56 protein-coding genes are annotated in these 56,220 nt (G+C 56.9%); 33 read left to right on the top strand and 23 right to left on the bottom strand.

What is annotated here, in order from left to right:
• Positions 1-174 precede the first annotated feature (174 nt).
• Positions 175-1,752 carry a response regulator gene (locus VGK23_03165; protein HEY3419528.1) on the top strand — a complete coding sequence of 526 codons (1,578 nt, stop codon included), beginning with the start codon at positions 175-177 and terminating at the stop codon, positions 1,750-1,752.
• Between the two features lie 8 nt (positions 1,753-1,760).
• Here the strand turns inward: VGK23_03165 and VGK23_03160 are convergent, their stop codons facing one another.
• Entirely contained in the window at positions 1,761-2,171 is a 411-nt protein-coding gene (locus VGK23_03160) for an arsenate reductase ArsC (GenBank protein HEY3419527.1), read from the bottom strand.
• A gap of 211 nt (positions 2,172-2,382) precedes the next feature.
• Between VGK23_03160 and VGK23_03155 the strand changes: the two genes are divergently transcribed.
• A complete protein-coding gene (locus tag VGK23_03155) occupies positions 2,383-2,835 on the top strand; it encodes a hypothetical protein (protein HEY3419526.1) in 453 nt (150 codons plus the stop codon).
• Positions 2,836-2,840: 5 nt separating this feature from the next.
• On the opposite strand, the gene VGK23_03150 is transcribed toward VGK23_03155, so the two are convergent.
• The 6 genes from VGK23_03150 to VGK23_03125 all read right to left on the bottom strand — a co-directional run bounded on the left by VGK23_03150 (position 2,841) and on the right by VGK23_03125 (position 9,332).
• Entirely contained in the window at positions 2,841-3,344 is a 504-nt protein-coding gene (locus tag VGK23_03150; protein ID HEY3419525.1) for a 3-isopropylmalate dehydratase small subunit, read from the bottom strand.
• Positions 3,344-4,594: a 3-isopropylmalate dehydratase large subunit gene (locus tag VGK23_03145; GenBank protein HEY3419524.1), complete on the bottom strand. Its 1,251-nt coding sequence runs from the start codon at positions 4,592-4,594 to the stop codon at positions 3,344-3,346. The genes VGK23_03150 and VGK23_03145 overlap by 1 nt, the downstream gene beginning before the upstream one ends.
• Before the next feature lie 20 nt (positions 4,595-4,614).
• Complete coding sequence (gene nifV / locus VGK23_03140; protein ID HEY3419523.1) at positions 4,615-5,793, bottom strand: homocitrate synthase; 1,179 nt, start codon at positions 5,791-5,793, stop codon at positions 4,615-4,617.
• A 328-nt stretch (positions 5,794-6,121) separates the two neighbouring features.
• Complete coding sequence (locus VGK23_03135) at positions 6,122-7,174, bottom strand: mRNA surveillance protein pelota (GenBank protein ID HEY3419522.1); 1,053 nt, start codon at positions 7,172-7,174, stop codon at positions 6,122-6,124.
• Positions 7,175-7,425: 251 nt separating this feature from the next.
• Positions 7,426-8,250, bottom strand: coding sequence for a hypothetical protein (locus VGK23_03130; protein ID HEY3419521.1), 825 nt, complete (start codon positions 8,248-8,250; stop codon positions 7,426-7,428).
• A gap of 38 nt (positions 8,251-8,288) precedes the next feature.
• On the bottom strand, positions 8,289-9,332 hold the full coding sequence (locus VGK23_03125; protein HEY3419520.1) for a hypothetical protein: 1,044 nt from the start codon (positions 9,330-9,332) through the stop codon (positions 8,289-8,291).
• A 302-nt stretch (positions 9,333-9,634) separates the two neighbouring features.
• Between VGK23_03125 and carA the strand changes: the two genes are divergently transcribed.
• Entirely contained in the window at positions 9,635-10,717 is a 1,083-nt protein-coding gene (carA, locus tag VGK23_03120; GenBank protein HEY3419519.1) for a glutamine-hydrolyzing carbamoyl-phosphate synthase small subunit, read from the top strand.
• Positions 10,714-13,923: a carbamoyl-phosphate synthase large subunit gene (carB, locus tag VGK23_03115; protein HEY3419518.1), complete on the top strand. Its 3,210-nt coding sequence runs from the start codon at positions 10,714-10,716 to the stop codon at positions 13,921-13,923. Before carA ends, carB begins: the two co-directional genes overlap by 4 nt.
• Before the next feature lie 40 nt (positions 13,924-13,963).
• Here the strand turns inward: carB and VGK23_03110 are convergent, their stop codons facing one another.
• On the bottom strand, positions 13,964-14,875 hold the full coding sequence (locus VGK23_03110; GenBank protein ID HEY3419517.1) for a DMT family transporter: 912 nt from the start codon (positions 14,873-14,875) through the stop codon (positions 13,964-13,966).
• Positions 14,876-14,880: 5 nt separating this feature from the next.
• The gene (locus VGK23_03105; protein HEY3419516.1) at positions 14,881-15,381 is read right to left on the bottom strand and encodes a regulator of amino acid metabolism, contains ACT domain protein; all 501 of its coding nucleotides are present in this window, start codon (positions 15,379-15,381) and stop codon (positions 14,881-14,883) included.
• 188 nt (positions 15,382-15,569) lie between these two features.
• Between VGK23_03105 and VGK23_03100 the strand changes: the two genes are divergently transcribed.
• The 22 genes from VGK23_03100 (at position 15,570) to pheA (ending at position 35,221) form a co-directional block, all read left to right on the top strand.
• The gene (locus tag VGK23_03100; GenBank protein ID HEY3419515.1) at positions 15,570-16,394 is read left to right on the top strand and encodes a 2-amino-3,7-dideoxy-D-threo-hept-6-ulosonate synthase; all 825 of its coding nucleotides are present in this window, start codon (positions 15,570-15,572) and stop codon (positions 16,392-16,394) included.
• 6 nt (positions 16,395-16,400) lie between these two features.
• Complete coding sequence (locus VGK23_03095; GenBank protein ID HEY3419514.1) at positions 16,401-17,438, top strand: 3-dehydroquinate synthase II; 1,038 nt, start codon at positions 16,401-16,403, stop codon at positions 17,436-17,438.
• On the top strand, positions 17,438-18,895 hold the full coding sequence (locus VGK23_03090; GenBank protein ID HEY3419513.1) for a shikimate dehydrogenase: 1,458 nt from the start codon (positions 17,438-17,440) through the stop codon (positions 18,893-18,895). Before VGK23_03095 ends, VGK23_03090 begins: the two co-directional genes overlap by 1 nt.
• On the top strand, positions 18,892-19,749 hold the full coding sequence (locus tag VGK23_03085) for a shikimate kinase (GenBank protein HEY3419512.1): 858 nt from the start codon (positions 18,892-18,894) through the stop codon (positions 19,747-19,749). The genes VGK23_03090 and VGK23_03085 overlap by 4 nt, the downstream gene beginning before the upstream one ends.
• Positions 19,746-21,014: a 3-phosphoshikimate 1-carboxyvinyltransferase gene (gene aroA / locus VGK23_03080; GenBank protein HEY3419511.1), complete on the top strand. Its 1,269-nt coding sequence runs from the start codon at positions 19,746-19,748 to the stop codon at positions 21,012-21,014. The genes VGK23_03085 and aroA overlap by 4 nt, the downstream gene beginning before the upstream one ends.
• The gene (aroC, locus tag VGK23_03075) at positions 21,011-22,087 is read left to right on the top strand and encodes a chorismate synthase (GenBank protein ID HEY3419510.1); all 1,077 of its coding nucleotides are present in this window, start codon (positions 21,011-21,013) and stop codon (positions 22,085-22,087) included. Before aroA ends, aroC begins: the two co-directional genes overlap by 4 nt.
• Entirely contained in the window at positions 22,080-23,150 is a 1,071-nt protein-coding gene (locus VGK23_03070; protein ID HEY3419509.1) for a bifunctional chorismate mutase/prephenate dehydrogenase, read from the top strand. Before aroC ends, VGK23_03070 begins: the two co-directional genes overlap by 8 nt.
• A gap of 1 nt (position 23,151) precedes the next feature.
• Positions 23,152-24,216 carry an aspartate-semialdehyde dehydrogenase gene (gene asd / locus VGK23_03065; protein HEY3419508.1) on the top strand — a complete coding sequence of 355 codons (1,065 nt, stop codon included), beginning with the start codon at positions 23,152-23,154 and terminating at the stop codon, positions 24,214-24,216.
• 9 nt (positions 24,217-24,225) lie between these two features.
• On the top strand, positions 24,226-25,392 hold the full coding sequence (locus VGK23_03060; GenBank protein HEY3419507.1) for a homocysteine biosynthesis protein: 1,167 nt from the start codon (positions 24,226-24,228) through the stop codon (positions 25,390-25,392).
• A complete protein-coding gene (locus tag VGK23_03055) occupies positions 25,392-25,796 on the top strand; it encodes an NIL domain-containing protein (protein HEY3419506.1) in 405 nt (134 codons plus the stop codon). Before VGK23_03060 ends, VGK23_03055 begins: the two co-directional genes overlap by 1 nt.
• Positions 25,793-26,536, top strand: coding sequence for a UPF0280 family protein (locus VGK23_03050; protein ID HEY3419505.1), 744 nt, complete (start codon positions 25,793-25,795; stop codon positions 26,534-26,536). The genes VGK23_03055 and VGK23_03050 overlap by 4 nt, the downstream gene beginning before the upstream one ends.
• Positions 26,537-26,715: 179 nt before the next feature.
• Entirely contained in the window at positions 26,716-27,135 is a 420-nt protein-coding gene (locus VGK23_03045; protein HEY3419504.1) for a hypothetical protein, read from the top strand.
• Positions 27,136-27,228: 93 nt separating this feature from the next.
• The gene (gene hisG, locus VGK23_03040) at positions 27,229-28,086 is read left to right on the top strand and encodes an ATP phosphoribosyltransferase (GenBank protein ID HEY3419503.1); all 858 of its coding nucleotides are present in this window, start codon (positions 27,229-27,231) and stop codon (positions 28,084-28,086) included.
• Between the two features lie 9 nt (positions 28,087-28,095).
• Positions 28,096-29,145: a histidinol-phosphate transaminase gene (gene hisC / locus VGK23_03035; protein HEY3419502.1), complete on the top strand. Its 1,050-nt coding sequence runs from the start codon at positions 28,096-28,098 to the stop codon at positions 29,143-29,145.
• Entirely contained in the window at positions 29,139-29,735 is a 597-nt protein-coding gene (gene hisH / locus VGK23_03030; protein ID HEY3419501.1) for an imidazole glycerol phosphate synthase subunit HisH, read from the top strand. Before hisC ends, hisH begins: the two co-directional genes overlap by 7 nt.
• A complete protein-coding gene (hisA, locus tag VGK23_03025; protein HEY3419500.1) occupies positions 29,732-30,436 on the top strand; it encodes a 1-(5-phosphoribosyl)-5-[(5-phosphoribosylamino)methylideneamino]imidazole-4-carboxamide isomerase in 705 nt (234 codons plus the stop codon). Before hisH ends, hisA begins: the two co-directional genes overlap by 4 nt.
• 1 nt (position 30,437) lies before the next feature.
• Positions 30,438-30,992 carry an imidazoleglycerol-phosphate dehydratase gene (locus VGK23_03020; protein ID HEY3419499.1) on the top strand — a complete coding sequence of 185 codons (555 nt, stop codon included), beginning with the start codon at positions 30,438-30,440 and terminating at the stop codon, positions 30,990-30,992.
• Between the two features lies 1 nt (position 30,993).
• Positions 30,994-31,746, top strand: a complete 753-nt coding sequence (hisF, locus tag VGK23_03015) for an imidazole glycerol phosphate synthase subunit HisF (protein HEY3419498.1) — start codon at positions 30,994-30,996, stop codon at positions 31,744-31,746.
• Positions 31,743-32,354, top strand: a complete 612-nt coding sequence (gene hisIE / locus VGK23_03010; protein HEY3419497.1) for a bifunctional phosphoribosyl-AMP cyclohydrolase/phosphoribosyl-ATP diphosphatase HisIE — start codon at positions 31,743-31,745, stop codon at positions 32,352-32,354. The genes hisF and hisIE overlap by 4 nt, the downstream gene beginning before the upstream one ends.
• On the top strand, positions 32,351-33,010 hold the full coding sequence (locus VGK23_03005) for a histidinol phosphate phosphatase domain-containing protein (GenBank protein HEY3419496.1): 660 nt from the start codon (positions 32,351-32,353) through the stop codon (positions 33,008-33,010). Before hisIE ends, VGK23_03005 begins: the two co-directional genes overlap by 4 nt.
• Before the next feature lie 5 nt (positions 33,011-33,015).
• The gene (locus tag VGK23_03000; protein ID HEY3419495.1) at positions 33,016-34,374 is read left to right on the top strand and encodes an aspartate kinase; all 1,359 of its coding nucleotides are present in this window, start codon (positions 33,016-33,018) and stop codon (positions 34,372-34,374) included.
• Position 34,375: 1 nt separating this feature from the next.
• Positions 34,376-35,221 carry a prephenate dehydratase gene (pheA, locus tag VGK23_02995; protein HEY3419494.1) on the top strand — a complete coding sequence of 282 codons (846 nt, stop codon included), beginning with the start codon at positions 34,376-34,378 and terminating at the stop codon, positions 35,219-35,221.
• Between the two features lie 112 nt (positions 35,222-35,333).
• On the opposite strand, the gene VGK23_02990 is transcribed toward pheA, so the two are convergent.
• Entirely contained in the window at positions 35,334-35,876 is a 543-nt protein-coding gene (locus VGK23_02990) for a flavin reductase family protein (protein HEY3419493.1), read from the bottom strand.
• Between the two features lie 62 nt (positions 35,877-35,938).
• Positions 35,939-36,472: a flavin reductase family protein gene (locus tag VGK23_02985; GenBank protein HEY3419492.1), complete on the bottom strand. Its 534-nt coding sequence runs from the start codon at positions 36,470-36,472 to the stop codon at positions 35,939-35,941.
• Between the two features lie 155 nt (positions 36,473-36,627).
• On the opposite strand from VGK23_02985, the gene VGK23_02980 reads away from it, so the two are divergent.
• Entirely contained in the window at positions 36,628-37,413 is a 786-nt protein-coding gene (locus VGK23_02980) for an S-methyl-5'-thioadenosine phosphorylase (GenBank protein HEY3419491.1), read from the top strand.
• Positions 37,414-37,473: 60 nt separating this feature from the next.
• Here VGK23_02980 and VGK23_02975 read toward each other — a convergent pair whose 3' ends face one another.
• Positions 37,474-39,348 carry a radical SAM protein gene (locus VGK23_02975; GenBank protein ID HEY3419490.1) on the bottom strand — a complete coding sequence of 625 codons (1,875 nt, stop codon included), beginning with the start codon at positions 39,346-39,348 and terminating at the stop codon, positions 37,474-37,476.
• 343 nt (positions 39,349-39,691) lie between these two features.
• Between VGK23_02975 and VGK23_02970 the strand changes: the two genes are divergently transcribed.
• Positions 39,692-39,910 carry a hypothetical protein gene (locus VGK23_02970; protein HEY3419489.1) on the top strand — a complete coding sequence of 73 codons (219 nt, stop codon included), beginning with the start codon at positions 39,692-39,694 and terminating at the stop codon, positions 39,908-39,910.
• A gap of 2 nt (positions 39,911-39,912) precedes the next feature.
• Here the strand turns inward: VGK23_02970 and gcvH are convergent, their stop codons facing one another.
• The gene (gene gcvH, locus VGK23_02965; protein HEY3419488.1) at positions 39,913-40,296 is read right to left on the bottom strand and encodes a glycine cleavage system protein GcvH; all 384 of its coding nucleotides are present in this window, start codon (positions 40,294-40,296) and stop codon (positions 39,913-39,915) included.
• Between the two features lie 111 nt (positions 40,297-40,407).
• On the opposite strand from gcvH, the gene hypF reads away from it, so the two are divergent.
• The 3 genes from hypF to VGK23_02950 all read left to right on the top strand — a co-directional run bounded on the left by hypF (position 40,408) and on the right by VGK23_02950 (position 44,946).
• Positions 40,408-42,591: a carbamoyltransferase HypF gene (hypF, locus tag VGK23_02960; protein HEY3419487.1), complete on the top strand. Its 2,184-nt coding sequence runs from the start codon at positions 40,408-40,410 to the stop codon at positions 42,589-42,591.
• 72 nt (positions 42,592-42,663) lie between these two features.
• The gene (locus tag VGK23_02955) at positions 42,664-43,722 is read left to right on the top strand and encodes a hypothetical protein (GenBank protein ID HEY3419486.1); all 1,059 of its coding nucleotides are present in this window, start codon (positions 42,664-42,666) and stop codon (positions 43,720-43,722) included.
• Between the two features lie 111 nt (positions 43,723-43,833).
• Positions 43,834-44,946 (top strand): TIGR00303 family protein, encoded by a 1,113-nt coding sequence (locus tag VGK23_02950; GenBank protein ID HEY3419485.1) that lies wholly within the window; start codon positions 43,834-43,836, stop codon positions 44,944-44,946.
• A 7-nt stretch (positions 44,947-44,953) separates the two neighbouring features.
• On the opposite strand, the gene VGK23_02945 is transcribed toward VGK23_02950, so the two are convergent.
• From VGK23_02945 to VGK23_02905, 9 genes are all read right to left on the bottom strand, one after another.
• On the bottom strand, positions 44,954-45,577 hold the full coding sequence (locus VGK23_02945; protein ID HEY3419484.1) for an NTP transferase domain-containing protein: 624 nt from the start codon (positions 45,575-45,577) through the stop codon (positions 44,954-44,956).
• On the bottom strand, positions 45,553-46,317 hold the full coding sequence (gene cobS, locus VGK23_02940; protein HEY3419483.1) for an adenosylcobinamide-GDP ribazoletransferase: 765 nt from the start codon (positions 46,315-46,317) through the stop codon (positions 45,553-45,555). The genes VGK23_02945 and cobS overlap by 25 nt, the downstream gene beginning before the upstream one ends.
• A 23-nt stretch (positions 46,318-46,340) precedes the next feature.
• Positions 46,341-47,474, bottom strand: a complete 1,134-nt coding sequence (locus tag VGK23_02935; protein ID HEY3419482.1) for a phosphatidylglycerophosphatase A — start codon at positions 47,472-47,474, stop codon at positions 46,341-46,343.
• A 2-nt stretch (positions 47,475-47,476) separates the two neighbouring features.
• Entirely contained in the window at positions 47,477-48,487 is a 1,011-nt protein-coding gene (locus VGK23_02930; protein ID HEY3419481.1) for a cobalamin biosynthesis protein, read from the bottom strand.
• Positions 48,484-49,620 carry a histidinol-phosphate transaminase gene (locus VGK23_02925; protein HEY3419480.1) on the bottom strand — a complete coding sequence of 379 codons (1,137 nt, stop codon included), beginning with the start codon at positions 49,618-49,620 and terminating at the stop codon, positions 48,484-48,486. The genes VGK23_02930 and VGK23_02925 overlap by 4 nt, the downstream gene beginning before the upstream one ends.
• Positions 49,617-50,414 carry an ABC transporter ATP-binding protein gene (locus VGK23_02920; GenBank protein HEY3419479.1) on the bottom strand — a complete coding sequence of 266 codons (798 nt, stop codon included), beginning with the start codon at positions 50,412-50,414 and terminating at the stop codon, positions 49,617-49,619. Before VGK23_02920 ends, VGK23_02925 begins: the two co-directional genes overlap by 4 nt.
• Positions 50,404-51,450: an iron ABC transporter permease gene (locus VGK23_02915; protein ID HEY3419478.1), complete on the bottom strand. Its 1,047-nt coding sequence runs from the start codon at positions 51,448-51,450 to the stop codon at positions 50,404-50,406. Before VGK23_02915 ends, VGK23_02920 begins: the two co-directional genes overlap by 11 nt.
• Before the next feature lie 4 nt (positions 51,451-51,454).
• Positions 51,455-52,540, bottom strand: coding sequence for an ABC transporter substrate-binding protein (locus VGK23_02910; GenBank protein HEY3419477.1), 1,086 nt, complete (start codon positions 52,538-52,540; stop codon positions 51,455-51,457).
• 346 nt (positions 52,541-52,886) lie between these two features.
• Positions 52,887-53,990: an MEDS domain-containing protein gene (locus VGK23_02905; protein HEY3419476.1), complete on the bottom strand. Its 1,104-nt coding sequence runs from the start codon at positions 53,988-53,990 to the stop codon at positions 52,887-52,889.
• 164 nt (positions 53,991-54,154) lie between these two features.
• On the opposite strand from VGK23_02905, the gene dcd reads away from it, so the two are divergent.
• A complete protein-coding gene (gene dcd / locus VGK23_02900; GenBank protein HEY3419475.1) occupies positions 54,155-54,646 on the top strand; it encodes a dCTP deaminase in 492 nt (163 codons plus the stop codon).
• Here the strand turns inward: dcd and VGK23_02895 are convergent.
• A complete protein-coding gene (locus VGK23_02895) occupies positions 54,623-55,642 on the bottom strand; it encodes a class I SAM-dependent methyltransferase family protein (protein ID HEY3419474.1) in 1,020 nt (339 codons plus the stop codon). The genes dcd and VGK23_02895 overlap by 24 nt on opposite strands.
• A gap of 58 nt (positions 55,643-55,700) precedes the next feature.
• Between VGK23_02895 and dph5 the strand changes: the two genes are divergently transcribed.
• A partial coding sequence (gene dph5, locus VGK23_02890; GenBank protein HEY3419473.1) for a diphthine synthase occupies positions 55,701-56,220 on the top strand: 520 nt, incomplete at its 3' end.

The following is a 56,220-nucleotide window of genomic DNA, read 5'->3' as shown; positions in this document are numbered from 1 at the left end:
TATCGGATCGGTGACTGGGTCAAGAAAAAGAGGATCCATTTCCTGCCCTATCTGAGGTTCGTCTGCCACAGGGATTAAATCTGTGAGGGTGAATACATGTTCTCAACAAAACATGGAAACATCTCCTCGAATAGCTCAAATATATATCAAATTAGTCAGATAGTTTTGGGACCGATGAGGATTCTTTGTACAGACGATGATCCGATGCTTTTGGACGTGACTCAGGAATTCCTCAGCACAAACGGATTCGAGGTCGATGTAGCATATTCTGCCGCAGAAGCGCTGCAGAAGATGGAGAAGACGCACTACGATGCCCTGGTATCCGACTATCAGATGCCTGACCTAGACGGTATCCAATTGCTCAAACACTTGAGGGCATTACCCAACAACATTCCATTCATACTGTTCACTGGCAGAGGTAGGGAGGAGATCGCTATCGAGGCCCTAAACTCCGGTGCCGATTACTACATTCAAAAAGGCGGTGAACCTGGTGCCCAGTTTGCTGAATTGACCCATCACATTATCAGGGCAATAGACAGAAGGGAAGCAGAGGCAAAACTGGGTGAGAGCATCGAGAAATTCCGAGCCCTGGTGGAGGTGATAGGGGACTGGAGATGGGAGATGGACGCTAAGGGTACATACACCTACTGCAGTCCTCAGGTCTTCGATGTCATCGGATATCAGCCCAGCGAGATGATCGGAAAACGCGTTACTGATTTCATACCTCGCGATGATAGGGCCAAAGTCAAAAGATCGGTCATGGAAGGACTGAGTTCTGAGGGCGGTCTTCGGCAGTTTGAGAACATAAGAATGCACCGCGATGGATCCTCAAGATACATTGAATCCAGCGTGGTTCCGGTGCTTGACAAAAGAGAGAAGATCGTCGGTTATAGGGGAGTGGACCGAGATGTTACAAGGGAGAAGGAGATGGAAGGTGCCCTTGAAGAAGCAAACCATAGGCTGGAGATCCTGGAGAGCGTCACTTGGCATGATACGATGAACCAGCTCTCGATATTGAGCGGAAATGTCGAACTGCTTCGGAACGATCCAAAACCTGAGGCCAAAGACAAGTACCTCCGCCGCATCGAGACCGCAGCAAATTCTGTCAGGAAACACATAGATTTCACTCGGAACTATCAACGTACCGGCAAGACACGCCCGGTCTGGCTCGATGTCTCGCATTCGTTCTCCCTGGCCTCGAGCATGCTCGATTTGCAGGACGTAAGGATAGAATGCACTTTACCCAGAATGGAGATCAAATCCGATCCAATGCTGGTCAAGGCCTTTTTCAACATGATGGAAAACTCCCTACGATACGGCCAGAAGGTGACCGAGATAAGGCTTTCGGCGGAGCGGGATGGGGACGGTTTGACCCTGATCTATTCGGACAATGGGGTCGGCATTCCGCTTGAGGACAAGGACCGGATCTTCCTCAGAGGATTCGGCAACAACACCGGTCTGGGTATGTTCCTGATCAAATCGATCTTCAAGATCACAAACATCGATATCAAGGAAACTGGCTTCCCAGGGGAGGGTATTCGTCTGGAAATGTATGTGCCGAAGGACAAAATTCGTTGTCTCAATGAAAAGAATGATCAGATATCCTCTCAACGAAAGCCCGACGGAGCAGAATCGCTCATCCATGAGGATCAGTCTTTGAGGTCTGGGAGAAAATCTTCAACGGAGATATCACGCTCTTCGGCGGGATGCGATTTGTCCTCAACATCGACTGGCCATCACAGTCCCAAATGAATTTATTTTCATCCTTTGAACTCCTTTCTGATCCACCTGATGATCTCGTCCCTGCTTTCTCTGAATCCCGCGGTGATCTTTTCTTCGTTTCCATCTAGTGCGGAAGGGTCCTTGAAACCATGATGGATGTGTTCCTTCCCGAGGAAAAATGGGCAGATATCCTCAGCGTCGCTGCAGACGGTGACCACATAATCGAACTCCTCGCCCCTGAATTCGCTGAGGTTCTTTGAACGACTAGCAGAAATATCCACCCCTATCTCCTTCATCACCTGAATGGCATAGGGGTTGACTACCGAAGGTTTCGTGCCGGCGCTCTTTGCGAGATATGCTTCTGACAGGAACGTGTTCACGTAGCCTTCAGCCATTTGGGATCGGGCGGAGTTATGGGTACATATGAAGAGGATTGTTTTCTTCGACACCGCTAGACCACCGGACAATGAAATGGATCATTGGCTAGATAATTTCTCTGGGATACTGAGTGGATTGGATTATCCTATCATGTCTGGTAAAATCCAATGCTTGGATATGCATTCGAAAAGATTGGAATCGAATCGGAATGGGTGAATACCGATCGGAGCGATCGAGGGGCAGTAGACTATATTTATTCGTTGATACCAACCGAGCCATCAGATGGACGAAAAAGACCTGAGGGGGCTCATCGTCGTGGAAGGTATCCTGCTCTATCTACAGTTCTGGTTGGGCATGTCGATGAACCTGTTCATCCCTATTCCGACCCTCACCCCTTTCGATTTCTTTGGGTATGGTGAAGGAGTGGTCCTCTTGGCCCACATTATCAACGGGATCGCCATCTTGGTTGTCGGATCGTATATCGCCTACCTCATCCCGAGGACGAGGGTCCGATGGCTCAACATCCAATCCGCTCTTTCCGGCGTCTTCGTCCTGATAGCCCTGGCTGGCGGATTCGCCTATGTACTGGGAGGCCAGAACGATGGCTTCTCGATGGCAATGGCCATGAGCTTCATATCGTTGTTCACCGTTTTCTTCGCGATGATCTTCCAGGTTGGAAAAATGGAAGGGTCGGAGGCAGCCCAAGACATGGTGCCGTCCTCCCGAACCCGATAAAACGTTTAGTCCAGGTTGAACCCGCCGTACTTCTTGAAGTGCTCGGCCAGGCCGCCTTCGCTCAGGATCTTGAGCATGACCTTCGGCAGCGGGGTGGTCTTGACCTCCTTGCCCTTGGTGATGTTCAGAACGACTCCCTTCTCCAGGTCGACCCTGAGGACATCGCCCTCCTCGATCCCGCTGGTGTCGCATTCGATCAACGGCAGTCCGACGTTGATGCAGTTCCTGTAGAATATCCTGGCGAACGACTTGGCGATGACCGCCGAGCATCCGGCCGCCTGAATGACCAACGGGGCCTGTTCACGGCTGGAGCCCATGCCGAAGTTCTCCGCGGCCACGATGAAGTCGCCCTTTTCGATCTCCTTGTAGAATCCAGGGCGCAGGTCCTCCATCAGATGGGTGGACAGGTCCTTCATGTCCAGGCTCTTGAACTTGTACTTGCCGGCGATGATGTAGTCGGTATTGATGTTCTTGCCGAAGACGTGGGCCTTGCCTTTCATCTCTTCCATCACAGCACCTCCCTGGGGTCGGCGATGCATCCCTTGATCGCCGAGTATGCGGCGGTTGCCGGCGATGCCAGGTATATGTCCGCCTTGACGTTGCCCATGCGACCCTTGAAGTTGCGGTTCGCGGTCGACAGCACGTTCTCCGCGTCCGAGGGGATACCGTTGCATGTTCCGACACATGGTCCGCAGGACGGGGTCATCATGACGGCACCGGCCTTGACCAGCTTCTCCACGGTCCCGTCGTGCAATGCGTTCAGGTAGATCTCCCTGGAGGCCGGGGCGACCAGCAGCCTGAGGCTCTTGGAAACCTGCTTTCCGTCAAGGATCTTGGCGGCGATCTCCAGGTCCTCGCTCCTGCCGTTGGTGCAGGTACCGATGAAGATCTGGTCCAGTTTCAGGCCTTCCACCTTCTGGATCGGGACCACGTTGTCCACGTCCGGCGGGCAGGCGATCTGCGGCGGCATGTCGGAGAGGTCCTCCTCGACCACGCGCTCATACCTGGCATCGTCCGTCGCCATTGTCGGCGCATACTTTGCCTGGGCCCGTCCCTTCAGGTAGGCATCGGTCTTCTTGTCGCAGCGCATCAGTCCGACCTTGGCGCCGGTCTCAACGGCGAGGTTGGATATGGTCATCCTGGCCTCGACGGACATGTTATCGATTATGTCTCCGTAGAGCTCGAGCGCCTTGTATGTGGCGCCGTTAGCGGTGAGAGTACCGACCATGTGCAGGGCGACGTCCTTCGAGTACACGCCCTTCTGCAGCCTGCCGTTATAGACCAGTTTGATCGTTTCCGGCACCTTGAACCACATCTTGCCGCTGATCAGCGCCGCCGCCATGTCGGTGCTGCCGACGCCGGTGGCGAAAGAGTTCAACGCCCCATAGGTGCAGGTGTGCGAGTCAGCGCCGATGATGATAGTACCTGGCAGAGCCCTTCCCGATTCCGGGACAAGGACATGACAGACCCCATCCCCGACATCGTACAGCTTGGCGCCATACTTCGAGGCGAACTCCCTCATCTGCTTGTGAATGTTGGACACCCCTTCCAATGGGGACGGGGCGTTGTGATCGATCACTATGGCGTACCTTGATGGGTCCAGTATCTTCTTCCCGCCCATATCGTTGAACGCCTTGATCGTGAGCCCGGTCGTACCATCCTGGGACATCATGAAGTCCACAGGGGCCACAACGATATCGCCGGCCTTGACCTTCTTGCCCACATGCGCTGAAAGTATTTCCTCTGACATTGTGCCCATTTTAACCGCTCCTTGAATCTTCACTCAACATGGTTGTCCGGTACGCCAGCCCGATAGTCCAGATAGATGTAGACCAGCTCGTTCTCGGTCAGGCTGCGCTTCAGCGACACCGAGTTGGCCCGGACGTGCTCCAGCAGGATGCCGGCGACATCATCGTCGATCTCGTATCCCCGCTTCGCCAACACCTGCTTCAGGGTGTGCCGTCCGGAGTGCTTGCCGATGATGATCTTACGCGTAAGCCCGACCTCTTCCGGCGTGTACGGCTCGTAGTTTGAGAAGTATTTGATGACACCGTCGGTATGGATGCCCGCCTCGTGCGCAAAACAGTTACCGCCCACGATAGGTTTCCAGGCCGGTATGTCCCTTCCGGCCGCCCTGGCAACGTATTCCGAGACCTCCACGAACCGGGATGTGTCGAAGTTGGTGTCCATCTTCAGGATGTGCTTGCCGACCATGGCGATCTCCTCCATGGGGGTGTTGCCGGTACGTTCACCTATGCCCAGGACGGTGGTCGAGACCACTTTCGCCCCCGCCTGAACGCCTGCAAGCGCGTTCGCGGTGGCCATGCCGAAATCGTTGTGGGTATGCATCTCCACATCGATCTTGGCCTCTTCGATGATCCTCTTTATCTCATCGTAGGTGCGGCGCGGTTCGAGGATTCCTAGCGTGTCGCAGTATCGGAAACGGTCCGCCCCCGCCTCCTTGGCGGCTTTGGCGAATGTGACAATGAAGTCCTTGTCAGCGCGGGACGCGTCCTCGGCATTGGCCGATATGTACAGACCGTGCGCCTTGGCGTACTCTATCGATTCCACCAGCTTCTCGATGACCCATTCGCGGGTCTTCATGAGCTTATGCTCGATGTGGATATCGGATGATGACATCGATATGGCGACGGAGTCGACATCGCAATCGATGGAATGGGCGATGTCCGCCGGGTTGGCCCGGTTCCATCCCAATACGGAAGCGCCGAGCCCGAGGTGCGCGATGTTCTTGACCGCGGTCTTCTCATCCCCTCCCATGGCTGGTATACCTGCCTCTATCTGCTGCACCCCGATCTCGTCCAGTAGCTTTGCTATACGCATCTTTTCCAGGTTGGCGAAGACTATTCCAGCGGCCTGCTCTCCATCTCTCAAGGTGGTGTCGCAGATCACAAGTTGATGCTGGTTCAATTTGGCAAGTACCTCGTCCCTGTTCTTCATCGATTTCCCTTCCTACCTGGACCTGATCTGGCGAAGCGGCCTTTCCGGCCGGCTACGGGCATGACCACGGCTTGAACGAGCGCCCCACCGTTCGTCTGATATAAGTTCAGAACGCCCCATCACCGACAATAGCATCCTTGGGCAGTCCCGTGGGGGACAGTATGTCGATGTGATTCCAGCTGTCATGCGGACCTAGGACCTATCTCCATAAAAAGGGGCATACTAAAGATTTTCGGAGATGCGAGTCGTTTCTGTGTTCGATTGGCTGCCCTTCTTTGATTCCTGGGAGAGCTCTGGCACCGTCCATCGGAACAACTACGACAAATGTCTAGGTGTATGCCGTAGCGGTCTTGAACCTAAGAAGCGCGGCCATGCCACCGATGGAATCGAGCTTCTTGCCCCCCTCGTGCAGCTCTGATACGACGATGACCGTTCCCCTTTGGTCCTCGACCGACTTCATCATCCTCTCATAGTCCTTGTTGCGGACCACATTGTCTACGATCAGCAATGTCTCCACAGCACCGGCATCGACCGCCTGGCGAACCTCCTTTGGGCCGTAGGCCACCGGACCGTCCTTGGCTATCTCCTCCAGCACCTTCTCGACCAGGTTGACCTCCTGGGCCACCCGCGAGTCCTTCAGGACCTCGCTGCCTAGACCGCGTTTCATCAGTTCATGGATACCGGTCATGCCAGCCTGGCCGGTATGATAGACGAAGACCTTTTCGAATATCTCGGGCTCCTTCTCCTTGCCCAGTTCCAACAGCGTCTCCTTGGCAAAACCCGGTCCCAGGAGGACCACCGGAACGCCGCCGACCGCCACCTGTTTGAGCTTCGCCAGTACCTCGATGTAATACTCGTTGGAATGCTTCTGTTCATACATCTTGCCGCCGGAGGGACCGGTTATCTCCGCCACGCGTTGTATTCCCGCCTGCCTCATCACCGCGATGACCGCCTCATCGTTCTCCATGGAGACGAACACGATGGTGGGTTTCTTGGCATCCTCCACCGATCTGCGGACCCGCTCCAATTGGGAGGGTTTCCATTCCGTCTTAACGATGGTGACCTGCTCACCCTCCTCCAGGTTGAGAGTATGATATGAACCGATGTCCTGTTCGCCCTCGACGATCACACCGGTCACCCTCAGCCTCACGTCGAACTCGTGGAACTCCATCTTCTCGACCTTGATGCCAAGTAGCATTCGTTTCTTCTCCGATCGCTCCGCTCTGACCTTATCTGACTTGGCAGACTCATCGCGGCGGTAGGTGGAAGCGATCAGGACGTCGCCTATCTGAATGATGTTGTAAAGATGCCAAAGATCGTCCGGCGCATCGATCTGCACCTTGATCTCGCCCTTGAACCGGTCCTGATGGAGAACACGCATATGATGGAAGTGAAGGTTCGGGCATTATTATACCGTTGGGGAGGCACGAACGGGAGCATCGTGCCATGTGGTACTATATCCAAATCCAGCCATCCATATTTTATGGCTTGTCTATCCATACATGAAATGACTTTCTAGAGACTTTCTAGAATCGCTTATTCTGAGGTAAGGAGATTGTAATTCATGACCAAGATTCGTCTTCAATTCGCTAGGCGCAATCTCTAGAAAAACAATCCATATCGGTCGGTCATTCAACCGTCGATTCCCTTCAAGAACTGCCTCACTAGGACGTAGCTTTCTGCCTGTGCCCTTTCCTTCTGGAGCAAATCGGAGCTGAACATGAAATTTCCAACCCAGGAAGGTCCATCGGATTCAATCGATTGAAACTTTTGTCTTATGTTATCCATACCAACTGCCATGCTACGCTCAGCTATGAATGGTTTGACTGTGAGACTAACCTCATTCGGATCTGCGAGACATTGGGATATCACTGAAAAAATATCATAGGCGTCTTTCTCTTTGTATCTCTCGCCAAGAACGACCCCCTTCATTCCAATACAACCAGCGATATCGAGCATGAGAATGCTTGCACTGGATGTCCCATTGTCAGGTAATGTTCCTCGGATCTCCTTAGAATAATTGTGGATAAATGCTATGTCGCATCCGTTTGCGATTCTTGCTGGAAGTGTCGACTGGACTTTCCGGTGCCTATGACTTCCCGAATCAGCTGACCTGCATGTCAAGAAGTCTACAGATATGAGATAATCCCTACCATCGCTCCGAGAAACGATATTCCTTTCAAAACTGAACCGGATAGGCTGACCATCAGATCCATGGCGCATTGAATATCCTCGATCTTGTATCAGATCGACTATGGCTGAATATCCATCATTCTCGACAAGTTCGGGATCGACGGCAATATCAATATCGATAGATCCAACATGGTCAAATCCACCCCTGCCGAACTCATCTATTAGGAAGAAAGGTGCCCACCCGCCAACGAGCACCAAAGCATCCCTGTACGATCTTAAGGTCAAGGAAAGTTCCAATAGAGCAGACAGAGACGCGTCTGTCACCCCGCCTCCGTATTGTTCAGACAACCTGGGGGACATGTCTAGATCTCCAATATCTTCTCTCTGATAGCTTCGGCTTGTTCCCTTCCCCTTTGCGGGTAGTTAAAAAGGTCCAGGTACAATTGCAGATTCGAGACGACCTTGACCCCTTCTATCGTTTGAATGTTTTTCAATATTCCCATGTCCCTGGGAGTGATAAGATAGACATTACCTCCAAACTCTACTGGTTCGAGTCTAAGAGCGTCCTTCATTGGTTCAATATTATCTACATATAGATAAATATCTCTTGATCTCACTACCGGCAGAACCAGTTGTGCAGCGGCTCCCAGTGTGACGGCATAATCGCATCCCTGGATTTGTCTCAATTTTGAAAATAGCTGATCGTAGTCCTTGAAGGGAGAATAATATCCCACGATTTCTTGATCGTTATACCTATAATTCTTTCCCACAAATTCGAGGAGACCCGAAGGGTCTGTAAGCTTGATAGCCGCCCTCTTTTTGTCGACATAATTCTCCGCTTCGAGAACTTGTAGGACCTTGTACACTTGGGCCAGACTGACAAAGGACGCATTCGATAACTCTTGCATTGTCCACTCCTTTTTCGAATCTGTTAGCATGGACCTTATGACCCAATAACTTTTGTCAGATAACAGGCTTTTCAGTTTTCTTTGGGTTTTGTGTTGGTTCTCGTTCCCCCATAAATTGACAAAAACATTGTCGAATTTCAAATACGCGTTCCCTGAGAGGTCCATGCAGCCAATGTTGGATTTTTCGCATAATGCTCTTCCCCTATCGGTAATGTATGGGGCGACTAGAATTGGATAGTAATCATTTATGGAAGTGGTGCTTAACCTACCGATAAATTCCGCGATTGTTCTTGGCTCTCCATTCGATTTGAATTCCAGAAATAGTTTTCGTTCTTTCTTGCCCATTGTTATTTTGACGATCGAATCTGCCTGAACCTCCCCGTCGTCGCTGACACCTTCGCCATCCCATCTTATTTTCCCAATTTTGGACAACAACTTGTCTACGGCATCCTTGAAATCTAATTCTTCCATAATTTTCACTATTTTTGCTATTTTCACCAATTGATGAATATTGTATTATCGGTGAAGTATATTATATTATTCCATGGACAGAGAATATTCCAAGAATGCTCCAAGCCCCAATTCCCAAATCGGGTAGAGATTCCTACGAACTATCGAACAAGATTGACGATATTGTTCTGAGATCGCGGAACAAAACAGTGGAGTGATTTGGAGGGTTAAGAGTTATTCATGTATGGCCATTGAATAAACATTGTCCAATGATGGACAAAGCCCTCTGCCATATGTAGAGGTTGGCTCAACAAAAGTTAAGTACACCCTAACTATACCATCGAATCTTAATGGCAAAGTGCTTCCTTGTACTCGAAGATGGAACGGTAATGGAAGGCACTGGTTTTGGTTCCGGTAAGACCGCTTTTGGCGAGGTCGTTTTCAACACCGGCATGACCGGTTATCAGGAGAGTTTGACCGATCCTTCCTATATGGGGCAGATCCTGATCATGTCATACCCCCTGATCGGGAACTACGGTGTCAATTCCGAGGACGTGGAATCAGGAAAGGTCCAGGTCCGCGGGTTCGTGGTCCGGCAGAACTGCACCGAACCTTCCGACATGTACGGCGGAAGGACCCTGGGCTCGTACTTGAAGCAGGAGAACGTTCCGGGCATTTCAGACCTGGACACCAGGTCGATCATAATAAAGATCAGGGAAAGGGGGACTCTTCGCGGTGCCATCGTGTTCGACGAGGACCCCGAGGAGGTGGTCAGGAAGCTCCGTACCATGGCCTACCCTTCCGACGACAATCTCGTGGGCATGGCCAGCACAAAAGAGGTCATCCTTCACAAGAACGAAAGGGCGACCAAGACCGTCGCCCTGTTCGATTGCGGCGTCAAGGCCAACATCGTTCGGGAGCTGCACAAGCGGTTCAATGTCTACCAGCTTCCCTACGACACTCCGAAGAAGTTCTTCCGTGATCACCATATCGACGGGGTTATGATATCCAACGGACCGGGAGACCCGTCCCATCCGGAACTGAAGAACACCACCATCCAGACCATCCGGGACATCAAGGACGACTACCCTATCATGGGCATATGCATGGGCAACCAGCTGCTCGGACTGGCCTTCGGCGGGTCCACCTACAAGATGAAGTTCGGTCACCGTGGGGCGAACCAGCCCGTCAGATACCGTGACCGGGTCTTCATCACATCCCAGAACCACGGCTACGCCGTCGACCCGGAATCGATCGACGGCAGCGGCCTGGTGGTCGAACAGACCAATGTGAACGACGGGACGGTCGAGGGGATGAAGCATACGGAACTTCCGATATTCTCCGCCCAGTACCATCCAGAGGCCTGCCCGGGACCGAGGGATACCGGATTCCTTTTCGACGAGTTCGGCACGATGATGGAGGTCAAAAAATGACCGAAGGCAAGAAGGGCAAGCTTATGGTCATAGGCTCGGGTCCCATCGTCATCGGTCAGGCAGCCGAGTTCGATTTCTCTGGTTCCCAGGCATGCCGCTCCCTGCGGGAGGAAGGGTACGAGACGGTCCTGGTCAATTCCAACCCGGCTACGATCCAGACCGACCTGGAGATGGCCGACATCGTCTACATAGAGCCGCTGACGGTGGAGACGATCGCCAAGATCATCGAGAAGGAGAAGGTGGAAGGCGTCCTCTCTGGCATGGGCGGACAGACTGCCCTGAACCTGTGCTCGGAGCTAGCCGAGAAGGGCTATCTGGACCGGCTGAACTGCCGTCTATACGGTACGCAGCCGAGGGCCATCGCCCTATCCGAGGACCGGGAACTGTTCAAGGGGACCATGATCGGCATCGGAGAGCCGGTTCCCCGCAGCAAGACCTGCCACACGCTGGAGGAGGCGCGGGAGGCGGTCAAGTACATCGGCCGCTACCCAGTGCTCATCCGTCCGGCCTATACCTTGGGCGGGACCGGCGGCGGCATAGCCCATAACGACGAGGAGCTGGGTCCGATCGTCGGTCGCGGATTGGCCTACTCACGTATCAAACAGGTACTGATCGAGGAGAGCGTCATCGGCTGGAAGGAGCTCGAATACGAGGTGATGCGGGACAAGAACGACAACTGCGTCATCATCTGCTCCATGGAGAACCTGGATGCGATGGGCATCCATACCGGCGAGTCGATAGTCATCGCCCCGGTTCAGACGCTGAACGACGTCGACCACCACCGCATGCGTACCGCCGCCATCAAGATCATACGGGCATTGGGCATCGAAGGGGGCTGCAACGTCCAGTTCGCCTTCGACCCATCAACGAAGGACTACCGGGTCATCGAAGTGAACCCGAGGGTATCCCGCTCGTCGGCCTTGGCGTCCAAGGCCACCGGCTATCCGATCGCGCGGGTGGCGGCCAAGATCGCCATCGGAAAGACGCTGGACGAGATCCCGAACAAGATCACCGGCAAGACTTACGCGGCCTTCGAGCCGACGATAGACTATTGCGTCATCAAGATCCCCCGCTGGCCCTTCGACAAGTTCAGGACCGTAGACCGGACGCTCGGCACCCAGATGAAGAGCACCGGAGAGGTCATGGCCATCGGCCGCAGCGTCGAGGAAGGCATCATGAAGGCCATCCGTTCCCTGGAAACGGACCGGATCGACCTGGAACCCGAACCCAACTGGACCGACAAGAAGATCGAGCAGGAGCTGACCGTAGCGACCGACCTCCGCCTGTTCGCGATCGCCGAAGCGATCCGTCGTGGAATGAGCATCGAACGCATCGCCAACCTCACCGCCTGGGATGAGTTCTTCGTCCGTAAGGTGAAGAACCTGGTGGACGTCGAGGCCAGGCTCAAGAAGGAAGGATTGACCCAGGAACTGCTCCGCACGGCAAAGAGGATGGGATATCCGGACGAGAGCATAGCCGCCCACACCAAGGTCTCGATCGACAGAGTGGCCGAGATGGGCAAGAAGTACGGGGTAACCCCCACCTACAAGATGGTCGACACCTGCGCGGCCGAGTTCGAGGCGGCCACACCTTACTACTATTCGACCTATGAGTCAGAGTCGGAAGGGAAGCGTTCGACCAGGAAGAAGGTCATTATCGTCGGCGCAGGACCAATACGCATCGGTCAGGGCATCGAGTTCGACTACTGCTGCGTCCACGGGGTCATGGCCTGTCAGGAGGAGAACGTCGAGGCCATCGTCATCAATAATAACCCGGAGACGGTCTCCACCGACTACGACATCTCCGATCGCCTGTACTTCGAACCGCTGACCCTGGAGGACGTGGTCAACGTCATCGAGAAGGAGGACGCGGACGGTGTGGTCGTCCAGTTCGGAGGCCAGACCTCGGTCAACCTGGCGATCCCGCTGGAGAAGGCGTTGGAGGGCAAGAAGGCGAAGATCCTGGGTACCTGTCCGGACATGATCGATATGGCCGAGGACCGGAAGCGCTGGACCGCACTGATGCGCCAGCTGGACATAAAACAGCCCGAGTCTGGAACCGGCTTCTCCTTCGAAGAGGTGCGCGACGTTGCGAACCGCATTGGCTATCCGGTGCTACTGCGTCCGTCATACGTGCTCGGCGGAAGGGGCATGGAGATCATCTATTCCGAGGATGAACTGAGGACCTATGTCGCCACCGCGGTGAAGGTCTCCCGGTCACACCCTGTCCTGATCGACAAATACCTATCGCACGCGATCGAGATCGACGTGGACGTGGTAGCCGACGGAACCGATGTCTACATCGGCGGGATAATGGAGCATATCGAGGAAGCAGGCGTCCACAGCGGTGACGCGACCATGATGCTGCCTACCCAGACCATTCCCTCCTATGTGCTGGACAGGATCATCCAGATCACCACCGACGTAGCCATGGCACTGCAGGTCAAGGGGCTGATGAACCTGCAGCTGGCGGTCAAGGAGAACGAGGTGTTCATGATCGAGGCGAATCCCCGGGCCTCACGCACCGTGCCGTTCGTGTCCAAGGCGATCGGGATCCCTTTGGCGAAGATCGCCACGAAGGTCATGCTGGGAAGGACCCTGAAGGAATTGGGCCTCGTCGGTGTTGCTGAGTTCAGGAATGTGGCGGTCAAGGCATCGGTCTTCCCATTCCTGAAGTTGCCCGGGGTCGACAGCATCCTGGGACCGGAGATGAAGAGCACCGGCGAGGTCATGGGTATAGACACCGACCTGGATTCGGCTATGTACAAGGCGCTCCTGTCGGCCGGGAACAAGCTGCCGACGAAGGGAGGGGTCTATATCACCGTCAGCGACCCGGACAAGGAAGCGGCATTGCCGATCGCCCGCGAACTGGCAGCCATGGGATTCTCCATATACGCAACCAAGGGCACTTCCACCTTCCTCAGGAACAAAGGCCTGGCGGTGACCACTGTGTACAAGGTCAAGGACAACGTGGCCCCGGATGCGCTTGGAATCATGAGGTCCGGCGAGATCAACCTGATCATCAACACGCCCTCCTATGCCTCCGGATCGATAAGGGACGGATACATGATGAGGCGTTTGGCGGTCGAGCTGGAGATCCCGTTCCTGACGACCATGCAGGCGGCCAGGGCGACCGTCGGGGCGATCAGGAGAGGAAGGCAGGGAGACCTGTCGGTCAGGGACATCGCCTCCTACCATAATGCCTGAAACAGCGTGCATCGATGGAAACCCTGAGGCTCAGGCTTCTCTATCCAAGCGGTTCCTTGCCTTCTCTGGCTCTCCCTTTGTTTGAGCGCTCATCGTAGAGAACGAACAGGACGCCGATAAGGATAAGCCCCCCTCCGATGAAGATATAAGGTGAGGGCAGTTCGGCCAGTATGAAGACCGCCAGGACCGAAGCGAGGATCGGTTCGCCGAGCAGCGAGGCGCTGACCAGCGGGGCGGTGACATACTTCAGCGACCAATTATAGACCGTATGACCCAGGATCGTCGACACCCCGGCCAGCAGAAGGAACAGGACGAACTCCTCCACAGGGTAGGGCCAGATAGGTTGGGAAAGGACCAGGCAGGCCAAGAAAAGGAAGGCCGCTGCAGAAAGATAAATGATGAAAGCGTAGGCGATCAGGTTCACCCTCCTGCGCAGGACCCGACCGGCCAGGATATAAACGCCGGCGAACACACCGCCGATCAGTGCCAGAAGATTACCGTCCCATGATCCGTCCTGCAGCGAAAATAAAGAGATGAATACCACCCCGGAAAATCCCACGGTCACTCCGATCGCGGTCCATTTTCCCGACTCCTTGAACAGGAGGATGGACACTGCCCCGACAAGAAGCGGATGAGCTGTCACCAGGATAGTGGAGCTCGCCACCGACGTCATTCCCAAGGATGTGATCCAGGTAGCGAAGTGCATCGCCAGGATCAGCCCGATCACCAAGAGCCACGATATCGTCTTCCTGTCCATTAGCTTGAACTGCGCCTCCCTATGGACCACGGCGAAAGGGAGCAGCATCAAGGACGCGAAAAGCATCCGGTATGCCGCGATCACTACCGGAGGGGCATCGCTCCAGCGAATGAATATCGAGGCGAAGGATACACTGAGCACAGCGACCGCAACACCGATGTACGGGGCAGGCGAATCCTTTTTAGAGTTGGCCATGGCCATCAATAGATCACGATGGACCTGACACCCCGGCAGGCCTTGAGACTGGGGATCAGTTCGGCGGGGACCGGGCTCTGCGTGATGACGTACAGCTTAGGTTCGACACTGAGGTCCGGATCACCCACCAATACCTGCCTGATGCTGATGCCGGCGTTGGAGATGACCGTGGTGACGTCGGCGACGATGCCGGTGGCGTTGGCATTGCTGGGGATGATCTCGATGGCAGACCACCCCATGACCGGCGCCACGTCCCTGAGGAGCAGTGTCGGCCTCAATGCCGCGAACACCTTCGCCAGTTCCGGGCTGGACTCTATCGTTTCGATGGCGGAGCGGACGATCCTTCGATCGACCCCGGCGGCCCGGCCCAGTGCAACGTCCGCCACCTCCACATCGCCGCTGTAGATACGACCCCCGCTCACCCTCATACCGTTCTCCAAGAGCAGTTTTGCCACCTTGGCCTGAGAAGGATAACGGCCGAAGTAGTTCGCGATCTGCTTCCACATATGTTCAGGACATCGAGCTGCTGTATGATATTGGTTATCATTGGACCTCTTTGAACATTGGGACTATAGTGGAAATGATTAAGCAAGTAAGAACCAATAGTCAAGCGAATCCGTGCGATATCAACCAGAGATGGTTTGTGGCATGAGGTACAGTTCGAACCATCGCAAATGGCGAAACTTACATAAGCATGCTAGATGTTGACACGGAAAAGGGTGATATTGTGCTTGGCAAGAGCGTAAGGATGGAGCGCATCATGGACCGGTCGACTGGCCGCGCCGTAATCGTCCCGTTGGACCACGGCATATCGATGGGACCCATGGAAGGACTGCTGGACATGAAGTCCACGATAGATAAGGTGTCTCAGGGAGGAGCGACAGCCATTGTGCTGCACAAGGGCATTCCCCCGTATAGCCACCGGTCCTTTGGGCGAGACATCGGGCTCATCGTTCACTTGTCGGCGAGCACGAACCTCAGTCCCAACCCGAACAAGAAAGTGCTCGTCACGACCGTCGAGGAGACGCTTAAGATGGGTGCGGACGCGTGCTCGATCCATGTAAACCTGGGCAATGACTGGGATGACCAGATGCTGTCCGATTTCGGCCAAGTGAGCCGCAGCTGCACCGAGTGGGGCGTCCCGTTGCTCTGCATGATCTACCCCAGGGGCAAGGATGCCGCCGACGCATACGACATCGATAAGCTCAAGCTCTGCGCGCGCGCCGCAGCAGAAATGGGAGCCGACATCGTCAAGACCAATTACACCGGGGACATCGATTCCTTCCGCGAGCTGGTAAGGGGTGCACTGGCACCGGTCGTCATAGCAGGCGGCCCCAAGATCGACTCCGACGAGAAGTTGCTCCAGATGGTGCGCGATTCGGTGGACGCGGGGGGCAAGGGCGTCTCGATAGGAAGGAACATCTTCCAGCACCGCAACGTTACCGGGATCACCAAGGCGATCTCCGCCATCGTCATCGAGGATCTGGAAGTAGAGGAAGCCATCAAGCTGTTGAAGTGATTCCTGATGAGCGAAAAGGGAAAAACCGTTTGGGTCAGGTCCGACCACCTCGGCTCATATGAGGAGAGGAAGAAGGTAGTCTCCACCGCGCTCGAGTCTGGATATTCCAATATAATGATCAAAGCGGAGGATAAGGAGCTAAAGCGCCTGGGCCGCTTCGAGGCCATCGAGGTCAACGGCAGTGACCTGTTCCTTGAGGGCGAAAGGATCGGAGCCATCGTGACCATCGACCGCCCGGAGGATCTGGCCAAGGCCTCGGCCTTCAAGGGAAAGGTGGCCAACGTGCTGATCGCCGCCAACGATTGGAAGATCATCCCGCTGGAAAACCTGATAGCGGAGTTCCAGAGGTCCAAGACCAGGATCCTGGCCGGGGCAGCCACGCCGGAAGAGGCGTTGGTGTTCTCAAAGACCCTGGAAGTGGGCGTGGACGGCATAGTCATCGAGCCCAAGGACGCCTCGGCGATCAAGGACTTCAAAGAACTGACCCAGGGAGAGCGGCCGAAGATCGCGTTGAGCGCGGTCAAGGTCACCAGGATCGTGCCTGTGAACGTCGGGGACCGGGTCTGCCTGGACACCTGTTCGCTCCTGCGGATCGGCGAGGGCATGCTGGTCGGCTCGCAGTCCAACTGCCTTTTCCTGATACAATCGGAGGCCATGGAGAGCGAGTACGTGGCCGCCAGGCCCTTCCGGGTCAACGCCGGGGCGGTGCACGCTTACGTGTTGACATCCGACGGCAAGACCAAGTACCTTTCAGAGGTGAACAGCGGAGAGGAGGTGATGGCAGTCGACACGGAGGGCAACAGCCGGTCGGTGGTCGTCGGCCGCTCGAAGATCGAGGTCCGTCCCCTTCTGTTGGTCGAGGTCGAGACCGAGGGTAAGAGGTTCACCACCATCCTTCAGAACGCGGAGACCATCCGCCTGTGCACGCCGACCGGACCGGTATCGATCTCTGAGTTGAAGACCGGCAACGAGGTATTTGTGCGCCTGGAACAGGGAGGAAGGCATTTCGGACATGCCATCAAAGAGACCATAACGGAGAGATGATGCAAAACTGCGTATCGATCATCGAGACCGGCCTGGACGATGCCATCGAGGCTTCGCGGAAAGCCGTCGGCCTGGGCGCCGACCTGATAGAGGTCAGGTTCGACAATTTTGCCCAGCTCCCTCAGGACTTCTCCGGCTTCAAGGAGTTCCAGATACCGAAGATCGCGACACTGCGATCGGCGGCCCAGGGCGGGAATTACAAGGGCAGCGACGAGAACAAGCTCAGGTTCCTGGTCAGGGCCTATAACGGGGCATTCGATTTCATCGACCTTGAGGACGATTTCCCGCTGCTTCACCGTCGGGACCTGGACGGGATCAGGATCATCGTTTCCTCGCATATCTTTGATGCAAGCCCTCGACTGATGACCGTGGTCGACCGCCTTGTCGCCAACGGGTCGAAGGGGGACACGCCGAAGGTCGTCTACAGGGCCGAAACGCTCACCGATGTGGCATCGCTGGTGGCGGCCGGTAAGCTTTACGCGCTGGCGGAGAGGAAGTTCGCATTGATCGGGATGGGCCCGCTGGGCAGCATCACCCGGGTCTGTGCCAACCGTTTCGGGGCCAGCCTTACCTATGTTTCCCTCGAGCCGGGCAAGGAAGCTGCGCCGGGACAGATCGATCTGGCCACCATGAAATGGCTGGGAAACAAGGCGGTCATCACCGGGATCACCGGACATCCGCTGGAGCATACCGTGTCCCCGGCCATGCACAATGCCGCCTTCCGGGCGCTTCGACTTCCGGGGATGTACTTCAAGCTCCCCGCGGCACCGGTGGAACTCGGATCGGTCACCGAAATGATGCTTGAACTGGACATGCGGGGCATGAACGTCACCATTCCCCACAAGGAATCGGTCATCTCGCTCCTCGACCGTCTGGACCTGAACGCCATCAAGGTCGGCGCGGTCAACACTATCATCAACGACAAAGGGACGCTCATAGGCAGCAACACCGACCTCTATGGAGTGGCCAAGACCTTCGAGCTGGCCAATTTCGACGCCAAGGACAAGGACGTCCTGGTGGTGGGCGCCGGCGGGGCATCAAGGGCGGTGTGCGCATACCTCAGCGAGGCCGGTGCAAAGGTCAAGATCACGAACCGCACCAATACCAAAGCGGCGTCACTGGCCGACAAGTTCGACAACGTCACGGCGGTGGAGTTCGATTCCCTGGCGAAGGGCAAGTTCGCGGCCGTGGTCAACTGCACGCCGGTCGGCATGAAGGGCTTCCCGAACGAACTACCGCTTCCCATCGAGACCATCCAGAATGGGATGCTGGTCCTGGACACCATCTATAATCCGACGGTTACAAAGCTGATGGAGGTGGCCCAGGAGAGAGGGGCAACACCCGTCTCAGGCAAGAACATGCTGATCTATCAGGCCCTGAAGGCTTTCGAGCTCTGGACCGGCAAGGCCCCAACATACGAGGTGATGGAGCAGGCCTTCAGGGAGGCGCTCCCATGAACCGTACCGGGAAAGGAGAATCCCATGGGGCCGCGACCATCGTCAACGCCATCGCCACCGGTAAGGGAGCTGCCTTCGGCATCGATCTGAAGACCTGGGCAGAGGTCAACGTTCTGGACTCCCCGAAGGTCGAGGTGTCCATCGAAGGCTTCAGCAGAGAACCCACCAGATTGGTGGAGAACTGTTTTCGTGCAGTGATCGACAAAATGATGCCGGGAGAGAGGCCGGGGGCGAAGATCGTCACCCGTTCTCAGATCCCGGTCTCACGCGGGCTGAAGAGCAGCAGCGCGGCCGCCAACGCAGTGATAATGGCGACATTGGATGCCCTTGGGGAGAAGATGGAACCGCTGGAAGCCATCCGACTGGGGACCAAGTGCGCGATCGACGCCGGGGTGTCGGTCACCGGCGCCTTCGACGATGCTTGCGCCGCCTGGCTGGGAGGAGCGGTGGTCACCGACAACCGCAATGACGAACTGCTAAGGCGCGAACCGATGGACCCGAACCTCAAGGTGGTGATCCATGTGCCGCCGTTCCAGACCAGGAAGTCGGGGCTTCCGCGAAGCCGCATATCGGCGATATCGGACGTGGCCGAAATGGCGTTCCAGATGGCGTTGAAGGGCGATTACCTGGGTGCCATGAAGCTCAACGGCCTGTGCTATGCGTCTGCGTTGAGCGTGGACCAGGAGGTCGCATTCAGGGCGCTGGAGCTGGGGGCAAGGTCTGCCGGCCTTTCCGGGACAGGCCCGGCCACCGCGATCCTGGTCGATTCCGAGAAGCTCGAAAAATTCCTATCTGACATAAAATCCACCAAAGAGTTCATAATAACCGACATATTCAACGGTGCGAACGCATGAGATTACTGGTCAGTCGGTCGGAGATCGGGGGGACCCTGTCCGCCTCCCCGTCCAAGAGCTACACGCACCGAGCGATGATGCTGGCCCTCCTAAGCAAAGGCACCTCCAGGCTTGACAACGTTCTCCTTGGAGGCGATACACTGGCCACTCTCAATGCGGTCAGGAAATTGGGCGGGTATGTCACCTTCGAGGGGGAGCGGTGCTTGATCGAGGGGGGGAACCTGATCTGCCCCGACGACATCATCAATGCCGACAACTCTGGCACCACGATAAGGATGGTGGCCGGGATCGCATCGCTCATACCCTGTTACACCGTCCTCACCGGTGACGAGTCCATCAGACGCCGGCCCATGCAGCCCCTCATCTCCGCCCTTACCGAACTGGGAGCGGAATGTCGCTCGACCAGGGGGAACGGCCTCGCCCCGCTGATCGTCAAGGGACCAAACACTGGACGGGAGACCCACATACCCGGTGACATCAGTTCCCAGTTCATCTCCTCACTGCTCATCTCCTCGCCTCTGAAGGAGGTCGACACCGACATCCATATCACCACCGATCTCAAGTCCCGACCCTACGTTGAGATCACCATGGACATGATGTCCCGGTTCGGAACGGAATGCTCGGAGTCGGATGGCACATTCCATGTCCCCGGTGGGCAGAGCTACCGGGCCCAGGACTACGTCGTGCCGGGAGATTTCTCCTCCGCCGCGTTCCCATTGGCGGCGGGGGCGTTGGCCGGCAGGGCAACGATCATCAACCTGGACCCCAAGGACCGGCAGGGGGACCGCACATTCATCGAGATATTGAAGAGCTTCGGAGCATCGGTGACCCAGAGCGAGGGCGCGGTGACCGTGGGTTCGGCGCCGCTGATTGGAACCCAGATCGACCTGGCAGATGCGCCGGACCTGTTCCCCATCGTGGCCGTCGTGGCGACCCAGGCAAGGGGCGTCACCACCATCTTCAACGCCGAGCACGTGCGCTACAAGGAGAGCGACCGCATCTCCGCCACCGTCAAGTTCCTGAAGGACATGGGCGCCGAGGTCGAGGAGAAACAGGACGGATGCCACATCCGCGGCCCCTGCCGGCTCAAGGGAGCGCAGGTGGAACCGATGGCCGATCACCGCATCCTCATGGCGGCGGCGGTCGCGGCCCTGGTGGCCGAAGGGAGAACGTCCATCGGCGACGGCGATTGCTTCAAGATATCCTATCCCGGTTTCGTTAGGGACATGGTCTCGCTCGGAGCGAAAATGGAGGTGCAGTTATGAACACCATCGGCCACACGTTCAAGGTCACGCTCTTCGGCTCATCGCATGGCGAAGCGATAGGTTGCGTCCTGGACGGGGTGCCCCCAGGACTGGCGATCAACATCGAGGCGGTGCAGAGGGAGGTGGACCTGCGCCGGCCATCGGACGGGATCGGAACGCCTCGCAAGGAAGCGGACATAGTCGAGATCGTTTCAGGCGTGAGAGAAGGAAAGGCCTCCGGAACCCCCATCACAATCTTCATCCGAAACGAGGATAGGGACAGCGACAAGTACAAACGGTTCAAGGATGTGCCCCGACCGGGCCACGCGGACATGACCCAGGTGTCGAAATACGGGAGCTGCGTGGACATCCGCGGGGGTGGGCAGTTCTCCGGCCGGATGACGGCACCGCTGGTCGCCGCCGGGTCCATCGCCAGGGCCCTCCTCTCGGACCTGGGCATCGAGATCGCAGCTTATACCCAGAGCATCGGCAAGGTGGTGGATGTGAAAGAGCATTCCCTCCACGAGATCATCTCCTCGGCAAAGAACAACGACGTCCGGGCGGCCAACGAGGAGATCGCCAGGACGATGCGGACCGAGATACTGGAGGCCTGCGAGGACCATGACAGCGTCGGCGGTGTGGTCGGATGCATATGCGATGGTGTGCCAGTTGGACTGGGCGAGCCCTTCTTCGATACCGTCGAAGGGGAGATCTCCAAGATCATGTTCGCCATCCCGGCGGTGAAGGGCATCGAGTTCGGGGCAGGCTTCCGGGCGGCCTGTATGCGCGGCTCAGAGCACAACGACCCGTTCGTGGTCGTCGACGGACGATTGCGCACCGCCAAGAACGACGCCGGCGGCGTACTTGGGGGCATATCCAATGGCATGCCCATCACGTTCCGGGTGGCGTTCAAGCCGACGGCGTCGATCGCCAAGGAGCAACGCAGTGTCGACCGGACGACGATGGAAGAGACAGGCATCAAGGTCGAGGGGAGGCATGATCCCTGCATCGTGCCCAGGGCGGTCATCGTGGTCGAGGCCGCCACCGCCCTGGTATTGGCGGACCTGTGCATAAGGGGTGGTTTCGTTGACTGACAGCGTGGACGGCATCAGATGGAAGATCGAAGAACTTGACAATCAGATCCTTGACCTCATCGAGAAGAGGATGAAGGCGGCCCTGTACATGGGCAGCGAAAAGGTCCGAAAAGGACTGCCCGTAAGGAACGAGCGCGTAGAGGAACAGGTGATCGAGAGGTATCTGGAAAGGGCGGAGAGCGTCGGCATAAGCGAGGCAGCGGCCCAACAGATCGCCACGATACTGATCCAGGAATCGGTGGACGCGCAGGGAAGGCTCCCCCGGCCAGGGAAGCCGCAGGACATACTGGTCATCGGGACTGGTAAGATGGGGCAATGGTTCGTGCGATTCCTCACCGGAAGGGGGCACAAGGTGCACGTTTGTGACACCAGGCCCGAGAAGGCGGACCGGTCGACGGTCGGCCTGAAGAACGGTGTGATGAACGCCGATATGATCATAATCGCCACGCCGATACCCTCGACGAAGCAGATCCTGGAGGAGGTCCTGGCGCTTAAACCTAAAGGGACCGTGCTGGACATCACCTCCATCAAGGACGCGATCATACCGACGATGAGAGCGGCCGCCGATAGGGGGATGGAGGTATGCTCCATCCATCCGATGTTCGGACCGGAGGCATCGGTGTACAACAGGAACATCGTGATATGCGACTGCGGCTCCAGCGAAGCCATGGATAAGGCGGCAGAGCTCTTCTACGCCACCGGCGCCAGGTTGACCCGGATGCCGGTAGAAGAGCACGATGAGCTGATGTCCTACGTGCTGGGCCTGTCCCATGCGGTGAACATTGCCTTCTTCCGTACACTGACAAGGTCGGGTGTGGACTTCAGGAGATTGGACCAGGTCTCGTCCACCACATTCCGCAGCCAGGCTGTCACGTCAAAGAGGGTTTCCAACGAGAGCCCCGAGCTGTACTACGACATACAGCACCTCAATCCCCACAGCGAGCACTGTCTGGAGCTGTTCCTGGAGGCGGTCCGGGACATCGAAACGTTCGCCCTGGACGAGAACGGGGACCGGTTCGTGGGCATGATGAAGGAAGGCAAGGAATACTTCGGAGAGGATTGAATTGGCGAAGATACAGGTAGCGGTGCTGGGAGCCACGGGCAACATCGGTCAGCGGTTCATCCAGCTGCTGGAGGACCACCCCTATTTCGAGATCCAGGGCTTGTACGCCTCGGAACGCTCGGAAGGGAAGAAGCTGAAACAGGTCCTGAGGATCAAGGATTACCCGTTCCAGGAGGAGACGCTGGAAAGGAGGATCGAGCAGCTGGACGTCAAGACCATCGCGTCGAGGTGCCGGGCCGCATTCTCCGGACTGCCCACCGATGTCGCCAAGGACTGCGAGCAGGGCCTGGCCGACAGCTCGGTCGCGGTCTTCTCGAACGCCGCCTCGCACCGGATGAGGGACGACGTGCCTCTTCTGATCCCGGAAGTGAACCCGGAACATCTCAAGCTGGTCAAGGCCCAAAAATCGTTCAAGGATGGCGGCTACATCGTCACAAACGCCAACTGCTCGACCACTGGATTGGTCATCCCGATGGCGGCGATACACGAGGAGTACGGGCTCCGTTTCCTTTGCGTTTCCACCTACCAGGCGGTAAGCGGCGCGGGCTATCCCGGCGTCCCTTCACTGGACATACTGGGCAATGTCGTTCCTTACATCAAGAACGAGGAGGAGAAGATGGAGGCGGAGATCTTCAAGATGCTCGGGGTCATCTCGCCCAAGGGTGGCATCAAGGATGCCTCCTTTGACATGGTGGCCTCATGCGCCCGGGTCCCGGTCATAGACGGTCATATCGAATCGGCCGCGATGATCATGGGCAAGTCGCCCACGGTCGATGAGATCACCGCACTGCTCAACGAATACCGTTCTGAACCGCAGAAGCTGGAACTGCCCACGGCGCCCAGGCAGCCAATCATCGTCCGGAGCGAGGACGACCGGCCCCAGCCCATCATCGACGTGAACGCCGGCGAGCCGGCCAGGGCGAGGGGGATGGCGGTGACGGTCGGAAGGGTGCGGCAAAGCGGCAAGTACACCAAGATGTGGGTGCTCTCGCACAACACCATCCGCGGCGGGGCCGGCGGTTCGGTGCTCAACGCGGAACTGGCCAAGGCAAAGAAGCTGTTGTAAGGTGAAACTGTGAAACGTACTTACGAGGAGATCAACCGCAAGATCGAAGCGGAGGACGCGGTGGTGATGACCGCCGAGGAGGTGCTCGGGCTGATAGAGAGCAAGGGCATTGAGGAGGCTACAAAGGAGGTCGACGTGGTCACCACTGGCACCTTCGGGGCGATGTGCTCTTCAGGAGCGTTCCTCAACTTCGGCCACTCCGAGCCCCCGATCAAGATGCAGCACGTCTCCTTGAACGGCGTGGCAGCCTACGGCGGCCTGGCGGCGGTGGACGCGTACATCGGGGCCACCGAGCTGCGGAATGACGAGGACATGAGCTACGGAGGCGCCCACGTCATCGAGGAGCTGGTGGCCGGGAAGGCCATACACCTCAAGGCCAATTCCTACTGTTCGGATTGCTATCCGCGGAAGGACATCGACACCTACATCTCGCTGAAGACCATCAACCAGGCCTATCTTTACAACCCGCGGAATATCTACCAGAACTATGGCCTGGCCACCAACAGCTCGGAAAAGACCCTATACACCTACATGGGAAAGCTCCTGCCGCACTACGGCAACGTGACCTATTCATCGGCCGGGCAACTGTCACCCCTGCTGAACGACCCCCAGCTTAGGACCATCGGCATCGGGACCAGGATATTCCTAGGGGGCGGTGTCGGGTATGTCGCCTGGGAAGGCACTCAGTACAAGACCACCACCGCCACCAAGAACGGTGTTCCGGTCGGGGCTGCCAGATCACTCGCTTTGATAGGGGACCTGAGAGGCATGTCCCCGGAGTTCGTTCGCGCACTGAACTTCCAAAAGTACGGACTTTCCCTCGGTCTGGGCATCGGGGTTCCCATACCGATCCTCGACGAGGACATGATGAGATGCGTCTCGATCAGGGACGACCAGATATTCGCGCCGCTGCTCGATTACGCGGTCCAGTCGCGTAACCGGAAACCGATCAAGGAGATCAGCTACGCCGAATTGCGTTCCGGCTGCATCGAACTGCATGGAAATCAGGTCAAGACATCCTCCCTGTCCAGCTACTATAAGGCCCGGATCGTCGCCGGGCAGCTCAAGAAATGGATCGAGAAGGGGGATTTCACCCTCACCCAGCCGGTAGCGGCCATGCCCAAGGAGAGGGCCCAGAAGCCCCTCGAGGTAATGTCGATGGAGGACGTGGTATAATGGCCAAGAAGAAGTTCCAGCTCAGTTTCACACCTGACCTGGTGAACGAACCGATCACCTACCGCATGGTCAAGGACTATGACCTGCAGATCAACATACTCAGGGCCGAGGTCAATGATGTGGGCGGCAAGATGCTGATCGAGATGCAGGGCAAGCCCGACATGATCAAGAAGGCGGTCGAATACCTGAAGGCGAGCAGGGTCGAGGTCAGGGAACTGAAGGCCTACGTCAAGAAGGACGAGGACCGGTGCACCCATTGCGGCATGTGCATCAGCATCTGCCCGGTCGATGCCATGTGCATGGACCCGGACACCAAGATGGTCTCCTACCTGCCTGAGAAGTGCATTGCCTGCGGTACCTGCATCGATGCCTGCCCGCCCGGCGCCATCGCGTTCAAGATATGATCGTGAGGGAGCACTTCGAACTGCGGGAGACGGCAGTGACCATAGTGGCCGATGAACGGTACCTCCCGGAGGCCAAGCGTTCCATCTTTGAATCGCGCCAGGTCCTGGAGCAGTTCATCGCGAAAGACCCGTTCTTCCGAAGCACGCTGGAGCCGTACAGGGAAGGTAAGGACGCCCCTCCCCTGATCAAACGCATGTGCGATGCCGCCCGTGCAACGAATGTCGGGCCGATGGCGGCTGTGGCGGGCGCCGTGGCGGAGGCTGCGGTGAACGCAATGGTCGAGGCCGGTTCCCCCCATGCCCTGGTGGACAATGGAGGGGACATAGCCATGATCCTTGACCGGGAGGTCGATATCGGCATCTACGCTGGAAGATCGAGGTTCAGCGGACTGGCGTTCCGGTTCGAGCCGGTCGATCACGTGATGGGGATATGCACCTCGTCCGCCACCGTTGGTCCTTCGATCTCGTTCGGTGTGGCAGATGCGGCCATAGTGATATCGGACAACGTATCTCTGGCCGATGCCTGCGCCACTATGCTAGGGAACATGGTGGTCTCGAATGACGACGCCCTGATGGCCGATGCGGTCACCAGGTCGATGGAGGTCGACGGGATCATCGGATGCTGCGCCATCGCGGGAGACAAGATAGCGATGAAGGGGACCATTCCAAGGATGGTCCAGGCCAAGGGAAACTTCAGCAAGACCAGCCGGATCCTTTTTGGACCGGTTCGAGACAAATGATCAGATTTCTCAGTCGTCTTATCTACGCTAGAGGATCGGTGTTGAATGCCTGCTTTGATCATGACAACGATATCCTACCGGCAATATCGATGCAAAGAGCTTCCCGCCCTCTCCCATTCTCTTTTTCCTGAATCTTCTGGAAAGAATCATAAGGTGAGATCGGGTTTTCAAAACCGCATATGACCAAATGTCCCGCATGTGAGACCGAGTCCAAGCCAGGGACCAGGCTCTGTCCGAACTGCGGCAGCGACCTGTCCGGAGTGCCTCAGATCTATGATGACCCGAACTCTAACGCCAAGGCGATGGCCCTGCTATTCTATGGATTGGCCGGGATGATGGGCTTCTTCGCGTTCGGTTTTCTCCTTCCCGGGCTTTTGGCCAGTAGCGGTTTCCTTTGGGTAACACTCGCGTTGGTCCTCGTGGCGATCGTGTTCGCGCTTATCGGGAAGGGGATCTCGGGAAAGGAGAGAAGACGCATCGAGCAGCTGAGGAGGAACTGGGTCGAGCATGGCAAATGCGATTATTGCGGGATGCACAACGCCCCCACCACCCAGAAGTGCATTTCCTGCGGCGCCCCTCTCGATAATCAAGCCCATTAGCTGGCTGGCGGCACTTTGCTGCCGGAACGACTGGTCAATGCGCAAAAGGTTGAAGTAATGTATAATCATTGACCACACTGACACGGTGAGCAATTGACACTTAAGTTCGCCATACCCAACAAGGGAAGGCTGAGTGAGCGGACCGTCCAGATAATGAACCATGCAGGTCTGGAGATCGAGGGGGCGGATGAGAGGAAGCTCTACACCAACGTGAGGAACCTATCCGTCATGTTCCTGCGCGCCTCCGATATCGTCCGCTTCGTGCATAAGGGGGCGGTGGACGTCGGAGTGACCGGGAAGGACCTGGTTCTAGAATCGGGCCTCGACGTGAAGACCGTCTATGAACTTGACTTCGGGCACTGCAGGCTTTCCATAGCCGCACCGGAGGGATCGGGGTTCGACAGCGTGGACGACATAAAGGACGGAACGGTGGTGGCCACCTCGTTCCCCTATATGACCCAGAAGTACTTCGAAAGACTGGGAAAGAAGGTCGAGATCACCAAGATATCCGGTGCAGCGGAAGTGACCCCGCACCTGGGCGTGGCCGATGTCATATCAGACCTGGTGTCCAGCGGATCGACCCTGAGGCAGAACCACCTGAAGGAGATCGCGGTCATCACCAACTCTCAGGCCGTGGTCATAGCCAATATCGATTCGTACAAGCACAGACGGGAGGAGATAGACGAGCTCGTCTCGGCCATGCGCAGCGTCATGGACGCAGAGAACAAGAAGTATCTCATGGCGGACGTTCCGACGGCCGCGCTGGACGAGGTGCGCAAGTACTTCCCAGGAATTGCCGGCCCGACGGTCATGCACATAGCCGGCCGCGAGGACGTCGTTGCCGTTCACGTGGTCATCAGCAAGGACCAGGCCTATGACGCCATCATCCGGCTGAAACGGCTGGGCGCTTCCGGGATCCTGATCACTCCGATCGATAGGATGGTCCCCTGAGGCGATGGCATGAATAATGAATGGATCAGGTGCACCGCCCGGGGAATGACCACCTACTACAACCCCAAGGTGGAGGGCAAACTCAGGATGGACACCAGCACCAACCCGCTCGGATGTAACCCGGCGGCGAAGAAGGCCATTCTGGAATGTGCGGAAATGGACCTGGACCAGTATCCTTCCACCTACTCCGATGGTCTGCGCAACGAGCTAGCCAATTTCTATGGCCTGGAAAGGGACAACTTCATCGTGGGTAACGGTTCGGACGAGATGCTGGACATACTGTTCAAGACCTTCATGGAGCCGGGAGAGACCGTCATTACCGCCTACCCGGCATATTCGCTCCACGGATTCTTCGTGAAGATCAATGGAGGGATGGTAACCCAGATCGACCTGGACGACAATTTCCAGCTCGACGTGAACGGCATCAACTCGGCCAAGGGGAAGATGGTCATCATCTGCACGCCGAACAACCCGACATCCAATTTGCTGCGCAAGGAGGATGTAAAGGCGATTGTGGAAGGATGTGACCGGCCAGTAGTTGTCGATGAGGCCTATGGTGAGTTCGCCGGTGAATCGTTCATGCCGCTCGTGGACAAATATGAAAACCTGATCGTCACACGCACTTTCAGCAAGGCCTACGGTCTCGCCGGTATGCGAGTCGGGTATATGGCATCAAACCTGTCCATGGCCTCCGTGATGCAGACGGTCAAGATCCCATACTCGCTCAACCGTGTGTCCGAGCACGTCGCGATAGCGTCATTGAAGGACCAGAGCTATGTCCGCCAGAGCGTCGAGACCGTGAACAATGAGCGGAAGCACCTGGCAGACGGATTGTCCAAGCTCGGTTTCCATGTGTTCCCATCGGAGGCGAACTTCATCCTGTTCCGCTCACCGAAGGACTCGGCCCAGCTCGTCTCCCGCCTGGCACAGAAGGACGTACTGATCCGGGACTTCGGCAAGCTTAGAAGGCTGGAGAATTGCGTCCGCACCACCATCGGCACCAGGGAGATGAACGATGAGCTCCTGGCAAAGCTGGGAGAGGTCGTGAGGGAATGGTAAGGCTCTGCATCGCCGATTATGGCGTTGGAAACCTGCACAGCATCCGAAAGGCCCTTGAGAACTGCGGCGCGGAGGTGTATGTCGAGAGGGACATGTCCGTCCTCCTCGATGCGGAGTGCATAGTCCTGCCCGGGGTCGGCGCGTTCACAAAGACCATGGAGAGGCTGCAGCCATACCGGTCAGAGATACTCAAGGAACTGAAGGACGGAAAGCCATGCCTCGGCATCTGCATCGGTTCCCAGATCCTCTTCGGCAGCAGCGAGGAAGGGGAAGGTCCCGGACTGGGTTTCCTCGACGGCCGCGTGGTCCGTCTGAAGGCCGACCGGGTGCCCCACATGGGATGGAACTCGGTGGAATGCCAGGACAAGCTGTTCGAATCGATCTCTTCCCCGTATTTCTATTTCGCACATTCGTTCTATGGGAATGCCCAGGAGGATGTCGTGGTCGGCACCACCGATTACTACGGCAGGTTCCCGACGGTGTTCCGTAAAGGCAATACATACGGTGTCCAGTTCCATCCGGAGAAGAGCTCCTCGAACGGCCTGACGTTCCTGCGCAACTTCGTGCGCTTCGCGGAGGAATCCAAATGATCGTCATGCCGGCGGTGGACATACTGGACCACAACGTGGTACAGCTGGTGGGCGGCGTTCCCGGCACCGAGCAGGTCCTGATACCGAACCCGGTCGAGGTGGCCCAGGACTGGGTCGCGAAGGGTGCCCCCATGCTGCACGTCGTCGACCTGGACGGGGCCTTCGCCAAGGGCAACAACGTCCAGACCATCCGCCGCATGATCGCCGAATGCAAGGTCCCGGTAGAGGTCGGGGGAGGCATTCGCTCGACCGAGCTGGCGGAGTATTTGCTGGACGCGGGGGCCAAACAGGTGGTCGTGGGCACCAAGGCCATCAGGGAACCGGAATGGCTTTTCCATCTGGCGGAAAGGAACCCGAAAAGGATCGTATTGGCACTGGATGTGAAGGCGGGCAAGATAACCGTCAAAGGATGGCAGGAATCGGCCGGCATCTCCCAAGCGGACATGTTCAAACGGATCGAGGACATGCCGCTGGCAGCGGTCCTGCATACCGACGTGGACGTCGAGGGCAAGGTCCAGGGGATCAACGTGGACGAGGTGAGAACGTTCGTGGCCAGCTGCCCGCACGACGTAATCGCCTCGGGCGGCATTACCGGAATGAACGACCTTGCCGAGCTGGAAAGGATCGGTATCAGATCCGCAGTGGTCGGATTAGCGCTTTATACTGGAAAACTGAATCCTTTAGATGTATGGAGGAAGTAAGATGGTGACCAGGTCGGCGAAGCTGAATCGGCAGACGAAGGAGACCGATGTCTCCATAGAACTGAACATCGACGGGACCGGAAAGGCCTCGGTCCGCTGTGACCAACAATTCCTGAGGCACATGCTGGAGACCTTCGCCAGATACTCATCGTTCGACCTTGACGTGGCCGCCACCGGGGACAACGACCATCACCTGGTCGAGGACGTGGCCATCGTGCTCGGCCAGTCCTTGCGCGAAGCCCTGGGTGATGCCCCGGTGGAAAGGATCGCATCCGCCGTGGTGCCAATGGACGACGCCTTGGTAGAGGTCGATCTGGACATCGTTGACCGGCCGTACGCCGAGATCGATTGCCCGGATGTGCTGTACCACCATTTCCTTCGTTCGTTCGCCATGTCCTCAGGGATCACCCTGCACGTCATCGTAAAGAGGGGATTCGATGATCACCACATGGTCGAGGCGACGTTCAAGGCGCTGGGAACCGCCCTGAGACAGGCCACGACGAAACGAGCGACGGTCCTGTCCACCAAGGAGAAGCCCAAGGTCCGGAGGGGTTGATCTGCTCACCAAACGGATCATCCCTTGCCTGGATGTCAAGGACGGGAACGTCGTGAAGGGCATCAAGTTCCTCAATCTGCAGGGTGTCGGTTCGCCGCCGGACATGGCCTCCAGCTACGAGGGGCAGGGAGCGGACGAGATCGTCTTCCTGGACATCTCGGCTTCGCACGAAGGTCGCCGAACTTTGCTGGACGTGGTGGAAAGGACCGCGAACCAGCTTTTCGTCCCGCTCACGGTGGGCGGAGGCGTCAGGAGCCGGGAGGATATGCGGTCAGCGTTGAACGCCGGCGCCGACAAGGTATCGATCAACACGATCGCAGTGCAGAACCCGGAGATCATAACCCAGTGCGCGGAGGATTTCGGTTCCCAGTGCGTGGTCGTGGCCATCGACGCCAAGAGGACCGGGAACTCCTGGAACGTCTATACCCATGGCGGACGGAAGGATGTCGGGCTCGACGCCGTCGAATGGGCGGTGCGGGCGCAGCAGCTCGGGGCAGGGGAAATACTCCTCACCAGCATGGACGCGGACGGCACCAAGGACGGATACGACCTGGAGCTGACGGAGGCTGTGGCCAGCAGCGTCAACATCCCGGTCATCGCTTCGGGAGGCTGCGGCAACGTGGAGCACATCTACGAGGTGCTGACCAAGACCAAGGCAGAGGCCGCTCTGGCGGCGTCGATATTCCACTATAACGAACTGACCGTCGGCCAGGTCAAGTCGTATCTGCGCAAAAGGGGAGTGCCGGTCAGATGACGGAATTCAAGTTCAATTCAGAAGGGCTGATCCCGGTGATAGTCCAGGATGCCTACACGAACGAAGTGCTGATGCTCGCCTATGCCAACCAAGAGGCCTACGATCTGATGCTGAGCACCGGCTATACTCACTTCTGGTCCCGCTCCCGGCAGACGCTGTGGAAGAAGGGAGAGACCTCGGGGCATTTGCAGAAGATATTGGCAATGCAGCTTGACTGCGATGCCGATACGCTGTTGGTCAGGGTGGGGCAGGAAGGCGTCGCATGCCATCTGGACCGGCCGTCCTGCTTCGAGGACGTACTCTACGGAGACCTGGCCGGGACCATGAACGTCATCCCGGAACTGAAGCGGGTGATCGCCGAACGGAAGAAGGAACCGAACCCGGATTCGTATACCAGCAAACTGCTGGCCGATGAGGACAAACGGCTGAAGAAGGTCGTCGAGGAGGCGGGCGAGGTGATACTGGCATTCAAAGGTCATGATCACAAGGCGGCAGCCTGGGAGGTATCTGACCTGATATACCATCTGATGGTGGTGCTGGAAGCGGCGGACATGCCGCCAGGCGACATCTACCGCATGCTGGCGGAACGGAGGGGGCACAAGAAATGAGGATCGATCTGCACATGCATACGCTGCTCTCCGACGGGGAGCTGCTGCCCATCGAGCTGGCCAGGAGATGCGCGGTAAAGGGCCACAAGGCGATCGCCTTCACGGACCACGTGGCGCTCTCGACGCTGGACCGGGTGCTGGACGAGGCGTCGAAGGACATCCCCCTGGCAAAGGAGTGGAACCTGGAAGTGCTCAACGGGGTGGAGATAACCCATGTCCCGGCCAAGAAGATCGACATGGTCGTTTCCAAGGCGCGCAAACTGGGCGCCCAGATCGTGGTCATTCATGGGGAGACGATATCCGAACCGGTGGAGAAGGGCACCAACCTGGCCGCGGTCAGCAACCCGGAGATCGATATCCTGGCCCATCCCGGGTTCATCACCGTGGAGGAAGCGGAGCTGGCCAAGAGGAACGGCGTGGCTTTGGAGATAACCTCGCGCTCATCGCACAACAAGACGAACGGCCATGTGGCCAGGATCGCCCGCCAGGTGGGCGCCAAGATGGTCCTGGACACGGACACCCATTCTCCCGGGGACATCATCGACGAGCAGACCGCCATGATCATCGCCCGGGCGGCTGGCCTCACCGAAGAGGAGGCGCATCGCGCCTGCTATGAGACGCCGGAAGAGATCGTGAAGAGGAGGAGCATATATTGAAGGTCATGAAGTTCGGCGGGAGCTCGCTCACCACCGGCGAATCGATGCTCCGCATAGGTGAGATAATCGCCTCGGAGAAGGAGGACAAGGTCATAGTGGTCTCGGCCGTCAGCGGCATAACGGAGTCGCTCATCCAGTTCATCGCCCAGACCAAGGGCGAGAACGAGGTTATCGGTTTCATCGAGAAACTGACGGAGATTCACTTCAAGCTCATCTCCGACGCCGTCTCGGACCAGCGTCTGCGGGAGGATGCCATGCTCCGGATCAGCGAGAAACTGGTCAGGCTGGAACGGATGCTCTACGGCATCTCCTACCTGGAGGAGGTCACCCCCAGGACCAAGGATTTCGTCCAATGCTACGGGGAGAGGCTCTCGGCCATCGTCGTATCGGCCATGCTCCAGGACCATGGAGTGGATGCGCTGCCGCAGGACGCGGACGAGCTCGGCATCATAACCGACGGCGTCTACGGTTCGGCGATCGCGGACCTGGAAAAGACCCAGGAGAACATCAGGGACAAGATACTGATAATGTTTGGATCGCACCAGGTCCCGGTGGTGACCGGATTCTTCGGTAAGGCTCCGGACGGTTCGGTCACGGTGTTCGGCAGGAACGGTTCAGACTATTCGGCCGCCGCCATCGCCAACGCCATCGGCGCCGACACCCTGGAGATCTGGAAGGATGTGGACGGGTTCATGTCGGTGGACCCGAAGATCGTGCCCAAGGCGATACCGATCCCCCAGCTCTCGTATGAAGAGGCGGCGGAGCTGGCCTATTTCGGGGCCAAGGTCCTGCATCCCATGACGGTGGTGCCGGCACGGGCCAAGGACATAGTCATCAAGCTCAAGAACGTATACCGACCGGATCTGCCTGGTACCTCGGTCTCCAAGAGCACGCCGGAGGATGAGGCGGTCATCAAGTCGATCTCCTGCATGAAGAACCTGGGCTTGGTGAAGATCTTCGCCGAGGACACCGGCTACCGGTCCGGCTTCCTTTCACAGCTGGGACGCCGGCTCAACGAGGCGGACGTGAACATCCTGTCGGTCGCGACCTCGCTCACGTGCGTCGCCATGCTGGTGGACAGGAACGACCTGGGCGCCGCCCGGATCGCCCTGGAATCGGAAAAGCAGTCCGGGATCGCCAGGATCGAGACCTCCGACGACATCGCGTTGGTATGCCTGGTCGGAGAGGGGATCGGATACACAAGAGGTGTCGCTTCCCGGGCGTTCAACGCCGTGGCCGCCGAGGGTATCAACATAGGGCTGATCTCCGCCGGCGCTTCGCTCGTCGCCTATCATTTCACGGTCAACAAGGACGACCTGGAGGTCGCCACCAAGGCCATCCACAAAGAGTTCTTCGGGTGTTGATATGAGCGAACGACACAGCGTGACCAGGGTGGCGTTCCAGGGAGTCAAAGGGGCATACAGCGAGGATGCGGCATACTCGTATTTCGGCGAAGAGGTGGAAACGCTCCCCTGCCAGGAGTTCACGGATCTGCTCGAGGCGGTCGACCGGGGAAAGGCCACCCATGGCGTGCTCCCGGTGGAGAACAGCATCGAGGGAAGCGTCACGCTGGCGAACGACCTGCTTCTGGAGAGCGATCTGACCGTGATCGGCGAGATCCTGCTGCCCATAAGGCACTGCCTCATCGGCCAGCCGGACGCGGAGCTGGAGGACATCAAGAAGGTCTACAGCCACCCACAGGCGCTGGGCCAGTCGAGGAACTTTCTCCTGGAGCATCCGGAGTGGGAGAAGATCCCCTCCTTCGACACGGCCGGCAGCGTGCTCATGATCAAGCAGCGCGGACTGATCGAGGAGGCGGCCGTTGCCAGCAAGCGGGCGGCCGAATTCTATGGGATGAAGGTCCTGCGGGAAGGCATCCAGAACAGCAACAAGAACTGCACCCGGTTCTTTGTCCTGGAGAAGGACCCTAAGACCGACAACCCCGGTGACAAGACCGCCCTGGCGTTCACCACCAAGCATGTGCCCGGTGCATTGTACAAGTGTCTGGGGGCGTTCGCCGAGCACGGCGTCAACATCACCAAGCTGGAGTCCCGGCCCCGGAGGGAACATCCTTGGGAATACGTCTTCTACGTGGACATCGATGGCAGCGTCGATGATGCCAGCGTCAGCAAGGCCCTGATCGACCTGGTGCGCAAGGCATCGTTCGTCAAGGTGTTCGGATCATTTCCCAGGGCTAAGCTGCCGGAGTAGGCCTTAGCCTTCGCACATTTCATGTTCGTGGAACGGCCTGAGGCAACCTCCCGAGGACGCGGACCGCTTAGGATATGGATGATAAAAAAGGTACTGTCCTTTAGGGCCGGTTTCAGAGCTTACGCAGGACCTTGCTGGAGGTGCTGAACTCCCCGTCCCAGAACAAGAGAGCGTTGGACCGATCGTAGTCCTTCGTTACGTCCGTGTGCACGATCTCGCCCACATACCAGGTGTGATCGCCCTTCTCGAAGGACTCGCGCTTCTTCACCTCGATGTTGATGAGGCACTCCTCGATCTTCGGTGACTTGATCCTCTTGCCCGGAACGGCCGTCAAGCCGGCCTCCTTAAACTTGTCCATGTTCTTCCCTGACTTGGTCCCGCAGAGGATCACCTGGTCGATCAGGTCCTTGCCAGGAATGTTGACAGAGAAGTCTGGACATTCCTCCAGCAGTTTGTAAGATTGCCTAGAGGTCAGAACCGCGATGCCTATCAGCGGCGGTTTCTGTGAGAAGAGGTTGAACATGCCCACGGAGATGATGTTCTTCTCCTTGCCTTCCTTGTCCCCCACCGCCACCAACACGACCGGTGCCGGCGGCAGCAGCTGCACCGAGGCCATGTTATCGGTGTCTATCTTATCATCTTGAAAAGCTCCCATTGTTCTCACCTGTGAACAATGATTGAAGGAGTCATGCTAAATATGTTTGGCAGTTCGGACCATCAGCGTCGTCTTATCACGTCGCCGATCAACCGGAACTCGCCCGACCAATACAGCAAAGCCCTGTCCCGGTCGGCGCAAGACTCCATCTCAGCGTGGACAACCTCGCCCAGGAACCAAACGTGGTCTCCCGCCTCCACCTTCTGCGTCTTCTTCAGCTCGAGATTGACCATGCACTCATCGAGCACTGGGGAGTCGATCTTGGTGCCCTTCCGACAGCCGAGACCACACTCCTCGAACTTGTCCACTTCCCGGCCGGATTTGTTACCGCAATACAACACCTCTTCCACGAGCTCCTTGCATGGGATGTTGATGGAGAAGTCGGGGTATTTTTCCATGAGGGAATAAGTGTGCCGCGAAGGCGAAACGCCTACTCCGAGAACGGGAGGGTTGAAAGAGAACATATGGACCAAAGCTACGGTCATGACGTTCCTTTCCCCGCCCTCTTGACCATCCCCCACGGCCACGAGCACGACAGGGAATGCCGGAAACGCCCTGCACGCCCAAATTGGATTCACTTCAGACTTAGGCCCCATGTTATTCCTTGAGGCAACAGTGCAACGGACGGAAAATAAGCCTTTCGTATTCCTTTCCGGAAAAACGAACGATAATTTGCCTGAATAGACAATCGTTAACCATCATCGGAAGCCGACGGTTCTTTATCCGAAAAAACGTTCCAGGTTCGATCATAATGCAGGCCAAGATCGGTATCATCGGCGGCACCGGGGTATACGACCCCAAGATGTTCAAGCTAAAAGAGACCGTGAGACCTTTCACCCCATATGGAGCGACCTCCGACGAGATCCTCATCGGCGACCTCTATGGAGTGGAAGTGGCTTTCCTGCCGCGGCATGGGAAGGGGCACATCTACCCCCCGCATAAGGTGAACTATAGGGCCAACATCTGGGCCTTGAAGCAGCTCGGGGTCGAAAGGATCGTTTCCCCCTGCGCGGTCGGGTCGCTCCAGGAAGAGTTCAAACCGGGGGAGATCGTGGTCGTGGACCAGTTCATAGACTTCACCAAGACCAGGGAGTACACCTTCTTCGACGAGGGCAAGACCGTCCACGTCAGCATGGCCGACCCGTTCTGCCCGGAGATGAACGACCTGTTCGTCAAGGCGGCCAAGAAGGCCAAGATCCCGGTCCACGCCGGCGGCACCTATGTATGCGTGGAAGGTCCCCGGTTCTCCACCAGGGCGGAGAGCACCATGTTCCGGGCCTTCGCCGACATAATCGGCATGACCGTGGTCCCGGAATGCCAGCTGGCCCGTGAGATGGAGATGTGCTATACCAGTCTGGCCATGATCACCGACTTCGATGTTTGGGCCGACGAACCGGTCGACACCAAGACCATCCTGAAGACCATGGCGGACAACATGGACAAGGTGCAGCTCCTGCTCAAGAACGTATTGCCGAAGATACCGGAGCTGCGCAGGAAGTGCAAATGCGCCGATATCTTGAAAGAGGCAGGGGCCTGAGCCCCGCCTCATTCTTCCATTTTTCGATAGAACGGTCTGCGCGATGACGGATCGAAGGGGTTAACCTTCGGTCACATTGATGGAATGTTTTCCGGAGACCTTTCGGTCGATGCTTCTCACGTAGCCCACGACCATCTCGAGACCTCCGGCAACGATCAGCCGGATCATTGTCGGCTGTTTCCTGATCCCTTTGTTCGAAACCAGCATCTTCCCCAGAATCGCGACGCTCTCAACCAGGTCCACACTGCCGCTCTTGCTGAAATTGAAATCATCCAGCTCCAGATCTACGTTCACAGTGCTCTGGTCGGATCTTCCCGGTATGACCTGGATATACTCCACCTTGTTCTGGGCGGTCTTGAGTATCCAGCTTGTGACCGCCTCTCCATTGCTCTTCACTGTGAGCTGCACCCTCTGATCTCCCAATAGCCGCAGCAGCACGGGCATTTCGATGATATTATGCACGCCCACTTCCCTGGTATATCTCTCGACGCCGGGGTCCGCGGACGCCTCGATGACAGACATGACGTGCTTCCCCAGGTTCTTGGTCTGCAGCTGCGAACCCATCCTCAGCGAGAAGTCCAGCTCTCCCATCTTGTCCATAACGAACTTTACCAGGGGCCTCTTGGAATTGGACCTTATCATGTGCATCCGCTCCTTTTCGATGAACATGTCCACCGTCCAGAACCTAGCCATGCATATCGAGGCCAGCTCTTCCGTCCGTTCGCTGGAGAGGTGTTCGGACCGGAATATGGAGTGCATCTCGTCGTAGCGATTCCAATCGGTCTCGAATATCAGACCTTGGGCATCCAGATCCTCATGGAACTTCGTACCTGGAAATGGAGTGGCAATGCCGTAGGCTGTGCTGGTGAGCCCTATCTTCTTGGCATAGGCCGGGAAACTCAGGATCTGTTCTTCGGTCTGACCAGGAAGGCCGATGACGAAGGTCCCACCTGCGTTGCCTCCGAATTTCTTGATGTTGTTGACCGCCGTCACGTGCACGTCAATGCTCATTCCCTTCGCTGTTGACCGGATATCCTCTTGGTTAGGGCTTTCGATGCCCATTTCGAAACCCTCGATCCCGACCGCGATCATTTTCCTAACGATCTCGGGGTGTTTGGCCACCGAGTCGGCCCGCACCTTAACGCCAAAGCGGATGTCAAGATGATGCGGCGCCAGAAGATCACAGAACCGCTCCACCAGCTCCGGCTTGCCCATGAAATGAGGGTCGGTTATATCAATGGCGAGTGGCCTGTTGTTATGGAACGAGACGATCTCCAGGATCTCCTTCATCACGTTCTCGGGCGAACGGTAACGTTGATGGCTCTTGCTCATTGTCGGTTCACAGCAGAAGGTGCACCTGCCCCAGCAGCCCCTGGACGTTGTCAACACATCGAAGTCGCGGTCCCGCATCAATCTCGTTCCGTATGTGTGCTTTCTCAGATGCCGGGCCGGAAACTGAAGGGTGTCCAGGTCCTCGATGAACTTCCTGTCAGGATTGTGGACGATCTTGTCGCCCTCCCGGTACGACACGCCCTTGACGCCCTGAGGCCCCCCTTTCTGGACCAGCTCACGAATTGTCATCTCACCTTCACCACGGACAATCATGTCCACCTGGTGATGCGATAGCAGCTCATCGGGGATCGCCGTAGGATGATATCCGCCCATCAGGGTGGCGGCCGCATGGTCCTTGGCCATTTGGGCGATCTCCAGACCTTCGCTGTGCTCCGTCGCCGACATCGTTATGCCGACCAGGTCAGGCTTTATGTCCCTCAACGATTCGGTAACGACTTCCGAATAAGGCCTGCCATCCATCTCCAGGTCCAATATGACCACTTCATCAACTATATCCTCCAATGAAGCGGCGATGTACTCCAGCCCGGTGGGGATCAGGTCAAATGCGTAGGAGAGGCCGTGCCTTCCAGAGGGTTTAATCAACAATACTCTTCTAAATGACATTTATCTGCTCTTCCTACCATTTTCCATAATGGCCACTGTTCATGCTTCACCGATAACGAATTGTAACGGACATTCTCTCAGGGAAAAATTGTCCATAACCTTCCGGACCGTTCCGGTCCTGATATCTGTTCCATATAGAGTCCGTAATCTATTATGCATGAGCTGACTGAAATAATATTTATATCGATTGAAAGAGGAGTTATAAATCGGTATCTATCAAAGGCCCGTCGGGGCATTACGATGATTACCGTCCCATCCATATGATGGCTACATTATGAAAGGAATGGAGAACGTTGATTATATCCCAGGCCGATGTCCCGCTATGTCGTGCTATCTCAGGCATCTCGACGATGTCGTCATCGCGGCGGGCGTCAAATTGAGACCGGACAACAGAAAAGAGGTGGACCTGACGATCAAGGAACTGCTCGGACTCGATGACTGCCCAGATGTATGGAAAGAAGTGAAGAAGAGATTGGCCGCCGACGAGCACGGCTTCATCAACGACCTGCACGATGTCTTTTTGCTGAAAGGGATGATCTGAGCTCACTCGTTCAGGAACTTCTTGTAGCTCGGCGCGTCCAGGAGCTTCAGTACATCGCCCGGCGAATCCATTTGGACCACGGCGATCCACCCTTCATCGTATGGGGACTTGTTGATCACCTGGGGATTGTCCTCCAAGGGAGAATTGGCCTCGACCACTGTGCCGCTGACCGGACTGATGACATCGGCCGTGTTCTTCACGCTCTCAACGATACCCAGAACCTCGCCGGCCTTCACCTTGTCTCCGACCTTCGGCAACTGGATGAACGCCAGGTCATTGAGCTCGTGCTGGGCATGATCGGATATGCCGATACGGGCGTTTCCGCCCTCGACCTTTACCCACTCGTGGTCCTTGGAATAATACAGTCCGGTCCTGATGTCGCTCATTTCTGATCCCCTTGTCCTGCGGAATCGGTGTCACCAGTATATTACTTTGCCCGGTAGGGGATGACCTATTTACAAATACGTTAAATAATTCCCAGATGTTCGAATCCATCGATGCGAATCACCGTCCGCGGCATTGTCCAGGGAGTAGGCTTCCGGCCAACGGTCCACCGGGTAGCCACACAGTTGGGAATGCACGGATATGTTCAGAACAACGGCTCGAACGTGGTCATCGAGGTGGACGGGGATTCGGAACTCTTTGTTACGGAGTTGCGCAAGGCATTGCCCCCTCTGGCCCGGTTGGATAGCTTCGAGATTTCCGAAGGCATGCCCGTGGATGATCTCGTGGACATGGGCTTCCGGATAGTCAAGAGTTCCAGCGGCCAGAAGGGCGTGGGCATCCCCAATGACACTGCTCTCTGCGGGAATTGCAGGAAGGAGATGTTTGACCCGACCGATCGGCGTTATCTATATCCTTTCACCAACTGCACCGATTGCGGCGCTCGATTTTCGATCATAAAGGACCTTCCGTACGACAGGGAGCTGACTTCGATGGCCAGATTCCAGATGTGCCCCGACTGTCTCCGGGAGTATGATGATCCAAAGGCCAGGAGGTTCCACCATCAGACCATTTCCTGCCCGGCATGCGGCCCGAGGTTCCGTCTTCTCGACGGTGAGGGCAGACCGATCGAAGGTGAGCCTATCTCGACATTCGCCATACAACTTGAAAAGGGATTCATTGGCGTGGTAAAGGGTTGGGGCGGCATGCACCTCTGCTGCACCTTGTCGACACTTCCCAGGATGAGGCAATGGTACCGGCGCCGCCAGAAACCATTTGCGATCATGGTCCGGGATATGGACGCAGTCAGAAGGTATGCTGCGCCGGACGGTCATGAGGAAGAGCTGTTGCTGTCCCCCCACCGTCCGATCGTGCTGTTGCCCAAAACAGATTCCGACCTCACAGAACTGGTGGCGCCGGGGTTAGGCAACATCGGGGTGTTCCTGCCCTACACCGAGATGCAGCATATCCTGTTCTCGGAATTGAAGGATGACGCCCTGGTCATGACCTCGGCCAACGTCCCGGGAGAACCGATGGTCCTGCGGGACGAGGACGCAATGGCGCTGGGAGCGGAATGCTACCTTTTCCACGACCGGGAGATCGTGAACCGATGCGATGACTCGGTGGTGCGCAGCTTCGAGAACGGCACTTTCTTTATCCGCAAATCGAGGGGGCACATCCCGGTCGCGGTCGATTTCCCGTTCGACGGGACGGCGGTCGGTCTGGGGGCGCAGGAGAGCATAGCCGGCGCACTGGTCACCGGGAAGAGACTGTATGCCACCCAGTATATCGGGGACGCCAGCTCGGCCGGAGTGCTCGAGTTCCTGGAGTCCGGGCTTGCATACCAGAGGAGACTCCTCGGAGCAGAGACCATAGAGGCGATCGGCATCGACCTGCACCCAGGATATTCGACCCGGAGACTTGGAAAACGCCTCGCCGAGGGATCGGACGTCAGACTAGTGGAGGTCCAGCACCATTGGGCCCACGCCTCCGCCCTCATGGTGGACCGGCGCATCGATGAAGCGGTGGTCCTCACCCTGGACGGCACCGGTTATGGAGAGGACGGAAACGCTTGGGGCGGCGAGGTCCTGCACTCCCGGTTCGACTCCTACCGCAGGGTGGGCCACCTGCAGGAGATACCGCTCCTCGGTGGTGAGAAGGCGGTGTACGATGTCAAACGCCTGGTCTTCGCTGTCCGCGAATCTCTGGGACTGGATGGCGGGTATTTCACCGACGTGGACTCGGCTTTGCTCCGGAAACTGATGACCAAGAGCCCGATGACCACCAGCATGGGAAGGGTCATGGACGCCCTGTCCTGCTACCTCGGGATATGCCAGTACCGCTCCTATGATGGGGAGCCGGCCATGAAGCTGGAGAGGTGGCTGGAAAAGGGCGAACCCACCATAGAGCTGGCCGCGGAGGTCAAGAACGGAGTGGTGCAGACCATACCGCTGTTCGCCCAGCTTTTCGAGTCCGAGGGTAAGAAGGAGGATCTGGCAATCAGTTTCGTCAAGGCCATGCTGGAGTCCATGGTGGATATCGCATGCCTGGAGGCCGAGGATGAAGGCCTTACGTCGATCGGACTCACTGGAGGAGTCTCGTACAACGCCACTGTCTGCCGTTTGACCAAGGAGATCGCCCGCTCCAAAGGGTTCGAGTTGCTGCTGCCCGATCAGCTTCCCAACGGCGATGAATGCATATCTGCCGGCCAATGTGCGGTCGCGCTATCACGGCGTTAGGATACTGGCCATTTGTTTAGAATTCAGTGGCACTGCAAACGATTAAGGATGTGAATCGTGATAATGGATGATATGTCCAACTCGAGGCGGACCCTTGTGATCATGCTCGACGGAGCGACCGACGACAAGGTGCCGGCACTTGATTACAAGACCCCTCTCCAGGTCTCCACGATGAAGTTCATCAATTCGGTCGCTTCGAGCGGCGAGTTGGGATGCACGGACGCGCGGGAATACACCCATTTCTTCCTTCTGCAGCTGTTCTCCGGCAAGCCGCTCGATGTGCCCCGGGGAGTGATCGAGGCCTTCGGACTGGGACTTCCACTGGATGCGTCGAGGATCGCATATCGTATGACACCGGCCAAGATCGTCAACGGAAGAGTGGAATGGTACTACAAGGTGTCCTGTGCGGACGAGATCGAGCTGCAGAAAGCGGTCCTGAAAAGCAAGAAGCACATCTCCGGGATGAAACCGAGCATCCTGTTCTACCAAGGGGGCAAGGCGGTGATGACCGTGGAGAGCAACCGAATTTTGGACCTGCCCAAGCCGCCGAGCCCGGCGGACGTCATGCCGGAGGACCTTTACGAGTTCGAGGAATTCGCTGAGTCCGTGGCGATGCACACTGGCGGCATAACCATGCTGCCCTGGGGCGGGGGCTTCGGAAAGCTGGCTGAAGAGGCAAGGGCCAGCAGCAGGAAGGTCCCGCCGATGACCATAATCTCCAAGAGCCCCTCGGCTCTGGGAGTGGCCGCTTTCCTGGGCATCAGATCGAAACGTGTCTCGGATTTCAAACATGGCATCAAGGAAGCCGCTTCATTGATCAAAAAAGAGGATGTGTTCCTGCATGTCGAGGAGACCGACGATATATCCCATAAACGCGCCCCGAGAGAAAAAGTGGAATTGCTGGAGGCGGTCGATAAGGAGCTCATGCGCAATGCAAAATCGTTCTCCAACTGCCGCATCGCCGTCATCGTGGACCATGGGTGTTCTTCGGTCACCGGGGAACACATCGTGATGAAGGTTCCATACGCCATCACCGACCACCTAGTCACTTCGGCCGAGGGAAAGCGGTTCTGCGAACAGGAATCCAAGTGCATCCAGCTCGGCGACCTGTTGCCGAAGATATTCATCTAGAAAGCGATCTGTGACTGTATCCGCACATGATTTTCTCTTCGAAAAAGCATTAAATAGTCTATTTCTCATACATTGGATGTATCATCCAACTACTTTGAGAGGTGTCAACAAATGAACTTCAAAGTCCCTGAGGACATCCTGATCTGCAATGAGGAAGCGAAGGCCAAGGCATTCGTCGAGAAGGTCTGGGGCAAGAGACCGACATTCATCTGCGTGATAGGTAACACCGAAACGGCGAAGATCCCTGGCATATCGGCCGCGGGCGCGGTTCCGGCCATCACGGATTTCACGCCTGCCGCGGACATTGAATTGCTATATTATGGAAGATGCAAGTGCATCGATGGAGTGCCTGTTACGCCGAACGGCATACCGACACCGGCGCTGGTCACCATGAGCGCAATCGGGATGACCGGAATGCCGTTCTATGCCGCAAACGGGGGCGTCCGGGTACGGCCCCATGCGCCCTATTTCGAGCTGGAAGGGTATCCAGGAGAGGACATCAAGACCGGGGCGGCGGTCCGTGATCCCAAACGGGTCTACGAAAACGCGGTCATAGCCGGAGAGAACCTGGCCAAGGTCTCTGACTATCTGGTCGTTGGTGAGAGCATAGCCGGGGGAACGACGACCGCCCTGGCGGTCCTTTTGGCATTAGGCTACAACGCCGACGGCAAGGTCAGTTCGACATTGCCGGAAAACCCGCACTCGCTCAAATCCTCGATCGCCAAGGAGGGCATATCCAAGTCCAGATCGACCCCTGAGCAGATGAAGAACGACGGCATGCTGGCCGTGGCGGCCGTCGGGGACCCGATGATGCCGGCGGCAGCCGGTCTGATCGTGGGCGCGGCCAGAAAGGTCCCGGTCATTCTTGCCGGAGGGACCCAGATGGCCGCGGTCCTGGCCGTCGTGAAATCGATGGAACCGAAGGCGTTGGACAATGTCGCGCTCGGAACGACCCGATGGATCATGAAGGACCCATCCGCCGACCTGGTAGGCATCGTGAAGCAGATCGGCCACGTGCCGGTCCTGGCGGCCAACCTGGACTTCTCATCGACCAAGCACGATGGGCTGACCTTCTACGAGAAGGGCCTGGTCAAGGAAGGTGTGGGCGCCGGAGGGATATCCATAGCGGCATTCTGCCAGAGCAGCGGGGCGATCACCTGCAAGACCCTGTTCGCCGAGATCGAGAAGAACTATGAGAAGATCATGGCCCTAGCCAAACACTAGACACGGACTACCTGGGTCTCTCCTCCAAAATCCTTTCTGCCAGGCGGAGGTCGTGGACGGTATTGACGTTCACGGCGAACTCCTCCTTTTCGGTGACGAAATAACCGCCTGGCAAGAAGTTACCGGTCAGCATCTCCTTACGGTCAACCACGCTCACCCCGCAGAATGTCAGCGGTCTGCCTTCAATCTCCTCGACATACGTGACGATCAATCCCAGCGACTCAACGACCTTTGGCGGCAGCGCCACCGTTAGGGAGGGCTGTGCCCTTTCATCATAGGTGGCGATGAGCTCGTCAACCCCGGCAGAGGTGATCAGCGGCATATCCGAAGGACAGACCATGACGGCGTCCTCCTCGATGGCACGCATAGAGCTGTTCAGATCGGCCACATAACCGTTACCTGGCGTTTCGATTATCACAACGTCGCTGCCATCGAGATGATCTCTGGTCTTCGGTGCCAAAGGGCTCACCGATACGTAGATCCGGTCGATCCTCGAAGATCTGGATAGTTCTTCCAGAATACGGTCTATCATCGGCACGCCGGCGATAGGCACCAACGGTTTCTCGACACCCAGTTCGCTGATGCGGCTGCCCTTGCCGCCGGCGGTCACCAGTGCAGCGTGGCCAGGCACCAGACCACCGCCGAGACGGTCAAAAGCACGAACGGCCGGGAGAATTCGTTGGTAGCACCGAGGACATCCCCGTTGACGCAGCCGAACCCTTTCATGGCTATCCTGGCGGCGATCGTTCCGACCACGCAGCTGATGACCAACGGCGCCACGATCATGAAGATCAGCCAGTACATCGACAGCCCATAGTACCAATAGAAGGCGTAACTCACCGGTATGATGAACACCAGCGAGATCAGGGCGGAGATCGCGGCCGTCTTGGCCGACGCGTTCTTTACGAAAATGCCACCCAGCCCTTCCCGGGAGGAACCGGCCGAAGCGGCGAAGACCATGGCGTTCTTGTTCAGCAGTTCGGCCACGAACGGCCCGAAGAAGACCAGCTGCGGTGAGAGCTCACCTAGCGCCACGATGCTCAGCGCAGTGAAGACGATGGAGTATCCGATGCCTCCAGCACCGGTGTGCGAGTCCTTGACCGCCCTCATCTTCTTCTCCTGGTCGCCGCTGCATATCATTCCGTCACCGAAATCGCTCAGCCCATCGAAGTGCAGGAAACGGTTCAGAGCATGGACCACCAAAAGGGCCAGCACTCCTGCGGTCAGAACGGTGAACACCTGTGATAGGGCCCACATCAGCGATCCGGCGATCAATCCGTAGAACGCTCCCACCAGGACAATCAGGTAGAATCGTTTTGACAGCCCGACAACCTCTTCGCCTTCGACGTCCAGCGGTATCATCGTGAACATCGAGAATGCTGCTTTGACCGCGCCTATTGTAGTCGTCCTTCCGCCTCCAGTAGATCAGAGTATATCCTGGACATTACCGCGCCGATCAACGCACCCACGATGTCGTCGAGGAACGGGCCGAGCTCGGCCAGGATGCCGGGCTTCTTTCGGTCGTAACGAACGTATTCGAACAGCCCCTTGGTACCGGTGATGTACTCCGCCAGGGCGATCCCCATGAGCTCGTCGGCCAGCAGGTGGACCGGATCGGATTCGAAGACCCCGTTGTCGAGACCGTAGAGGTCCTGTGAATTGCCCGCATCCTCCAGAAGGATGGCCCCCTTGACCATGGCGTTGACGTTGATGTCCTGCCGGAGCAGGTTCATACGCTCCACGAATTTGCCCTTGAGGAATCCCTCCGGCCAATCAGGGTTGGGGAACACCAGCTTGTTGGCCGCGGTCCACATCTCCTCCATGGTGATGCCCCGGTCGTCCAGCAGCTTGATGAAATCCACTGGGCCAGGCCGGGCATACCATTTGAGCGTTGAGGCGGCCACCGCTTTGCGTACGGCGCGGGCCATGCATATGCCCACATCGGTCGCGGTGCCAGCATACTTCTCCCCATCGCCCTCCGGGCAGCAGATCGCTATGGCATCGCTGGTCGTCCCGGTGCCCTTGGTCTTGGTATCCATGAGGGCGGCGGTCTTCGCCTCGGTGATGGTGATCAGGGAGTTGGCCATGCCAGTCTCGTGCAGAGGCCTGTCCAGGACGACGATGATGTTGATCGTTCCGGGACCGTTCAGTCCACGGACCAGGGCGTCGGTCATGAGCTCCCCGGCATAGACCGCGTTCTTGACTCCAGATGTCGCGACCACGGTGGCGTTGATGCCATGATACTCCTCGCTGACGATCGTGATCACTTTCTTCAGGTCGACGGCGGTCATGAAACCGACCGCCTCGGCGCAGAGCCCGAGCGTCCTGCAGATATCGACCACTTCCGATTCGGGGTCCGTGCCATTGTAATGGATGGGGACCTGGATCGAGAGAAGGGTGTCCGAGACCGAGAACCCTCCGTTGAGCACCGTCGTGCTGAGGACCTTCATTCTCTTCGGCAGCCGTACCACCATTACCGTATTCTCTCCGACCTCCCTGAACTCCGTAGTCACTTCCACCTTGCCCATGATCACAACCACCCGACTAGACCCGAGAATAGGTTTTCGATATATATCTGGACATTGAGCCCGACGAAAAGGAATAGCGGCAGCACCACCAGTGCGATGAACAGCAGCGCCGAGACCTTCATCACCTTGACCGTATTGCCGATAACCTTCGGGTCGGTCGGCAACGGCCCGTCGCCCATGACGTACCATCCTACTTTCTCAAAACGGATGCCCAGGCCGCCCGCGAAGGCGGACATGGACCATCCCTTGTTCGGCGAGAGGGTGGCCTTGTGGTACTTCTTGGCGTCCCTCCATGCACCCCTCCAGTCCATTCCGAGGATCATCAGGGCAAGTAGGATGAACGGAAGCGATATCCGGGCACAGATGTAGTTCGTGCAGTCATCCAGCTTGGCGCTGAACCATCCTACATGCGTGTACGGATGGTCGATGTAGCCGACCATGGCGTCCAGCGTGTTCGACACCCGGTAGAAGATGATAAGAGGCATGCCTCCCAGCCCGAAGAAGAACAACGGCGAGAAGATGCTGTCCACGGTGTTCTCCGCCGCCGACTCGGCCGCACAGGAGATGATATGCTCTCGGTCCAGTTTGTTGACGTCGCGGGAGACGATCATCGAAGCGCCCTTCCTTGCCGCCTCCATGTCGCCACGTTCCAGAGCTTTCTGGATCGGCAGCGTGTGCTTTCCCATGGCGTTGATGGCGAACATGGTCTTCAGGATCAGCGCACATCCGATGGCCCAGATCACCGCTCCGAAAAGATCGCGGAGCAGGAACAGCAACAGCGTGAACATGAACGGGAAGAGCAACAGGGGCACCAAGGCCAGGAATATGCCCTTCACCCGCTCGGAACCCTTCCTTCCGTTCCTCTTGGTGTGCCGGTCCATGAACCCTATGACCTTGCCGATCCAGACCACTGGATGGGCGGCGTTCGGCGGCTCGCCTAGCAGTAGATCTATAACGACCGCGAGAACGAGCGTCAATAGACCGTACAGGTATAGATCGGACAGCAAGATCATTCACCCTTAGATTTCAGGTTCTCCATGATCTCGGCCGTCCGCTTGAACGCCTCCACCAGGTGCACGTTCCGGTCATGGGTCTTGACGGCGAAACGGGCGAACTTCTCGAACGGCCTTCCGAACGAACCGCAGTCCCGAACCAGGACGTTGAACCGGAGCAGCAGGTCCTTCAGCTGCTTCGAGTCCAGACCGCCGTTGACCCGGTTGAAGAAGAAAAAGGCGTCCGGTCTCGAGGCCGAGACGACCTCGGTCCTGCGGATGCCCTCGAGCAGATAGGACTTCTCCTCGGCCATGAGGCGGGCAGCCTTCTCGATGTGACCGTAACAATCATCCAAGAGCCTTGAGGCGACGTGCATCTCCACCTGACCCAGGTTCCACGCCAGCCGGGCGTTGTCCATGTGCCGGATGAGGTCCTTCGAGCCCACGGCGTATCCTACCCGCATGCCCGGTATGGCGAAGCACTTGGTGAACGAGCGGATGATGAAAAGATTGTCGTGGCTCTCGGCCTCTGAGACGCAGGTGAGGTCCCGGGCGTTGTCCACCAGCTCGAGCAGCGTCTCGTCCAGGAAGACGATGGTGTTCTGCTTTTCGCACTCGTCGATGATCTCCACGATACGCTTCCTGCTTTCCACGACACCGGTGGGGTTGTTGGGATTGCAGATGTAGACCACCTTCGATCCCGACTCGATCATGTAGTTCAGCCGGGCGAAGTCGAAATGGAACCCGTCGATCTCGCAAAGCGGGAAATCATGCACGCTGGCGCCTCTCATCCTAAGGGCGAACTGATACTCGGCGAAGGTCGGCCGGGGCATGATGACCCCGTCCCCCTTGTTGATGAATACGTCTGGGAACAGACGGATAAGCTCGGCCGAGCCGGCTCCGAGCATGATGTTATCCTTGTTGACGCCGAACCGTCTGGATATTGCATCCTTGAGCTCCATCCCGCCGTCGTCGGGATAGTAGATAAGCTTGTCCGCGGCCTCCAGCATATAGTCACGGACCTGCGATGGCGGACCCAGAGGGTTCAGGTTCGAGCTGAAGTCCTCCACGCCCTGGTATTTCCAGCCCAGGCCGCCGTGAATCGGCCGCTTGATGTTCAAGAGGTCCGCACGGACCAGTTCCTCCACGTTCATTGCCTTATCGACCTCTTTGGAATGGCATATATCTCGTCATCTTCGCGGAATATCCTGACCTCTACCCCGTACACGTCCCTGATGTTCTGCTCGGTCATGACCTCCGACGGCAGACCGAACGAGACTATCCTGCCTGCGCTGATCATAAGGACCCGGTCGCAGAACTTGGACATCAGGTTGAGGTCATGCGATGCGGTGATGACGGTGATCCCGGTCCTTGAAAGGGAACGCAGCTCTTCCATCACCTCCAGCTTGTAACGGAGGTCGAGGTGGGCGGACGGCTCATCCACAAGCATCACCTGCGGGCGCTGGACCACCGCCTTGGCCAGCAGCACCCTGGCCTGTTCCCCAGAGCTCAGTTCGTTCAATTTGCGATTGACCAGGGATTCCAGCTTGAACGTGGCGATGGCCTTGTCGACGATCGCTTCGTCCTCCTTGCTCTCCCACCACATTCCGCTGACGTACGGGTACCGGCCTAGGAACACGAACTCGTGCACGGTCAGCGTCAGGTCCTCGGCGGCGTCGGTCGGGACGTTCGCGCAGACCCGGGCGATCTCCTTGATCTTCATCTTGTCGATGTTCTTGCCTTCGACGAAGATGGTGCCGACCTTTGGCTTGAGCACTCCGTTGATGCATCGAAGGAGCGTGGTCTTGCCGGAACCGTTCGGCCCTATGAGGCCGATGAACTCACCCCTGGCGCATTCTAGATCGATCCCGTCCAGGGTGTTCTTCCCGTTATAACCGAAGGATATGCCGCTTACCTTCACGGTTACCGTGCCAGTTTCAGGCCCCATATTCCTTCCCCCTCCTGATCATCAGGTATCCGAAGAACGGAACGCCTATCAATGATATTATCGCCCCTATCGGTAGTTCGGATGGCATGATGACCGACCTGGCCACGATGTCTGCGAGAAGAAGGACATTGGCCCCGATCACGATCGATGCTGGCAGTAGCAACCTGTGGTCGCTGCCTACGATCATCCGGGCGGAGTGGGGAACGATCAGACCCAGGAATGCGATGACACCCGTGAATGCCACACAGATACCAGTCAGGCAGGAAGTAAGGACCATCATGACCCTTTTGAAATTGCGGGTGTTCAGGCCGAGCTGACCAGCCTGCTCTTCACCGAGGAGCATGACGTTCATGTCCCTTGCGTATACCAGCATCACGATGACGATCGCGATCGTCGGTATCAAGATGATCAATGTCTGGTTCAGATCAACATTTGTGAACGAACCGAACATCCAGAAAAGTATGCCCTTGTGCTCGTCCGGGTTCAGTACCGCAAGGATGTTGGTGAACGATGACAGGCCCAGTCCGATCATGACCCCGGCCAGTACGAAGCTAATCGGCTTTCCTCCGGCCGCCTCGGATAGGGACAGGGTCAAAGCAAAGGCCGCGATGGCACCTACGAAGGCGGCCAGAGGCATAGAATACACGCCGATGCCCACCACTGATACTCCGCCCATCACCACGAGGGAGGCGCCGAGCGCGGCCCCAGACGAAACACCGGTGATGTAGGGGTCGACCAGCGGATTCCTGATGATCGCCTGCATGACAGCGCCTGATATCGAAAGGCCGATGGCCACCCCTATGACGGACAGCGTCCGGGGCAGCCTTGAGCTCAATATGATCCCTTCATCCAATGACCTGTTGGGGTCACCCGGGTCGGTAATGAGATGAAAGAAGGAGGACATGGCCGTTTCGAAGGACATGCCATAGGCACCGACCGCCAAGGAAAGGAAAAAGAGCAGGGTGAGCGAGATGCTTCCGGCTATTACGATAAGCAATAACCTGGACTTCGCCCGCTCGACCACTGAACCGTTCAAGACATCACCGAGATATGGACGATGTCATGACCGTTTGCTGGGTGATCGCTCCGGTAATTCCGCTCTGGGGCAAGTAGATGCCGTAATCGCTTCCCAGTATATTGGGTATGCTCTCTCCGAACATGGTCGGATACAGCATATCGGCCAGCAGTTGGGTCGCTTGGACCACTCTTATCCCCTGGCGCAGGAAGCAGCTCTCTGCCTGGTCCTGGATGACGAAGACCTTGTTGTTAATGACGGCGTTCGTGTACCGCAGAAGGGCATCGCCCTTGATCTGGTCCAGGACCTCCTGTGAGGTCAGACCCGGTATCATCGACGATGCGACAATTATCACGTCTGGATTGGCCTGGACGACGCCCTCCTTCGAGACGATCAGATAGCCCGAGGCGTTCCCAAAGGCGTTAACGCCGCCGGCGGCGACGATGATATCGTTAATGAAGGTGTTCCCGCCATTCACGTAGATCGAGGGGCTCCAAGACACCATCACCATCACCTTGAGTTTGGATGGTATGCTGCTGGTCGCGTTCGATATCGCGGACAGCTTATCGTTCATATCAGTGATCAAAGAGGCGGCTTTCGCCCCTTTGTCATATATCTGTCCGATGAATTCTATGTTCTTCTCAATCTCGGTGACATTCTTACCCGGGTAAAGTGAAACATATTTCATGCCCAGCGAGTCGAAAAATGTGTTCAGATCCCGCTGGCTTTTGACCCCCGCGTCCAGGAGGACCAGGTCGGGGTTGAGTCCAGCTATCTTTTCCTTGCTAGGCGAATAGAAACCGCCAATGCTGGTGAAGATTTCTTTCGGGGATTTCCCGGTATCGTTCAGAGGGTAGTCACAATAGTCAGTGACTCCTACGATCGTGTTATTGACCCCCATCGCATACAGAAGTTCGGTGGTGCTCGGCGAGGCCGACACGACCCTCATAGGTGTCGAGTTTAGCGTTACATTGTTCCCCAACGCGTCTACGAAGGTGATCCTGCCGACGTCCTTGGTTTTAGTGTTGTTCATACCGACAAAAGCAAACAAGCTTACAGCGACCAATGCCATGACGACGACGACCGCTATGATTGCACCTTTCTTCACCATTCTTGAAAACCCCCTGTTCTTTCGGCCCCTACAGCCGCAATTGGATGATACATCCAACTAATCCTTGAACGTTTCAACCATATTAATAATTGCCGAATTCGATGGAGTACCTAGTCACTACGAACAATCGTCTTTCCGATGAAGACGCGTCACCTTGCAGAGATGAAATTTAAAAAGAGGAGGAGGGGAGCGAGGTGGTGTCGAAATCGATCCTTAATGCATCCGCTCTTGAATGTACTGGTATCGAGTGCTCCCATATCCCATGTTACACATCGCCACCATGGTATATTAACGTCGATACCTGAGTATCAATATTGAGAACAAGACCCACTTTCTGAGTATATTTTCAGGCATCTTTTTCATTCTCGTCCAACTTTCTGATTATTGTTGTAACGTTCGTAACTTTGTCCCCATCCTTCATCGGCACCTTGCTCACCTCGGCTAACACCTTGATGCCGTTCGGGTTGTATATCCGTTGGGAGACGATCGTTTCCCCACTCTTGAACACTTGAGCGTATTCGTCCAATTCCTGTTTTGAGAGCCGCGGGAACGCCTCTAGAAATGGCCGACCGACACAGCGGCAGTTCACTCCGAGCTTGTCACCCATGACCTCCATTGCCTTGTTTATCACGGTGACCCTATAGTCCTGGTCGATGACAATGACCGGTTCATTGATCGAATCCAGTGTGTTGCGGTATCTTAGCTCGGATATCAGGAGGGCCCATTCCACCATTTTCCTCTTGTTGATCTCCTCACGAAGCATCCGATTCGTAGATTCAAGCTCGTCGTGGCTCTCCTTGAGGCTGAGCTCGTTATGATGGACGTCGATCAGGTTGTCCATCAACCTGTACAACTCAGGGGAACCGCCCTTGGGGCTGAACAACTGCTCGGGCGGGATATAGAAAAAATTGTTGCACACGATCCCTCTCAGGATGATGATAGGATGGCTGAGTATGGCGTTTATGATCACGTCGTGCTCCTGCTCGTTCAGATCAAAGAGGCTGATCCGAACTACCTTATTGTCCCTCACCACCCCGCCCATCCTCGCGACGAAGTCGAGATGGACCTCGGCGTCACCAAAGGCTGCGGGCGAATACGACGAATTGAACACCCTCAATCCAGAAAAACCTTGATCCACTGCCTCGTTGATCATTCTCTCGAATAGAGCGACGGTCCCATCTGGATCGAAGCTCGGCTCGTCAGGGAATATGTCTAGGACATCCTGAAAGATCAGGGCTCCACAGGCCTTGGCGGAATCCACATCGATCCTTGCCCGCCGGAGATGGGTCTCGATCTCGTTACCTTCAAAGGTCGCTATCAAACACCTTTCATTCCTCTCTATGCCGATCCGGCACAGCTCGGCGAGCAGATCGAACATGCTTTGTTGGGACTCGTAGATGATGGCCACGTGATCATGAAGGTCTATGGAACGCAGTGACTTTGGATTCACTTTGTCCTCATGAGCAAAAAACGACATTCTGGAAGGAGAATTTCGTTTCGCGTATGATAACTATTCGCTTTGGTTCTCCGAGTCGGCGATACAGCCCTCGATAAAGGATCGAACGTTAGGATAGTGCGTTACACTAATGTGCAGGAAGCGAGTTGAGGTGGGTCATGTGCATCGTTCCGGACCATGAGATCGTCGAGATGATGAATAGCGGGAGACTTGTGATAAAGGACTATTCTGACGCAAGTCTCACCCCCAACGGGTACGACCTGCGCATAGCCGAGATCAGGATGGCAGATTCCGGTGAGACCAAGCGTGAGGGAACTGCCATCATCGGCCCGGGAAAGATGTTCTTCGTCAGCACCATAGAACATATCGAACTGCCCGATGATATCGCCGCCCAGCTCTGGACCAGGACTTCCTGGATAAGAAAAGGGCTACTGATCGGCCTTGGCAAGATCGATGCCGGATTCCATGGAACCCTCACCTTCACAGGATTCAACGCCTCCGCCCATTCGGTCGAGGTCCCCATAGGCTGCCGTTTTGTGCAGATGGTGTTGGAGAAGATGCATTCCAGTTGCGAGATGACCTACGAAAAGAGGAGCGGTAACTACCAGGGTCAGAAAGGGATCACTCTAGCACCAGTCACGAAGAAATAGGTCGGCGCTGAAGACGCTGGCACTTGGGGAGTAGGTCTTCAGTTCCTCCTTGTGGGCTATGTCGACGCAGACCCCCATGCCTCTGGCCTCGAGCACCATCTGGTCCAGAACCGAATCGATCTCGTTCCTTTCACAGATATGGTAGAAGTGCATGGTGCCGCCGATGTTCAGCCGTGTCAATGCCTCGGGGAAGAACTGCCTGGCAGTGTGCGGCAGGTTCATCACGATCCGGTCGGCGCATGGTATGTCGAATATAAGGTGCTTGGAATCACCCTCTAACGGGACCACGGTGGTGACCTTATTGATCTCGATGTTCCTTTTCATGTACTCGATGCATTCCGGATTGATGTCCAGTCCGAACACCACGAACGGTTTCGCTTGCTTGGCGATCATGATGGCGAAAGGACCGATACCGGAGAACATGTCGATAACGGTCTCTCCATCCCTTACCAGCGATGCCACTCTATGGCGCTCGCCAGCCAGTCGGGGATTGAAATAGACGAGGCTGGGATCGACCAGCAGTTTGATCCCGTATTCCTGGTGGACGGTCTCCAACCTTTCGTCGCCGGCCACCACCTCCAGGTCACGCACCCGGAACTCTCCCTTGACGCCTTTGTCAATGGCGACGGTGCGAAGCCGCGGGAACGCAGATAGAAGGGCCGAACCGATCTCCTTTGCGTAAAGAGATAGTTCGTCCGGCAACCGGAATATTCCGATGTCACCGATGACGTCGAACGACGTGGGCAGCAGGGGCCTGAGCTCATTGGGCAGAGCTACCAGAGATTTATAGTCCGTTTCCATGAGGCGGCGCTCATCGAACTCTTCTTCGCAGACCTCGAGTCCCATGTCGGGAATATTGTCACCGAGCACCGGGAACAGGATCGAGTCATCCTCCCTGATGATCTTTAGCGCCGAATCCAGGACTCCCAGGTCTAAAAGCTTTTTACGGACGGACTCGCCTTCACCCTTCGGTACGCGAACGCATAGAGAGCGCACGGTGATGTCGATGGGCGAATTGCTATTTGTTGGTTTAGGGTTGGGCGGGGTGGACGACATGAGCGTCCGAGCCCTTAGAGAATTGAAGGGCTGCGACCAGATATTCGTGGAGTTCTACACTTCTAGGCTGATCGACGCCTCGCTGGAGGATCTCGGTAAAGCCATCGGTAAGGATATCACGGTGCTCAGGCGGAAGGACGTGGAGGAGTCGGAGATGGTGGTGGACGCAGCCAAGGAGAAGAAGGTGGCGTTCGTCACTGCCGGGGACACCATGGCCGCAACAACCCATGTGGACCTGCGTATCCAAGCGGTGGATGCGGGAATCCCTACCAAAGTGATCCACGGGGTCTCGATCTTCAGCGCCTGCCCCTCGTCCTTGGGGCTTCAGCCATACAAGTTCGGAAGGACCGTCACCCTACCGTTCGTGGAGGGCGAATATTTTCCCTCCAGTCCGTACGAACGCATCCTGGAGAACAAGGAACGCGGGCTGCATACGATGGTCCTTCTGGACATAAGGGAGGAAGAGAACCGTTACATGACCTCGATGGATGGGGTCAACTGGCTCATGGATGCGGAGA

Source organism: Methanomassiliicoccales archaeon (genome assembly GCA_036504055.1).
Lineage (GTDB): Archaea > Thermoplasmatota > Thermoplasmata > Methanomassiliicoccales > UBA472 > DASXVU01.
The sequence above is the reverse complement of the archived record's forward strand: the minus strand, read 5'-3'. Positions and strand labels throughout refer to the sequence as shown.

Bases quoted from the DNA above. Each gene is read 5' to 3' on its own strand.
- VGK23_03165 (HEY3419528.1), top strand. From the start codon at position 175: ATGAGGATTCTTTGTACAGACGATGATCCGATGCTTTTGGACGTGACT.
- VGK23_03155 (HEY3419526.1), top strand. From the start codon at position 2,383: ATGGACGAAAAAGACCTGAGGGGGCTCATCGTCGTGGAAGGTATCCTG.
- VGK23_03150 (HEY3419525.1), bottom strand. From the start codon at position 3,344: ATGGAAGAGATGAAAGGCAAGGCCCACGTCTTCGGCAAGAACATCAAT.
- VGK23_03145 (HEY3419524.1), bottom strand. From the start codon at position 4,594: ATGGGCACAATGTCAGAGGAAATACTTTCAGCGCATGTGGGCAAGAAG.
- nifV (HEY3419523.1), bottom strand. From the start codon at position 5,793: ATGAAGAACAGGGACGAGGTACTTGCCAAATTGAACCAGCATCAACTT.
- VGK23_03135 (HEY3419522.1), bottom strand. From the start codon at position 7,174: ATGCGTGTTCTCCATCAGGACCGGTTCAAGGGCGAGATCAAGGTGCAG.
- carA (HEY3419519.1), top strand. From the start codon at position 9,635: ATGGCAAAGTGCTTCCTTGTACTCGAAGATGGAACGGTAATGGAAGGC.
- carB (HEY3419518.1), top strand. From the start codon at position 10,714: ATGACCGAAGGCAAGAAGGGCAAGCTTATGGTCATAGGCTCGGGTCCC.
- VGK23_03110 (HEY3419517.1), bottom strand. From the start codon at position 14,875: ATGGCCAACTCTAAAAAGGATTCGCCTGCCCCGTACATCGGTGTTGCG.
- VGK23_03105 (HEY3419516.1), bottom strand. From the start codon at position 15,381: ATGTGGAAGCAGATCGCGAACTACTTCGGCCGTTATCCTTCTCAGGCC.
- VGK23_03100 (HEY3419515.1), top strand. From the start codon at position 15,570: ATGCTAGATGTTGACACGGAAAAGGGTGATATTGTGCTTGGCAAGAGC.
- VGK23_03095 (HEY3419514.1), top strand. From the start codon at position 16,401: ATGAGCGAAAAGGGAAAAACCGTTTGGGTCAGGTCCGACCACCTCGGC.
- VGK23_03090 (HEY3419513.1), top strand. From the start codon at position 17,438: ATGCAAAACTGCGTATCGATCATCGAGACCGGCCTGGACGATGCCATC.
- VGK23_03085 (HEY3419512.1), top strand. From the start codon at position 18,892: ATGAACCGTACCGGGAAAGGAGAATCCCATGGGGCCGCGACCATCGTC.
- aroA (HEY3419511.1), top strand. From the start codon at position 19,746: ATGAGATTACTGGTCAGTCGGTCGGAGATCGGGGGGACCCTGTCCGCC.
- aroC (HEY3419510.1), top strand. From the start codon at position 21,011: ATGAACACCATCGGCCACACGTTCAAGGTCACGCTCTTCGGCTCATCG.
- VGK23_03055 (HEY3419506.1), top strand. From the start codon at position 25,392: ATGGCCAAGAAGAAGTTCCAGCTCAGTTTCACACCTGACCTGGTGAAC.
- VGK23_03050 (HEY3419505.1), top strand. From the start codon at position 25,793: ATGATCGTGAGGGAGCACTTCGAACTGCGGGAGACGGCAGTGACCATA.
- VGK23_03045 (HEY3419504.1), top strand. From the start codon at position 26,716: ATGACCAAATGTCCCGCATGTGAGACCGAGTCCAAGCCAGGGACCAGG.
- hisC (HEY3419502.1), top strand. From the start codon at position 28,096: ATGAATAATGAATGGATCAGGTGCACCGCCCGGGGAATGACCACCTAC.
- hisH (HEY3419501.1), top strand. From the start codon at position 29,139: ATGGTAAGGCTCTGCATCGCCGATTATGGCGTTGGAAACCTGCACAGC.
- hisA (HEY3419500.1), top strand. From the start codon at position 29,732: ATGATCGTCATGCCGGCGGTGGACATACTGGACCACAACGTGGTACAG.
- VGK23_03020 (HEY3419499.1), top strand. From the start codon at position 30,438: ATGGTGACCAGGTCGGCGAAGCTGAATCGGCAGACGAAGGAGACCGAT.
- hisIE (HEY3419497.1), top strand. From the start codon at position 31,743: ATGACGGAATTCAAGTTCAATTCAGAAGGGCTGATCCCGGTGATAGTC.
- VGK23_03005 (HEY3419496.1), top strand. From the start codon at position 32,351: ATGAGGATCGATCTGCACATGCATACGCTGCTCTCCGACGGGGAGCTG.
- VGK23_03000 (HEY3419495.1), top strand. From the start codon at position 33,016: ATGAAGTTCGGCGGGAGCTCGCTCACCACCGGCGAATCGATGCTCCGC.
- pheA (HEY3419494.1), top strand. From the start codon at position 34,376: ATGAGCGAACGACACAGCGTGACCAGGGTGGCGTTCCAGGGAGTCAAA.
- VGK23_02990 (HEY3419493.1), bottom strand. From the start codon at position 35,876: ATGGGAGCTTTTCAAGATGATAAGATAGACACCGATAACATGGCCTCG.
- VGK23_02985 (HEY3419492.1), bottom strand. From the start codon at position 36,472: ATGGGGCCTAAGTCTGAAGTGAATCCAATTTGGGCGTGCAGGGCGTTT.
- VGK23_02980 (HEY3419491.1), top strand. From the start codon at position 36,628: ATGCAGGCCAAGATCGGTATCATCGGCGGCACCGGGGTATACGACCCC.
- VGK23_02970 (HEY3419489.1), top strand. From the start codon at position 39,692: ATGTCGTGCTATCTCAGGCATCTCGACGATGTCGTCATCGCGGCGGGC.
- gcvH (HEY3419488.1), bottom strand. From the start codon at position 40,296: ATGAGCGACATCAGGACCGGACTGTATTATTCCAAGGACCACGAGTGG.
- hypF (HEY3419487.1), top strand. From the start codon at position 40,408: ATGCGAATCACCGTCCGCGGCATTGTCCAGGGAGTAGGCTTCCGGCCA.
- VGK23_02955 (HEY3419486.1), top strand. From the start codon at position 42,664: ATGTCCAACTCGAGGCGGACCCTTGTGATCATGCTCGACGGAGCGACC.
- VGK23_02950 (HEY3419485.1), top strand. From the start codon at position 43,834: ATGAACTTCAAAGTCCCTGAGGACATCCTGATCTGCAATGAGGAAGCG.
- cobS (HEY3419483.1), bottom strand. From the start codon at position 46,317: ATGTTCACGATGATACCGCTGGACGTCGAAGGCGAAGAGGTTGTCGGG.
- VGK23_02935 (HEY3419482.1), bottom strand. From the start codon at position 47,474: ATGGGCAAGGTGGAAGTGACTACGGAGTTCAGGGAGGTCGGAGAGAAT.
- VGK23_02930 (HEY3419481.1), bottom strand. From the start codon at position 48,487: ATGATCTTGCTGTCCGATCTATACCTGTACGGTCTATTGACGCTCGTT.
- VGK23_02925 (HEY3419480.1), bottom strand. From the start codon at position 49,620: ATGAACGTGGAGGAACTGGTCCGTGCGGACCTCTTGAACATCAAGCGG.
- VGK23_02920 (HEY3419479.1), bottom strand. From the start codon at position 50,414: ATGGGGCCTGAAACTGGCACGGTAACCGTGAAGGTAAGCGGCATATCC.
- VGK23_02910 (HEY3419477.1), bottom strand. From the start codon at position 52,540: ATGGTGAAGAAAGGTGCAATCATAGCGGTCGTCGTCGTCATGGCATTG.
- dcd (HEY3419475.1), top strand. From the start codon at position 54,155: ATGTGCATCGTTCCGGACCATGAGATCGTCGAGATGATGAATAGCGGG.